This is a genomic window from Streptomyces sp. NPDC002886 (genome assembly GCF_042888445.1).
Classification (GTDB): Bacteria; Actinomycetota; Actinomycetes; order Streptomycetales; family Streptomycetaceae; genus Streptomyces.
Map to the genome: position 1 here is coordinate 1 of NZ_JBIAPV010000012.1, position 56,196 is coordinate 56,196.

52 protein-coding genes and 2 pseudogenes (1 of these 54 only partly in view) are annotated in these 56,196 nt (G+C 71.1%); 34 read left to right on the forward strand and 20 right to left on the reverse strand.

The genetic code is table 11. The features are described from left to right. The first annotated feature begins 1,697 nt into the window (after positions 1-1,697). The gene (locus tag ACFYYB_RS35560) at positions 1,698-2,336 is read left to right on the forward strand and encodes a hypothetical protein (RefSeq protein ID WP_239516702.1); all 639 of its coding nucleotides are present in this window, start codon (positions 1,698-1,700) and stop codon (positions 2,334-2,336) included. Continuing rightward, positions 2,333-2,806, forward strand: coding sequence for a MarR family transcriptional regulator (locus tag ACFYYB_RS35565; protein ID WP_250744360.1), 474 nt, complete (start codon positions 2,333-2,335; stop codon positions 2,804-2,806). The genes ACFYYB_RS35560 and ACFYYB_RS35565 overlap by 4 nt, the downstream gene beginning before the upstream one ends. Before the next feature lie 211 nt (positions 2,807-3,017). Here ACFYYB_RS35565 and tpg read toward each other — a convergent pair whose 3' ends face one another. The 4 genes from tpg to ACFYYB_RS35585 all read right to left on the reverse strand — a co-directional run bounded on the left by tpg (position 3,018) and on the right by ACFYYB_RS35585 (position 8,182). Continuing rightward, positions 3,018-3,572 carry a telomere-protecting terminal protein Tpg gene (gene tpg / locus ACFYYB_RS35570; protein WP_389441308.1) on the reverse strand — a complete coding sequence of 185 codons (555 nt, stop codon included), beginning with the start codon at positions 3,570-3,572 and terminating at the stop codon, positions 3,018-3,020. Positions 3,573-3,581: 9 nt separating this feature from the next. Further along, positions 3,582-5,873, reverse strand: coding sequence for a telomere-associated protein Tap (tap, locus tag ACFYYB_RS35575; RefSeq protein WP_389441311.1), 2,292 nt, complete (start codon positions 5,871-5,873; stop codon positions 3,582-3,584). A gap of 126 nt (positions 5,874-5,999) precedes the next feature. After that, on the reverse strand, positions 6,000-6,905 hold the full coding sequence (locus tag ACFYYB_RS35580) for a ParB/RepB/Spo0J family partition protein (RefSeq protein ID WP_389441314.1): 906 nt from the start codon (positions 6,903-6,905) through the stop codon (positions 6,000-6,002). Then, on the reverse strand, positions 6,902-8,182 hold the full coding sequence (locus ACFYYB_RS35585; RefSeq protein WP_389441316.1) for a ParA family protein: 1,281 nt from the start codon (positions 8,180-8,182) through the stop codon (positions 6,902-6,904). The genes ACFYYB_RS35580 and ACFYYB_RS35585 overlap by 4 nt, the downstream gene beginning before the upstream one ends. A gap of 782 nt (positions 8,183-8,964) precedes the next feature. Between ACFYYB_RS35585 and ACFYYB_RS35590 the strand changes: the two genes are divergently transcribed. Genes ACFYYB_RS35590 through ACFYYB_RS35600 form a run of 3 tightly spaced genes read left to right on the forward strand, consistent with a single transcriptional unit; the run spans position 8,965 to position 11,394 of the window. Next, positions 8,965-9,885 (forward strand): NAD-dependent epimerase/dehydratase family protein, encoded by a 921-nt coding sequence (locus ACFYYB_RS35590; protein ID WP_389441319.1) that lies wholly within the window; start codon positions 8,965-8,967, stop codon positions 9,883-9,885. Continuing rightward, complete coding sequence (locus tag ACFYYB_RS35595; RefSeq protein WP_389441322.1) at positions 9,882-10,844, forward strand: RNA polymerase sigma-70 factor; 963 nt, start codon at positions 9,882-9,884, stop codon at positions 10,842-10,844. The genes ACFYYB_RS35590 and ACFYYB_RS35595 overlap by 4 nt, the downstream gene beginning before the upstream one ends. Before the next feature lie 43 nt (positions 10,845-10,887). Beyond that, complete coding sequence (locus ACFYYB_RS35600; RefSeq protein ID WP_389441325.1) at positions 10,888-11,394, forward strand: DinB family protein; 507 nt, start codon at positions 10,888-10,890, stop codon at positions 11,392-11,394. Positions 11,395-11,410: 16 nt separating this feature from the next. Here ACFYYB_RS35600 and ACFYYB_RS35605 read toward each other — a convergent pair whose 3' ends face one another. The 3 genes from ACFYYB_RS35605 to ACFYYB_RS35615 all read right to left on the reverse strand — a co-directional run bounded on the left by ACFYYB_RS35605 (position 11,411) and on the right by ACFYYB_RS35615 (position 13,273). After that, on the reverse strand, positions 11,411-11,962 hold the full coding sequence (locus ACFYYB_RS35605) for a flavoprotein (protein WP_389441327.1): 552 nt from the start codon (positions 11,960-11,962) through the stop codon (positions 11,411-11,413). 175 nt (positions 11,963-12,137) lie between these two features. Beyond that, positions 12,138-12,377, reverse strand: coding sequence for a hypothetical protein (locus ACFYYB_RS35610; RefSeq protein ID WP_327310014.1), 240 nt, complete (start codon positions 12,375-12,377; stop codon positions 12,138-12,140). 65 nt (positions 12,378-12,442) lie between these two features. Continuing rightward, positions 12,443-13,273, reverse strand: a complete 831-nt coding sequence (locus tag ACFYYB_RS35615; protein WP_389441330.1) for an alpha/beta fold hydrolase — start codon at positions 13,271-13,273, stop codon at positions 12,443-12,445. Between the two features lie 116 nt (positions 13,274-13,389). On the opposite strand from ACFYYB_RS35615, the gene ACFYYB_RS35620 reads away from it, so the two are divergent. From ACFYYB_RS35620 to ACFYYB_RS35630, 3 genes are all read left to right on the forward strand, one after another. After that, entirely contained in the window at positions 13,390-13,593 is a 204-nt protein-coding gene (locus tag ACFYYB_RS35620; protein WP_389441333.1) for a DUF4287 domain-containing protein, read from the forward strand. A 116-nt stretch (positions 13,594-13,709) separates the two neighbouring features. Further along, positions 13,710-14,555, forward strand: coding sequence for an NAD(P)H-binding protein (locus ACFYYB_RS35625; RefSeq protein ID WP_389441336.1), 846 nt, complete (start codon positions 13,710-13,712; stop codon positions 14,553-14,555). A gap of 90 nt (positions 14,556-14,645) precedes the next feature. Beyond that, positions 14,646-15,563: an AraC family transcriptional regulator gene (locus ACFYYB_RS35630; protein WP_389441339.1), complete on the forward strand. Its 918-nt coding sequence runs from the start codon at positions 14,646-14,648 to the stop codon at positions 15,561-15,563. A 63-nt stretch (positions 15,564-15,626) separates the two neighbouring features. Here ACFYYB_RS35630 and ACFYYB_RS35635 read toward each other — a convergent pair whose 3' ends face one another. Beyond that, positions 15,627-16,112 carry a GNAT family N-acetyltransferase gene (locus tag ACFYYB_RS35635; RefSeq protein WP_389441342.1) on the reverse strand — a complete coding sequence of 162 codons (486 nt, stop codon included), beginning with the start codon at positions 16,110-16,112 and terminating at the stop codon, positions 15,627-15,629. 183 nt (positions 16,113-16,295) lie between these two features. Between ACFYYB_RS35635 and ACFYYB_RS35640 the strand changes: the two genes are divergently transcribed. Next, positions 16,296-16,862: a DUF1772 domain-containing protein gene (locus ACFYYB_RS35640; RefSeq protein WP_389441345.1), complete on the forward strand. Its 567-nt coding sequence runs from the start codon at positions 16,296-16,298 to the stop codon at positions 16,860-16,862. A gap of 4 nt (positions 16,863-16,866) precedes the next feature. Here ACFYYB_RS35640 and ACFYYB_RS35645 read toward each other — a convergent pair whose 3' ends face one another. Then, a complete protein-coding gene (locus ACFYYB_RS35645) occupies positions 16,867-17,355 on the reverse strand; it encodes a DUF1772 domain-containing protein (protein ID WP_389441347.1) in 489 nt (162 codons plus the stop codon). Between the two features lie 242 nt (positions 17,356-17,597). Here ACFYYB_RS35645 and gdhA point away from each other — a divergent pair, with 242 nt between their 5' ends. Both gdhA and ACFYYB_RS35655 read left to right on the forward strand, forming a co-directional pair. Continuing rightward, on the forward strand, positions 17,598-18,962 hold the full coding sequence (gdhA, locus tag ACFYYB_RS35650; RefSeq protein WP_327310006.1) for an NADP-specific glutamate dehydrogenase: 1,365 nt from the start codon (positions 17,598-17,600) through the stop codon (positions 18,960-18,962). A 201-nt stretch (positions 18,963-19,163) separates the two neighbouring features. After that, the gene (locus tag ACFYYB_RS35655; protein ID WP_389441351.1) at positions 19,164-20,522 is read left to right on the forward strand and encodes an AMP-binding protein; all 1,359 of its coding nucleotides are present in this window, start codon (positions 19,164-19,166) and stop codon (positions 20,520-20,522) included. A gap of 423 nt (positions 20,523-20,945) precedes the next feature. Here ACFYYB_RS35655 and ACFYYB_RS35660 read toward each other — a convergent pair whose 3' ends face one another. Next, positions 20,946-21,362, reverse strand: a complete 417-nt coding sequence (locus tag ACFYYB_RS35660) for a MarR family transcriptional regulator (RefSeq protein WP_389441818.1) — start codon at positions 21,360-21,362, stop codon at positions 20,946-20,948. Between the two features lie 186 nt (positions 21,363-21,548). On the opposite strand from ACFYYB_RS35660, the gene ACFYYB_RS35665 reads away from it, so the two are divergent. Next, positions 21,549-22,355 carry an alpha/beta fold hydrolase gene (locus ACFYYB_RS35665; protein WP_389441353.1) on the forward strand — a complete coding sequence of 269 codons (807 nt, stop codon included), beginning with the start codon at positions 21,549-21,551 and terminating at the stop codon, positions 22,353-22,355. Between the two features lie 52 nt (positions 22,356-22,407). Beyond that, positions 22,408-23,301: a DMT family transporter gene (locus ACFYYB_RS35670; RefSeq protein WP_389441355.1), complete on the forward strand. Its 894-nt coding sequence runs from the start codon at positions 22,408-22,410 to the stop codon at positions 23,299-23,301. 67 nt (positions 23,302-23,368) lie between these two features. On the opposite strand, the gene ACFYYB_RS35675 is transcribed toward ACFYYB_RS35670, so the two are convergent. The 4 genes and pseudogenes from ACFYYB_RS35675 to ACFYYB_RS35690 all read right to left on the reverse strand — a co-directional run bounded on the left by ACFYYB_RS35675 (position 23,369) and on the right by ACFYYB_RS35690 (position 26,044). Next, positions 23,369-23,599 carry a hypothetical protein gene (locus tag ACFYYB_RS35675; protein WP_389441359.1) on the reverse strand — a complete coding sequence of 77 codons (231 nt, stop codon included), beginning with the start codon at positions 23,597-23,599 and terminating at the stop codon, positions 23,369-23,371. A gap of 165 nt (positions 23,600-23,764) precedes the next feature. Then, a complete protein-coding gene (locus tag ACFYYB_RS35680) occupies positions 23,765-24,187 on the reverse strand; it encodes a GNAT family N-acetyltransferase (protein ID WP_389441820.1) in 423 nt (140 codons plus the stop codon). Positions 24,188-24,226: 39 nt separating this feature from the next. Then, positions 24,227-24,943 (reverse strand): annotated as a pseudogene (locus ACFYYB_RS35685) (alpha/beta fold hydrolase); the annotation flags it as partial. A 9-nt stretch (positions 24,944-24,952) separates the two neighbouring features. Beyond that, positions 24,953-26,044, reverse strand: a pseudogene (locus ACFYYB_RS35690) (endonuclease/exonuclease/phosphatase family protein). Positions 26,045-26,880: 836 nt separating this feature from the next. On the opposite strand from ACFYYB_RS35690, the gene ACFYYB_RS35695 reads away from it, so the two are divergent. Then, positions 26,881-27,996, forward strand: coding sequence for an ABC transporter substrate-binding protein (locus ACFYYB_RS35695; protein ID WP_389441362.1), 1,116 nt, complete (start codon positions 26,881-26,883; stop codon positions 27,994-27,996). Between the two features lie 47 nt (positions 27,997-28,043). Here ACFYYB_RS35695 and ACFYYB_RS35700 read toward each other — a convergent pair whose 3' ends face one another. From ACFYYB_RS35700 to ACFYYB_RS35715, 4 genes are all read right to left on the reverse strand, one after another. Then, positions 28,044-28,991 (reverse strand): NAD-dependent epimerase/dehydratase family protein, encoded by a 948-nt coding sequence (locus tag ACFYYB_RS35700; protein WP_389441364.1) that lies wholly within the window; start codon positions 28,989-28,991, stop codon positions 28,044-28,046. A gap of 152 nt (positions 28,992-29,143) precedes the next feature. Next, positions 29,144-29,908, reverse strand: coding sequence for an SDR family NAD(P)-dependent oxidoreductase (locus ACFYYB_RS35705; RefSeq protein ID WP_389441367.1), 765 nt, complete (start codon positions 29,906-29,908; stop codon positions 29,144-29,146). Between the two features lie 78 nt (positions 29,909-29,986). Then, the gene (locus ACFYYB_RS35710) at positions 29,987-31,249 is read right to left on the reverse strand and encodes a cytochrome P450 (RefSeq protein ID WP_389441369.1); all 1,263 of its coding nucleotides are present in this window, start codon (positions 31,247-31,249) and stop codon (positions 29,987-29,989) included. A 149-nt stretch (positions 31,250-31,398) separates the two neighbouring features. Next, entirely contained in the window at positions 31,399-32,343 is a 945-nt protein-coding gene (locus ACFYYB_RS35715) for a ScbA/BarX family gamma-butyrolactone biosynthesis protein (protein WP_389441371.1), read from the reverse strand. 167 nt (positions 32,344-32,510) lie between these two features. Here ACFYYB_RS35715 and ACFYYB_RS35720 point away from each other — a divergent pair, with 167 nt between their 5' ends. The 18 genes from ACFYYB_RS35720 (at position 32,511) to aroA (ending at position 53,198) form a co-directional block, all read left to right on the forward strand. Continuing rightward, entirely contained in the window at positions 32,511-33,206 is a 696-nt protein-coding gene (locus tag ACFYYB_RS35720; RefSeq protein ID WP_389441374.1) for a ScbR family autoregulator-binding transcription factor, read from the forward strand. 231 nt (positions 33,207-33,437) lie between these two features. Further along, positions 33,438-35,051, forward strand: a complete 1,614-nt coding sequence (locus tag ACFYYB_RS35725) for a class I adenylate-forming enzyme family protein (RefSeq protein WP_389441377.1) — start codon at positions 33,438-33,440, stop codon at positions 35,049-35,051. Continuing rightward, on the forward strand, positions 35,048-35,431 hold the full coding sequence (locus tag ACFYYB_RS35730; protein ID WP_327309991.1) for a hypothetical protein: 384 nt from the start codon (positions 35,048-35,050) through the stop codon (positions 35,429-35,431). The genes ACFYYB_RS35725 and ACFYYB_RS35730 overlap by 4 nt, the downstream gene beginning before the upstream one ends. A 196-nt stretch (positions 35,432-35,627) precedes the next feature. Further along, positions 35,628-35,906, forward strand: a complete 279-nt coding sequence (locus ACFYYB_RS35735; RefSeq protein ID WP_327309990.1) for a LysR family transcriptional regulator — start codon at positions 35,628-35,630, stop codon at positions 35,904-35,906. A 341-nt stretch (positions 35,907-36,247) separates the two neighbouring features. Further along, positions 36,248-37,786 (forward strand): 4-hydroxyphenylacetate 3-hydroxylase family protein, encoded by a 1,539-nt coding sequence (locus ACFYYB_RS35740; protein ID WP_389441381.1) that lies wholly within the window; start codon positions 36,248-36,250, stop codon positions 37,784-37,786. A gap of 80 nt (positions 37,787-37,866) precedes the next feature. Beyond that, positions 37,867-38,364 (forward strand): flavin reductase family protein, encoded by a 498-nt coding sequence (locus ACFYYB_RS35745; protein WP_327309989.1) that lies wholly within the window; start codon positions 37,867-37,869, stop codon positions 38,362-38,364. 1 nt (position 38,365) lies between these two features. After that, positions 38,366-39,409 (forward strand): hypothetical protein, encoded by a 1,044-nt coding sequence (locus ACFYYB_RS35750; RefSeq protein WP_389441384.1) that lies wholly within the window; start codon positions 38,366-38,368, stop codon positions 39,407-39,409. A 173-nt stretch (positions 39,410-39,582) separates the two neighbouring features. Beyond that, positions 39,583-41,127: an FAD/NAD(P)-binding protein gene (locus tag ACFYYB_RS35755; protein ID WP_389441387.1), complete on the forward strand. Its 1,545-nt coding sequence runs from the start codon at positions 39,583-39,585 to the stop codon at positions 41,125-41,127. Between the two features lie 126 nt (positions 41,128-41,253). Beyond that, the gene (locus tag ACFYYB_RS35760) at positions 41,254-42,066 is read left to right on the forward strand and encodes a class II aldolase/adducin family protein (protein WP_214948962.1); all 813 of its coding nucleotides are present in this window, start codon (positions 41,254-41,256) and stop codon (positions 42,064-42,066) included. Between the two features lie 65 nt (positions 42,067-42,131). Continuing rightward, entirely contained in the window at positions 42,132-42,779 is a 648-nt protein-coding gene (locus ACFYYB_RS35765; RefSeq protein WP_389441391.1) for an NAD(P)-dependent oxidoreductase, read from the forward strand. A gap of 29 nt (positions 42,780-42,808) precedes the next feature. After that, complete coding sequence (locus tag ACFYYB_RS35770) at positions 42,809-44,077, forward strand: multidrug effflux MFS transporter (protein ID WP_389441394.1); 1,269 nt, start codon at positions 42,809-42,811, stop codon at positions 44,075-44,077. Positions 44,078-44,234: 157 nt separating this feature from the next. Beyond that, positions 44,235-45,626, forward strand: coding sequence for a class II 3-deoxy-7-phosphoheptulonate synthase (locus tag ACFYYB_RS35775; RefSeq protein ID WP_389441396.1), 1,392 nt, complete (start codon positions 44,235-44,237; stop codon positions 45,624-45,626). Positions 45,627-45,674: 48 nt separating this feature from the next. Further along, positions 45,675-46,052, forward strand: a complete 378-nt coding sequence (aroH, locus tag ACFYYB_RS35780; protein ID WP_389441398.1) for a chorismate mutase — start codon at positions 45,675-45,677, stop codon at positions 46,050-46,052. Next, on the forward strand, positions 46,052-47,176 hold the full coding sequence (locus ACFYYB_RS35785; protein ID WP_389441822.1) for a prephenate dehydrogenase: 1,125 nt from the start codon (positions 46,052-46,054) through the stop codon (positions 47,174-47,176). Before aroH ends, ACFYYB_RS35785 begins: the two co-directional genes overlap by 1 nt. A gap of 134 nt (positions 47,177-47,310) precedes the next feature. Beyond that, positions 47,311-48,498: a chorismate synthase gene (aroC, locus tag ACFYYB_RS35790; protein ID WP_389441401.1), complete on the forward strand. Its 1,188-nt coding sequence runs from the start codon at positions 47,311-47,313 to the stop codon at positions 48,496-48,498. Continuing rightward, complete coding sequence (gene aroB / locus ACFYYB_RS35795; protein WP_389441404.1) at positions 48,495-49,586, forward strand: 3-dehydroquinate synthase; 1,092 nt, start codon at positions 48,495-48,497, stop codon at positions 49,584-49,586. Before aroC ends, aroB begins: the two co-directional genes overlap by 4 nt. A gap of 205 nt (positions 49,587-49,791) precedes the next feature. Continuing rightward, entirely contained in the window at positions 49,792-51,918 is a 2,127-nt protein-coding gene (tkt, locus tag ACFYYB_RS35800) for a transketolase (RefSeq protein WP_389441407.1), read from the forward strand. A gap of 20 nt (positions 51,919-51,938) precedes the next feature. Beyond that, complete coding sequence (aroA, locus tag ACFYYB_RS35805) at positions 51,939-53,198, forward strand: 3-phosphoshikimate 1-carboxyvinyltransferase (protein WP_389441824.1); 1,260 nt, start codon at positions 51,939-51,941, stop codon at positions 53,196-53,198. Positions 53,199-53,256: 58 nt separating this feature from the next. On the opposite strand, the gene ACFYYB_RS35810 is transcribed toward aroA, so the two are convergent. Beyond that, on the reverse strand, positions 53,257-53,829 hold the full coding sequence (locus ACFYYB_RS35810) for a dihydrofolate reductase family protein (protein ID WP_389441411.1): 573 nt from the start codon (positions 53,827-53,829) through the stop codon (positions 53,257-53,259). Positions 53,830-53,924: 95 nt separating this feature from the next. Continuing rightward, a complete protein-coding gene (locus tag ACFYYB_RS35815; RefSeq protein ID WP_389441826.1) occupies positions 53,925-54,725 on the reverse strand; it encodes a helix-turn-helix domain-containing protein in 801 nt (266 codons plus the stop codon). Between the two features lie 222 nt (positions 54,726-54,947). Between ACFYYB_RS35815 and ACFYYB_RS35820 the strand changes: the two genes are divergently transcribed. Both ACFYYB_RS35820 and ACFYYB_RS35825 read left to right on the forward strand, forming a co-directional pair. Further along, on the forward strand, positions 54,948-55,616 hold the full coding sequence (locus ACFYYB_RS35820; protein ID WP_389441414.1) for a DUF4097 family beta strand repeat-containing protein: 669 nt from the start codon (positions 54,948-54,950) through the stop codon (positions 55,614-55,616). Between the two features lie 27 nt (positions 55,617-55,643). Next, on the forward strand, positions 55,644-56,196 hold the 5' portion of the coding sequence (locus tag ACFYYB_RS35825; RefSeq protein WP_389441416.1) for an ATP-binding cassette domain-containing protein. Its footprint extends 428 nt past the window's final position; 553 of the gene's 981 nt are visible here — the first part of the coding sequence; the start codon lies at positions 55,644-55,646; the stop codon falls past the right edge of the window.

The following is a 56,196-nucleotide window of genomic DNA, read 5'->3' on the forward strand; positions in this document are numbered from 1 at the left end:
CCCGCGGAGCGGGTACCCAAGCGCTGCGCGCTTGGGAGGGGCTCCGGGCGCTTCGCGCCCGGGCCGCCCCTTCGGGGCGGAGACCCTCCGCTTTGCTCCGGGTACCTGAGCGCTGCGCGCTCAGGACTGAACGGCCTCGCTGCGCTCGGCCGAGGCGCCTTCGGCGCCTGGCTCTCCGCTTCGCTCCGAGCTATGGCCGGCCTTCGGCCGGAGTTCTGCGCTTCGCTTAGGACTGCCCTGGTTCCGCTGGGCTCCACCACGGGGGACCGCTTCGCGGTCCTAAGGGACTCCCGCGCTTCGCGCGGGAGCTGAGCCTTTGCTTCGAGAGAGACCCCCTCTGCTCCTCTTGCTTAGCAAGAGGCACCCCCTCCGCTTCGCTCCAGGGGCAGGCAGGCTCAGAAGTATCGGACGCTGGGTGTCTGGGGCCGAATAGCCTTAATGGCCAGCGTTTGAGGGTGAAGCCCTGGCTTGGCTTAGGACTGGCTTTCGCTTTGCTGAGTTCAGCCAGAGCAGGGCTCCTGCCTGCTCTAGAGCCTCAGAGCGCTGAGGGGAGGAGGCCTTCCTCTTCAGAGCCTCGCGGCCTGGCCCCTGGGGGGCTTCCACCGGTGGCTAAGAGTTGGGAGCTTGAGACAGGCACTGAGAGCTGGAAAGAGGTTCCTTCGAGTTGGGACGCGACTGTTGTGTACTCACTTCGGTCTGCTGGGGAATCTTGGGGCTTCCCAGGGTTGGGAAGAGTGCGCTTGGGGCCCCAGCGAAGCTGTCTCACAGCGTCAGAGCAGGCCGTTGCGAGAGTCGACTTCGCCTTGAGAGTGAAGTCCACTGACAGAAGTTCTGGTTGGTCGGGTTATGAGGTTTGGTGGACCTTGTTGGAATCGGCCACCGCGGATTCTTAGAGGTTTGAGGTCGTTGCTGGGTCGTGGATGGGGGTTCGCAGACGTGAAGTGTCATTTTTGGGATGTCCAGCAGGTGGTTTGGCCCGCGGGGTTGTGACCTGCGGTTTTGCTGGTGGTCTTAACGGCGTTAACGCCGGTGCTGCCTGAGGTGTTAACCGAGTTAAGGAGTGTAGATGAGGTCTGATTCAAAATGATGGGTGGATAGAGATGGGAATCAGTCAGATTCTGCGGGGTTGTGGCTGAGGAGCGAGGGGTTCCGCTGGGGTCTCTGGGGTTAGCGAAGGCGTGGTTTTTGGGGCGGGCCGGGGGTCTTGCGTGCGCGTTGAGACGGCGTTCAGGGTCTGGGCGGGAGCGGCCACCGGCCTATAGAAGGTACGGAGATGCGTCGTCGCAGGTCAGAGGGGGTGCGGGGGAAAAGATATGTCCCCTCAGGAGGGACATATCTCGGGTGTTGTGTCGCTGCTAGGGGGACACAACGGCTGCGAAATGTCAGTGAGGCTGACGGAAAATGCGCTAAAACGTCGGTGGGGCTGACGTATGAGGGGAGATCTGCCGGCTAACTGGTGGTGGGGCGGGTGCGGTTGGCCGGGGAGGGTCGGGAGGGGGGCCCGGGGGGTGTGTGGCTGAGATATGTCACCTGTGAGGGGACACAAGACACGCCGAACGTCAACGAGCGTGACACTTGTGTCACCCTTGTTGACATACTGATCTCCGCAGATCAACGGAGTGGAGAGCAGCCTCGTGTCATCAGAGCCACAGCGCCGCCGGGGCAATCCGGTAGGGACCCCGCGTCCCGATCTGCCGGTGGACGATGCGATCTCCGCGTGGAGTCAGCCCCTGGCTCCGGTCAAGGATCTGGACAGCCTCGCGAAGCGGTACCCCACGCGGAAGCTGACCTTGGACGGCGAGCGCAAGCCGCTGGAGTTCTACGGGACCGAGAATCAGCCGAATGCGTTCTCGATGGACAGCCTCGAGTTCTTCCTCGTGATCGCCCAGTACTTCCGCGAAGCGCTGCCTCTGAGGCTGATCCTGCTGCTCATCGCCTGCCAGCGGGCGGGGGGGCGGATTCCACTTACCCAGGAGGAGATGGCTACCATCCTGGATGTCAGTCGGACGAAGACGTCGGAAGCTCTGCACACGGTGATGTCTCATGGGATCGTCTTCAAGGTGCGGCGGGGTGTGTATCAGTTCAACCCGCCCTACAGTTACCGGGTAGCGGAGTTCATCCCGGGTACTGAGATGACGGGTGAGTTCGTGAAGGTGGAGCAGCACGGGACCATCTCGCAGATTCGTAGCGATACGAGCCTGCCGGACCTGGTGCGCTTCCCCTCGCTGGACCACATGAGGCAGGCCATCGCGGAACTGCGGGCCGAACGGGCAAGAGAGCGCGCTGCGCGTCGGGTGAGCCGGACGAAGCGCACGGGAGAAGGGACGGCTCAGTGAGTACCTTGCGATTCGCTGCGGTCAACGCAGACGGGCTGCTCTCCGACCTCGACCTGCCTCCGGCGGCGTACCGGGTGTTGCTGAAGTTGCGCTCGCTCAGCGAGCCGGGCGGGCGGATCCTCATCGACCAGGCGACGGTCGGCGGAATGCTGGACCTGAGCCGGCCGAGCGTGAACGCCGCGCTGCGGAGCCTGGAACTGGCGAAGTTGGTCAGGAAGATCCGGAACGGGGTCTACCAGATCAACCCGATGCTCGCCGGGTACACCTCGTTCGAGGATGCGGTCGCGGCCGTGAACGAGATGGACGCGGAGGAGCGGCTGGACGCTCGGGGCTATGTGGCCAGCTACCACCGGGCAGTGGCGGCGTATCAGGACCAGCTCGCCGAGCAGCGCAAGAAGCGGGCGGCTCAGGCCGTCGCCAAGAAGGCGGCTGAGTCGAAGCGGCGTAGGGCGCTGCACGCGGTTGGCTGAGTGAGTGGTGTTTGTAGGGCTTCTGAGGGGTGCTCAGGGGCTTGTGGGGGCCCCGGAGTACTCCGGGGCCCTTTGTGTTGGCTTAGGGGCTCAGGGGGGCTTGGAGGGGCTCGGGGGAGTCCGCGGGAGATGCGGTCGAAATCGGCCACGGAGCCCACGCCGTCATTGACAAGTTCCCCCTTGTTGCTTCGTGGGGGCTGTTGGCCGGTTTCTAGAAGTTGAGCTCGACGTAGTCGATGTCGGTGAACTCGACCAAGAGGCCCTGGGCGCGGGCGCCGTTGTCCTTGAAGTAGATCTCCTGGAGCCCTTCGGCGGTGATGCCGCGGAGCTGGGCTTCGGAGGCTCCGGCCTCGTGGGCGCTGAAGAGGCGGGAGGCGTATTCCGGGGGGAGGTGCTGGGTGATGCGTCGCATCCGGCCGTCGTCGGTGGTGCCGGGGGCCGCGCTGAAGCCGAAGCGGGCGCGGGTCTCGATGACCAGGCCGGTCTGCTTCGCGGCCTTGTCGCGGGCGCGCTTGCGGACCAGGGGCTGCCAGCGGCGGCGCACCTCGCTCTCCAGGCGGGCGGAGAGGGCCGGCTTGGGCTGCTTGATCTGGTCCTTCACGTACCGCTCGACGGTGCGCCGGGAGATGCCGAGGAGGTCGGCCACGGCCTTCGTTGATTTGAGTTGTTTGACGAGGTATCGGATTTGGGCGCCGGCCGATTTGGGGATGGGGCGGGTGAAGTTCTGTTCGTCGGCGCGGTCGAGGCTGTCGCTGATCTCGGACATGGGTGGCTCTTACTCTCCGTCGGCCGCGGCGTCGTGGCCCTTGATGTGACGGGCGGGGTTGTGGCGTTCGTCGAGTAGTTGAACGGCCCAGAGGAGGGGTTGGGTGCCCTCGTGCTTGACCATGCCGGGGCTGACGCCGAGACGGAAGCCGCCGGGCAGGGGCTTGCCCTCGGGGGTGCGGGGGAGGAAGTCGAGGGGGCTGGGGCCGTCCGAGAGGTAGACCGCGCAGTCGGAGAGGACGGCGATGGGGTAGAGGTCCGCGGCTGTCGCGAGCTTCTGCATCTTGCGGTGCATGTTGACTCGGGCCGTGGAGATGACGGCGGCTCGGATGTCGGGCCGCCAGGTGGGGCGTTCGAGGGCGGGCCAGCTTTCGCCGGGGCGGTAGCCGGCGCCCTGCGGGCGTTCGCGGAGTTTGCCGATGCCGCCCTTGACGGTGGACTTGATCGCGGAGAGGACCGCCGTCTGCGGGGCGGGGGAGTCGGGGTCGCCCTTGTACTCCGCCATCGCTTGGAGGAAGGCGGAGTCCGTGAGGGAGGCGTGGACGCCGAGTTCGGCCATCGTCGCCATGTAGGCGTCGCGCAGGCGGGTGTACCAGGCGTCGAGGTACGGGCCGTGCTCCGGGCGGAGCCAGGCCTCGGTGGGCCGGACGGTGAGGCCGAGCTCCTGGGCGTAGGCGAGGGTCGGAGTGGCGTACCAGGCGGGGCCGGTGGGCGGGAGGCCCTGCGGCGTGAAGGGGCTGGGGAGCCGGGGGTCCATGGCTGTGGCTTGGGCGGAGAGGTCCACCAGCCAGGAGCCGGGGAGCTTCGGGTCGAAGCGGGGGCCGTCGGTGTGGACGGCGGGGCCGGTGCCGACGAGGAGGCGGTTGGCGGCCGCGGCGAAGGCCATGTTCACGTCGATGCCGACGGCGTGGGTGCGGGTGCACTCGGCGTCGCTGAGGAGCTGGGGGTCGCGGATCCAGTCGTACGCCTCCTCGTCGAGGACCTGGTCCGGGGTGCGCTGGTGGGACCGGGGGTAGAGGGCCGCGACGACCGGGTGCTCGTCGGGGGCCTCCGGGGGAGCGGGGTCGACGGGGCGGGTGAGCGAGCCGGGGACCGGGGCGGAGACCCAGGTGTTCGTCAACTCGTCGCGGGCGGCGCGGGTGGGCGGGCGCAGCGCCGTCATCAGCTCCAGGCCCGAGACGGCGGTGGAGCCGCGCGGGGTGAGGACGCGGGTCGCGTAGGAGGTGAGGAGCTCGGCGAGTTCCGGTGCGGGCAGGTCGGCGGTGTGCTCGCCCCAGGCGCGGGGGTCGAGGGCGCCCCAGGGGAGGATCGCGAGCTGGACGCACTGGCGGCCGGTGGTGGGGGTGGCGGGGCGGTAGATGCGGGGCCACGGGCCGAAGCCGCGCCGGGTCAGCTGCCATTTCGCCTTGGTGAGCTGCTTGATGACCGGGTGGTCGTCGGGGAGGCGCAGGCCGCGGCGGTCTTCGAGGACCAGGGGGAGTCCGAGTGCCTCGGTGGCGGCGGGGGTGAGGACGAGGAGGGGGTCGCCGTCCTTGCCGTTGCGGTGGAGGCGGGGGGAGCGGAGGTCGGCGGCCGGGGAGAGGGCCCATTCGACGAGGGCGGGGAGGGTGGGGGTGGCGGGGGGTGAAAGGACCGCGCCGTGGGCGGCGTGGGCCTTGCCCGAGCCGTCCAGTACGGCCAGGGGGCCGTTGCCCTCCAGGTGGGGTGTGAGCCTTCCCGTTCCCGTTTGGGGGTGGGGGGTGCGGCGCGTGGTGGGGCCCTGCGGGGCTGTTCCCCTACCCGTCCCTTCCCGGAACTGGGGCTCCGTCCCGGGCCCCGGGTGCGGGGGGGAGGCCTCGGGGCCGGCGTCCACGGAGTGGGGGGTGGCGTTAACGGCGTTAACGCCGTTAACGGGGGCGGCCGGTTGAGGGGTCTCGGCCTCAGGGACGACGACCTGCGGGGTGGGGGCCTGCGGGGCGTTAACGGCGTTAATGCTCGGGGTGGCGTGAGGGGCCGCGGCTTGGGGTGGGGTGGGGGCGTTAACGGCGTTAATGCCGTGGAGGTCTGCCAGGCCGTTGAGGAGGCGGGCGTAGGCGGCGCGCTTTGGAGGGCGGGGGGCCGTGCGGCCGGTCTCCCAGGAGGTGACCGTTTCGCGGCGGACGGCCAGGGCCTGGGCGATCTGGTCCTGGCTCAGGCCCGCGGCTTCGCGGAGGCGCTTGCGCTCGTCCGGGTGCGGGAGGGCGTCCTGTGCCGCGGCCTCTTCCAGCAGGGCATCGACCGCGGCGAAGAGCGAGGTCTGTTCGTTTTCGTGCGCGTTGGGCATGGGCACCTCCAGGCGCAGCTTATGCGAACCGCACCATGGAACGCACCTGAAACACACGTGGGGGCGATGGTGGTCCGGCCGGGCCAACGCCCCCCTTCGTGTCGAGTGGGGTCGGGTCTGGGTGGGTTAGATGCGGGTCAGGAGGAGTTCTGTCACTGCCTTCAGGTCGTCCGGGGTGAGGTGGGCGGTGAGGGCGTCCGCGATCGTGTCCGGGGAGTCCGCCGCGATGGTGATGCGGCGGGGGGACGCGGAGGGGGATGCGGAGGGGGAGAGCTCGGGGGCGGGAGCAGGGGCGGGGGCCGGGCGGGTGCGTTGGCGCGGGGGGTTAACGGCGTTAACGGCCTCCTCCGCCGCGGACGCCTGGTCCCCCTGGGGGAGGCGGCCGATGCGGCGGGCCGGTTCCACCTTGAGTTCGCCGGTCTCCACCTTGTCCTGGAGTTCCGGGGTGAGGTTGAGGAGGGTCAGTCGCTGGGAGACCCAGGCCGGTGTTTTGCCGAGGCGCTTGGCGACCTGGGCCTGGGAGCCGTGCACCTCGACGAGCTCCTGCAGGGCGCGGGCCTGGTCCATGGGCGCCACGTCGACGCGGTGGACGTTGGCGATGAGCGCCGACTCCAGGATGTCCGCCGCCGAGGAGGCGAGGGAGTCGTTGACGTGGATCTGCATGGTGCGCAGGCCGGCGCGCTGGGCCGCCGCCAGGCGCCGGTTGCCGTCGATGACCACGTACGGGGCGCGGCCCAGGCCCTCGGCGTTTCCGGGGTGCGCCTCCATGAAGGCCATGCGGGTGGCGACCGCCAGGGGCTGGAGCTGCCCCCGGACGGTCAGGGACGCGGCCAGCTCTTCGAGCTCCGTGAGGTCCTCGCGGAGGTTGAACGGGTTGTGGGCGAGGGCCTCGATCGGCACCTCGGAGGGTGGGACCACGCCGGAGGTGGGGGCGCCGGTGGCTTCGGCGATCGCCGCGCGGCGGGAACTGACGCCGACGGGCTGGGCGCGGGCGAAGGAGCTCGAGACTCCGAGTTTGTCGGCCTTGCTCATGAGATCTCCCTTGCGAGGGCGCGCAGGGCGACGGCCTGCTCGCCCTTGGGTGCGTAGACGAACAGCGGTTGCTTCACGCGGACCGCTTCGCGCTGTTCCTTGAGGTCGGGAACGATGGCCACCACGCGCGGATCCTTTATGTCCATCCAGGCCTGGAGGGAGGAGGTCGCGATGTAGCCGCGCCGGCCGTCGTAGAGGTTGACGACGAGACCGAGGTAGTCGATGTCGAGGCTGAGATCGTCGCGGAGATCGTTGATCTGGGACGTGAGGAGGTCGTAGGCGTCCGCCGAGGAGTCCTCGGCCTGGACCACGATCAGCGCGCCGGAGGCTCCCGGCTGTTCGGCGTCGCGGCGGCGGCCGTAGTAGATGGCGGCGTCCATGCTCAGGCCGAGGCTGGGCGGGCAGTCGATGAGGATGACGTCGTAGTCGGCCTCCACCGGGGCGAGGGCCCGTTCGAGCGCGGCCTCGCGGGCGCGGACCGTGGAGAGGCGGACGTCGAGGAGGAACGCGTCCGTGCAGGCCGGGAGGATGTGGAGCCGGTCGCCGAAGTGCTCGTCCGGGATGGGGACGATCAGGTCGGCGAGGGGGCCCTTGGCCTCGCCCGCCATGTGGCAGGTGAGGCTGTCTCCGCCGATGGGCAGTGGCTGCCGGCCGAGCTGCTTGGTGAGGTGCCCCTGGGGGTCGAAGTCGACGAGCAGGACGCGCATGCCGAGTCCGGGCAGGTCTTCCAGGTCTACCGGCGGGGCGGATGTAGCGGACGCGATGGCATCCGGGGCCGTCTGGTCGGAGTCCTCGGTCGCCGAGAGCCGGGCCAGTTGGCGGGCCACGCGGACCGGGTGGAGGGTGTCCGGGTCCTCCGCGAGGGCTTCGGCGGTGCCGGCGGTGATGGCGGTCTTGCCGACACCGCCCTTCTGGTTGCACACCACGATGCGGCGTACGACCGAGGGCCGCTTCACGGTGGGGGCCGGGTTCATCTCCAGCCAGAGGGAGACGGCTTGGGCGAGCCCCTGGATGAGGGAGACGCCGCGGTCCTTGGAGTCGGAGCGGAAGGACTCCCACTGGCCTGCGGGCAGCCAGGTCGAGAAGGACTCGGCGCCGGAGGTGTCGACGGGGGAGGGGGAGGAGGCGAGCGCGCTCCAGTGGGCGATGCCCTGGTGGACGGCGTCCTGGATGTCCACCCTCAGTTGGGCGGTGCGGATCTTGAGCTCCTGGCGCAGCCACGGAGGGAGCTTGGAGACGACCTTCTCGCGGTCGCTCGGTGACGAGGGTGAAGTCATGCGAGGGACTTTACTAACGTTCAAGGGTGTTCGTGGGCACCACGCTTGAGTTTTGCTAACGAAGTGGTGTGGATCGGTGGGGAATCGCCTCCCGAGCGGGGGCGGGCCGCCCTGGACGCGTCGTCAGCCGGTCGCGGAAGGTGCGGAGTCCGGGGCGACAGGCCCCGTTCGGACCGGCGCGCGGGCGCGGGCGTTGTGCGGACTCGCGGCAGCATCCTCTGGGGAAGTGGATCATTAACGGCGTTAACGCCTTGGGGGAGGTGGTGCGGGGCGAGGGGTGGAGGCGCGAGGTATTAACGGCGTTAACGGCGTTAACGGCGGGGGGCGTGCCTCGGCGGTTGGCCGTGCGGTGCGGTGGGGCGTTAACGGCGTTAACGGTCGAGGGGCTGGGGCTCGCGGGGTGGCCGTGGGAAGCATTAACGGCGTTAACGCCGAGGGGCGGCGGGCTCGGTGGTGGGGCCGGGCATTAACGGCGTTAACGCCGGGCGGCGCGGGACCGGGTGGTGGGGGTTGGCATTAACGGCGTTAACGCCGGAGCCGTGCGGGGGCTTGGCGTGGTGGGGGTGGAGGCATTAACGGCGTTAACGCCGGAGGCCCGGGGGTTGGTGGAGGGGGGGCGGGCATTAACGGCGTTAACGTTGGGTGTTCCGGGCGCGCCGGGTGACGTCCGGGACTTCTGCCGCGCGTTGTGGGGCAGGTCACTCTTCTGTCGTGTCACCTTCCGGGGCTCTCGTTTGTCCCATGGATGACATCGCGAAGAGCGAGCGACGAGGGAGACGGCCATGAAGGTTCTGCTGGCGGGTGCGAGCGGGGTGCTGGGACAGCGGGCGGTACGGGCTCTGCGTGCGGCCGGGCACGAGGTCGCCGGTCTCGGGCGGGGCGCCGGGATGGACGTCCGGGCCGACCTGCTCGACCGGGAGGGCCTGTTGCGGGCCGTGGACGGGCTCGGCTTCGACGTGGTGGTGCACGCGGCCACGGCGCTGTCGGGGAAGACCATGGCCCGGCACCAGGACATGGCGGGGACCAACGCGCTGCGCACCGAGGGGACCGCCCATCTGCTGGCCGCCGCGCGGGAGACCGGGGCGCGGCGGTTCGTCGTGGAGTCGATGATGTTCGGCTACGGGTACGGGGACCACGGCGGGGCCGTGCTCGGCGAGGACGACGGATTCGGGCCGCAGGGGGCGAACGTCTGGCTGGAGCGGCACGTGGGCGCGATGCGGACCAAGGAGGAGCTGGCCTTCACCGCCGACGGGATCGAGGGCGTGAGCCTGCGCTTCGGGCTGTTCTACGGAGCCGGGATCACGGATGTCCACGTGGTGCCGATGCTGCGCAAGCGCGCCCTGCCCGTGGTGCCGTCCAGGGGGCGGGCGCTGAGTTGGGTCGACGTGGACGACGCGGCGAACGCCGTCGTGGCCGGCGTGGAGTCGGGGCGGCCCGGGCAGGCGTACAACATCGTCGACGACGAGCCGCTGGGGTGGGACGCGCACATGCGGGCGGTGGCCGCGGCGTTCGGGGCGCCCGCGCCGATGACCGTACCGCTGTGGGTGCTGAAGCCGGCTCCGCTCGCGCACACCATCATGGGGACGGACCTGCGGCTGACGAACGCCAAGGCGCGGCGTGAGCTGGGCTGGGCTCCCACGTACGCGAGCAGCGCGGCCGGGGCTCGTGCGCTGGCGGGAGCGGTGGGGGCGGCGGCGGCATGATCGTCAGTGAGGACTGCCGCGCCCCGGAAGCCTCTGCCGATGCCCTCGGTCCCTTCACCGCCCATCGGCGGATGCTGTTCGACGTGGCCTACCGGATGCTCGGCAGCGTCGTCGACGCCGAGGACGTGCTCCAGGACGCATGGTTGAACTGGGACCGCGCGGACCGGTCGGACGTCCTCAACCCGAGGGCGTATCTGGTGCGCACGGTCACCAATCTGTCCCTGAACCGGCTCACTTCCGCCCGCGCCACCCGTGAGACCTACATCGGGCCGTGGCTGCCCGAGCCGCTGCTGACCGAGGCCCCGCCGGCCGTGCCCGACGGTGCGGAGCGGGTGGAGCTGGCCGAGACGGTGTCGACCGCGATGCTGGTGGTGCTGGAGAGCCTGAGTCCGCTGGAGCGCGCCGTGTTCGTGCTGCGGGAGGTGTTCGGGTACTCGTACGCGGAGTTGGCGGGGGTACTGGACCGCGGGGAGGGGACCGTACGGCAGATCGGACACCGGGCCCGGGCCCATGTACAGGACCGGCGGCCGCGGTTCGCCACCGAGCCGGAGCAACGGGGCGAGGCGACGCGGCGGTTCCTCGCGGCGTGTGCGGGCGGGGACCTGAACGCGGTGATGGAGCTGCTCGCTCCCGAGGTGACGGCCTGGTCGGACGGCGGCGGGAAGGTGACGGCGGCCCGGCGGCCGCTGCACGGGGCCGACCACGTGGCGCGCTGGCTGCTGGGGATGCTCGCCAAGCCCGCGCTGCGGGCGGTGACCCTGGAGTCCGCGCGGGTCAACGGGGAGGAGTCGGTGGTGTTCGTCCACGGGGGAGTCGCGTGCGCCGCGCTGACCTACGACCTGGACGCGGTGGACGGGCGGGTCGTGAACCTGCGGCTGCAGGTGAATCCGGAGAAGGTGGCGGGACTGGCGGGTCGGGGAGCCGGCGGGGTGGTTCCGTTTGCCGCGTCCGCGATGTGAAATCGCGGTGCGGGCATCGCCGTCGGGCTGTGATCATCATCCGATGATCGATGAGCAGCGGACCCGGCCCGTGCTGGTGGGCGACGAACGAGCCACCTTGACCAGCGTCCTCCAGTGGCAGCGGGACACCCTGATGATGAAGTGCGCCGGGCTGTCGGACGAGCAGCTGCGGCGCAGGGCGGTGGCTCCGTCGGGGCTGAGTCTGCTCGGGCTGGTACGGCATCTCGCGGAGGTCGAGCGCGGCTGGTTCCGCAATGTCGTGGGCGGAGAGGACGTCCGCGGGTACTTCCCGAAGAACGAGGCGGGGGAGTGGACGGAGTTCCACGTGGACGACGCCGACGTCGCCGGGTCGTTCAAGATCTGGGAGGACACCTGTGCGCGCTCGCGGGCGATCGTGGACGCGGCCGAGTCCCTGGACGTGACCGGCTCCTACGAGGACCAGGCCTTCTCCCTGCACTACGTACTGGCCCACATGATCGAGGAGTACGCCCGGCACAACGGGCACGCGGACCTGCTGCGCGAGGCGATCGACGGGGTCACCGGGGAGTAGCGGCGCCCCGGGCGGGCTACGCGGCGGATGCCGCCATGCGGTCCACCTCGGCCAGGGCTGCCGCCCAGGGGAAGTGCGCGGGGGCGTCGGGGCCGGCCGGTCCGGGTACGAATCCGCCGTCGCCGAACAGGACCGAGACGCCGGCGCCGCGCAGGACGGCCAGGGACTGGTCGAACTGCGGGTGGGCGGTGAGGGCGGAGTTCGCGCAGGGCATGGTGACGACGGGGGTTCCCTTGCCGATGGCCTCGGCGGCGACCCCGACGACGAACCGGTCGGTCAGGCCGAGGGCCCAGGCGTTGACGGAGTTGAACGTGGCCGGGGCGAAGAGCAGGGCGTCGGCCGTCGGCCATACGTCGGGCTCGCCGGGCAGTTTGTACTGCCAGCGGACGGGGTGGCCGGTGAGCGCGGCGAGACCGTCGAGGCTGCCGGAGAGCCAGTGCGCGGCGGTGGGGGTGAGGCCGAGGCAGACGTCCCAGCCGCGGGACTGGGCGTCTTCGATGACACGGGCCACGTCGAAGACGGGCGGGGCGGCGGAGCAGAGCAGGTAGAGGGTCTTCGTCGTGGTCATACCGCAATGTGATCATATTGCTTGACCTGTGGTTGACCCAGGTCGTGGTGGCTCGTGAGCGTCGTACCCGGGCGCTGGACGGACGAACCCCCGGACCGGGTTCGGTCCAGGGGTTCGGGGGATCCGGGGAGTTCGCGGATCTGCCGCTCCGAGAAGTCCGGGGTGGGTGTGCGGGTCAGCCGTTGGAGACGGTCTGCTGGGCGTTGCCCGCGGTGAACGCGCCGAACGCGCCCGAGAAGTCGGTCAGGTCGTCGCCGGCCTGGCCGGGCACCAGGCCCGCGATGTCCTGGGGGGCGTCCGCGACGGTGCTGGTGACGGAGTCGGCGAGCGGCGGCTCGGCGGCCATGGCGGGGGCGGCGATGGCGAGGGCGGCGGTACCGGCGAGGAGGGCCGTGGTGGCGATGCGCTTGATCATGTCCTGGTGAACGACGTGGTCGGACGGGGGTCACCAAGGCCACCCGGTTGCCTGAACTTCGGCTGCTACTCCGTTCGCAGCTCCGAAAGGAACGTGGACAGCAGGGAGTGCACGACGGCGGGCCGGTCCAGGTGGACGTCGTGCCCCGAGCCCGGGACGGAGACCGCCGTCGTCGCGGTGGACGGGTCGGCCGAGTCGAGCATCCGGACGGACTCCTCCGGCGGCATGATCCCTTTCTCTCCGATGACCAGCAGGGTGGGGCAGCGGACCGCGCGCCACTGCGGCCACCAGTCGCGGGTGCCGTTCTCGGCGATGGCCCCGACCATCACCGAGCGCTCGAAGCGCGGGTACCAGCCGTCCGCGCGCTGCTCCAAGCCGGCTGCCCAGGCCTCGCCGTTCAGCCCCTGACCGGTGAGGAAGGTGCGAGCCCCGTCGAGGCTGGGGAACGGGAGCGGCCAGGAGTCCAGCCAGCCGCCGATCTGTTCCGGGGTGTCCGGATCGGCCCGGGCGGCGCCGGCGTCGATCAGCACGAGGCCCCGTACGAGGTCCGGGTGGGCGGCGGCGGTGAGCATCGCGGTGTGGCCGCCGAGCGACTGGCCCACCAGTACCGGGCGGTGCACGCCGAGCTGCTCGCAGACGGCCCGTACGTCCGCCACGTACGCGGCGCGGGAGACGTCCTCGGGGCGGCGCTCGCTGGCTCCGTGACCGCGCTGGTCCACCACCACCACGCGGTGGTGCGGGGCCAGGTGCGCGGCGGTGGCGTCCCATTCGCCCGCATGGCCCGCGAGGCCGTGGAGGAGGACGACGGGGGGCGCGGAGGCGGGGTGGGGGGAGTCCCAGTCACGGCAGGTCAGACGGACGCCGGCTCGGGTGACGGCGCGTTCGGTCCACATCATGAAGGGGATCATCCGATATTTTCGGGAGGGGGCCGATGAGTTTTCGCGAGGGCCCCGGTCTACCCCTCGTACGTCGCATCGTGTGCGCCAGAAGGCAACGAGAGAAGAGGATCGTCATGAGCGAGCCGGTGAAGGGCCCCGCCAGCTACTTCCCTTCCATCGAGAAGAAGTACGGCCGTCCGGTCGCGGAGTGGCAGGAGCTCATCCGTGCCTCGCCGCTGACCAAGCACATGGAGCTCGTCGGCTGGCTCAAGACCGAGCACGGGATCGGGCACGGACACGCCAACGCACTCGTGAAGCACACGCTCGCCGAGCAGTAGCGGGAGCCGCCCGCGGGGGTGGCTACGGGCGTGGCGACGAGGCCGTGGACGCAGGCGTATGCGGTTGAGCTTCTCGGCGATGTTCCGTCTCGGGCCGGGGGAGTTGACTGGTCCCCATGACGAAGACAACGCAGCAGACGCAGAACGACAACGACCTCCGCACGCTGGTCATCGGTGGCACGGGCAAGACGGGCCGGCGCGTGGCCGAGAAGCTCACCGCCCTGGGCCGCCCGGTCCGCATCGGGTCGCGCTCCGGTGAGCCGGCCTTCGACTGGAACGAGCCCGAGAGCTGGGGACCGGCCCTGGCGGGCGTGGACCGGGCGTACGTCACGTACTACCCCGACCTCGGCTTCCCCGGCGCCGCCGAACAGGTCGGAGCCTTCGCACGGGTGGCCGTGGCCGCCGGGGTGCGCCGGCTGGTGCTGCTCTCGGGGCGCGGCGAGGAAGCGGCGCAGCGGAGCGAGGAAGCGCTGAAGGAGTCCGGGGCCGACTGGACGGTGGTGCGCGCGGCCTGGTTCAACCAGAACTTCGACGAGAGCTTCTTCCTGGAGCCGGTGCTCGCCGGGGAGATCGCCCTGCCGACGGCCGACGCCGTCGAGCCGTTCGTCGACGCCGACGACATCGCCGACGTGGTGGTCGCCGCGCTGACCGAGGACGACCGGCACATCGGCCGAACGTACGAGCTCTCCGGCCCGCGGCTGCTCAGCTTCTCCGATGTCGCGGCCGAGCTGTCGAAGGCGACCGGGCGCGAGATCTCGTACGTCCCGGTCTCGGACGGCGCCTACCGCGCGGTGCTGCGCGAGAACGGGCTGCCGGAGGAGTTCGCGGACCTGTTCGCGCTGATCCTGGACGGGCGCAACGCGCACCTCGTGGACGGGGTCGAGGAAGTGCTGGGCCGCAAGCCGCGGGACTTCTCGGACTTCGCGCGGGAGGCGGCGGCCCGCGGTGCCTGGGACGTGTAGGGAGTGGGCGGGCGCGGAGTGAGCGGGCGGGGCGCGGGTGGCCCGGATACGGGCGGGCCGGGTGCGGGCGGGGGTGGGGAGAATGGGCCGATGGATACGCTGACGGCTCTGCTCGAAGGCCCCAAGGCCAAATCGGCCTTCCTCATCAAATGCGTGTTCAACCCGCCCTGGTCGATCCGGATCGAGGACCGGGCCCCGCTGTCGGTGATGACGATGGTGCACGGGTCGGCGTGGCTGCTGCCCGACGACGGCGAACCGGTGCTCGTCGCGCCGGGCGAGGCGGCTCTGGTGCGGGGACCGGTTCCGTACAGCGTCGCCGATGCCAAGGACACGCCCTGGCAGATCAGGGTGGGTCCCGACCAGCGGTGCAGCAAGGTCGAGGGCGGAGAGGACGTGTCGGACTCCATGGCTCTCGGAGTACGGACGTGGGGTGCGGCGGAAGGGTCGGCGGTGATGCTGAGCGGCACCTACCAGGACCCGGGCGAGATCGGCAGCCGCCTGCTCAACGCGCTTCCGCGGGTGCTGGTCGGGCCGGTGGACTCCGCGCTGGTCGGGCTGCTGGGCGTGGAGATCTCCCGTACGGAGCCGGCCCAAGAGCTCGTACTGAACCGGATCCTGGACCTGCTGCTGATCGGCGTCGTACGCGGCTGGCTCGCGGAGCGCGGTGGCGCCGAGAACGACCCGGTCACCGGCCCGGCGCTGCGGCTGCTGCACGAGAACCCCGCCCACGGCTGGACGGTGGAGTCGCTGGCGCGCGAGGTCGGCGTCTCGCGGGCCGCGTTCGCCCGGCGTTTCACCGAGCTGGTCGGCGAGCCGCCGATGTCCTATCTGACGGGCTGGCGGCTGGCGTTGGCGGCGGACCTGTTGAACGACCCGTCCACCACGCTCGCTTCGGCCGCCCGCAGGGTCGGCTACAGCTCGGCGTTCGCGCTCTCGACCGCCTTCAAGCGGGTACGGGGGGTCAGCCCGCGGGAGTACCGGGCGGGGGCGACGGCCGCCGCGGGGTAGGGGCGGGGTGTTGGGGCGTGGAGTTCTTCGGGGGCAGGTGGCTGGGGCTCAGGGGGCCGGAGGTCAGGCGGTCCGGAGGTCCAGGACGGCCACCGTTTCGCCGTCGCTCTGTTCGCCCGTCGGGCGGAAGCCGAGGGAGAGGTAGAAGGGTTCGGGGGTGCCGGGGCCCGGGTGCCAGGTGACGTACGCGTGGGAGGTGCCGCGGCGGCGGAGCTCCTCGGTGACCGCCGTGACGGCGAAGCGGCCGTAGCCCTTGGACTGGTGGGCGGCCGAGACGTTCAGGCGCCAGAGGCCGGAGCGTATGTCGTGGGGGTCCTCGGCCGGGTCCCAGGGGATGTCGAGGAAGGCCATCACGAAGCCGACGACCTCGTCGCCGTCGACGATCGCCCGGGGCCAGGCCGTTTCCCCGTGGGCGTAGGCCTCCGCCAGCGACTTCACGACCGGCGAGACGAGGTGCTCCTGGTCGGGACGGACCGACAGCGCGGAGACGGCGGCGAAGTTCTCGGGGGTGACCGGGGCGAGACGGAGGGGCTTGGCGGGTGTGCTCATTCGCGCAGCCTACGTGCGCGGTACATGTGGGTTGGCGGGGGGTTGTGCGGGCCTGTGCGGGCCTCTGCGGGGGCCGTCCGGCACTGAGGATTCACTGGCAGGGCGGTACGGGTGATGGCACGATCAACAGCCGCGGACGTACAGGCATACGGACCTACACACATACATACGGGGGCACATCGGATGGGATCCAACGGCACCAGACTCTCCACCGCGCTGCTCGGCCTGTCGACCGTCCTGGTCGGGCTGATGGCGGGGCTCTTCTTCGCCTTCGACGTCTCGGTGATGCCGGGACTGGCGAAGACCGACGACCGTACGTACGTCACGGCGATGCAGAGCTTCAACGCCGTCATCGACGGCAATCCGCTCTTCGGGACGGTCTTCGTCGTCGCGCTGCTCGCGGCCTTCGCCACGGCGTTCGTCGAGGCGAAGGCGGGGCGCCGTACGGTCGCGCTGTGGGCCTCGCTGGGCGCGGCGGCGTACCTCGTCGTGCTCGTCGTCACCTTCGCGGTCAACATCCCGCTCAACAATGAACTCGCCGACCTGGGTGACGCCGCGAAGCTGACCGACTTCTCGGTCGTGGAGAAGTTCAAGGGCACCTGGGAGACGGCGAACATCGTGCGCACCCTGCTCTGCACGGCGGCGCTGACCGCCCTGGCGCGGGCGCTCGTACTGTACGGGCGGGCAACGGGTGCGTCGGCGGCGTCCGGGGCGTCGGGGCCGGCGGGGGTGTCCGGAGCCGGACGCTGAGAGGCTAGGCGGCCGCCAGGAGGGCACAGGACTGGCAGGCCAGGGCGACCGTGCACAGGGCGGTGCGCCAGCGGTTGGCGGGTACCCACTTCTTCTCGAACGCCGCGCGTACGGCGGCCGGATCCGCGATCCGTTCGGCGGGTCCGGCCGCCTCCAGGGCGTTGTTGAGCGGGATGTTGACCCGGCCGGTGACCGCGACGGCGAGCACGTAGAAGACGAGGGCGCCCGTCAGCGCGGGCAACGGCGCGTGCTCGCCGGAGGGCAGATGCAGGGCCACCGCGAGGCCGGTGAACAGGAGCGCGCCCAGGAACGCGAGCATGAACCAGCCATTGATGATGGAAGTGTTCACGCGCTGCATCACGGAGATGAGGGTCCGGTCGTCGGAGCGCTTCAGCGCCGGCATCACCGCGACGTCGAAGGCGAAGAACAGGCCCGCCATCAGGCCCGTGGTGAGCGTGGCGGCGACGAGGGCGGCGACCCGTGCGATGTCCATATGGCCTGTCTATGTCCTGCCCCGTGCTTCTGTCCATGGTGGAGCGAAGATCGAGTCGGCCATGGTGGAGTAGGTGTCGATGAGAGCAGGCCGGAAAGGCTCGTGGTCGTGGTCTGTGGGCGGGGTACCCTCCGGCTGGAGACTGTGTTCGGATATTGTTTTCCGCGATGCGGAAGTATGGTCCGGAGCTTCGAGCCGCATCTCGGGGCCGGTCCCCACATCGAGACCTGGAGGAACAGACCGTGACGGACCCCAAGGACCCGCAGGGCCGGCTGGACGCTCTGCGCGCCGACATCGAGCGCCGCAACCCCGCCCAGCCCGAGTTCCACCAGGCCGTACGGGAGGTCCTGGACACCCTGGCCCCCGTGTTCGCGGCACGTCCCGAGTACGCGGAGCCCGGCGTGGCCCTGCTGGAGCGGCTCACCGAGCCGGAGCGGCAGATCATCTTCCGGGTGCCGTGGCAGGACGACCGTGGTCGCGTCCATGTCAACCGTGGCTACCGGGTGGAATTCAACAGCGCGCTCGGCCCGTACAAGGGCGGCCTGCGCTTTCACCCGTCGGTGGACATCGGTGTGGTGAAGTTCCTCGGCTTCGAGCAGATCTTCAAGAACGCGCTGACGGGCCTCGGCATCGGCGGCGGCAAGGGCGGCAGCGACTTCGACCCGCACGGGCGCTCGGACGCGGAGGTCATGCGCTTCTGTCAGTCCTTCATGACCGAGCTCTACCGTCACATCGGTGAGCACACGGATGTCCCCGCGGGCGACATCGGCGTCGGCGGGCGCGAGATCGGCTACCTGTTCGGCCAGTACCGGCGCATCACCAACCGCTGGGAGGCCGGCGTCCTGACCGGCAAGGGCCAGGGCTGGGGCGGCTCGCTGATCCGTCCGCAGGCTACGGGCTACGGCAGCGTGCTGTTCGCCGCCGAGATGCTGGCGGTCAAGGGACTGTCGCTCGACGGGCTGACGGCCGTCGTCTCCGGCTCGGGCAACGTGGCCCTGTACACGATCGAGAAGCTGCAGCAGCTCGGTGCGAACCCGCTGACGGCATCCGACTCGCAGGGCTACGTGGTCGACGAGAAGGGCATCGACCTCGCACTGCTGAAGCAGATCAAGGAGGTCGAGCGCGGGCGCGTGAGCGAGTACGCGCAGCGTCGCGGGCCGTCGGCACGGTTCGTGCCGGGCGGGCGCGTGTGGGACGTGGCGGCGGAGGTCGCCTTCCCGTCGGCCACGCAGAACGAGCTGACCGCCGATGACGCGCGGACGCTGATCGCGAACGGGGTCAGGGCGGTGTCGGAGGGCGCGAACATGCCGACCACGCCGGAGGCGGTGCACCTGCTGCAGGCGGCCGGAGTGTCCTTCGGCCCGGGCAAGGCGGCGAACGCGGGCGGGGTCGCGGTCAGCGCGCTGGAGATGGCGCAGAACGCGGGACGCGTGGCGTGGAGCGCGGAGCGGGTCGAGTCGGAGCTGGCGGGGATCATGCGGGACATCCACGCGGTGTCGTACGCGACCGCCGAGCGGTACGGCTCCGCCGGGGACTATGTGGTCGGGGCGAACATCGCGGGGTTCGAGCGGGTGGCGGACGCGATGCTGGCGCAGGGGTTGATCTGAGGCACCGGCGTCGGCGCTGACGCGCTGGGATGGGGGCGGGTGGGGGTTTCCCCGGCCCGCCCTTCCTCCGTTCCAGGGGCTCTGGCCGGACCCCGCGCCTCGAACGCCGGCGGGGCTGGGTTCCGGCCGGGGGGCGTGGCTCGGGTGGTGGCGGTCGTAGGGTGGGGCGGTTGGATGTGATCGGACTCCGTAGGGGGATCAGTGCTGACCGCGCTCACCGGGGTGTATGGAGACCGGCCCGATGCCCTGCGGGTGGCCGGGCGGGACGCCTCCTATGAGGACCTGCTCGGGGCGGCCCGTACCGTGGCCGCCGACGTCGCCGGGGCGCCCGCCTTCGCGGTGACCGCGACGGCCTCGCTGGAGACCGTCGCCGCCGTCGTCGGCGGGCTGCTGGCCGGGGTGCCCTTCGTACCGCTGCCGCCCGATGCGGGGCCCGCCGAGCGGGAGCACATCCTGCGGGACTCGGGTGCGGTGCTCGTCGACGTGGACTTCGCGCGGCGCGGCGGCGGCGGTTTCGGCGGTGGCGGCGGTTTCGGGGCCGTGGCCGAGCCCGGGCGGGCGGCGCTGATCCTCTACACCTCCGGGACCACCGGGCCGCCCAAGGGGGTCGTTCTCACCGCCGAGGCCGTGGCCGCCGATCTCGACGCCCTTGCCGAGGCCTGGCAGTGGAGCGCCGAGGACACCCTCGTGCACGGGCTGCCGCTGTTCCACGTACACGGTCTGGTCCTCGGCGTGCTCGGTGCGCTGCGTACCGGCAGCCGTCTCGTGCACACCGGGCGGCCCACCCCGGAGGCCTACGCGGCGGCCGGAGGCAGCCTGTACTTCGGAGTGCCGACCGTGTGGTCCCGTATCGCCGGGGCGCCGGCGGCGGCCGCCGCGCTGGGCGGGGCCCGGTTGCTCGTCTCCGGCAGTGCCGCGCTGCCAGCGCCGGTCTTCCGGGACCTGGAGCGGCTGACCGGGCTGCGGCCCGTGGAGCGGTACGGGATGACCGAGACGCTGATCACGGTGAGCGGGCGCGCGGGCGGGGAGGTGCGGCCCGGGACGGTCGGCACCCCGCTCCGGGGCATCCGTACGCGGATCGCGGCGGAGGCGGGCGCGGAGATCGGCGAGCTCCAGCTCACCGGGCCGACGCTGTTCTCCGGGTACCTGGGCCGGCCTGAGGCCACGGCCGCGGCCTACACCGAGGACGGGTGGTTCCGTACGGGCGACATCGCTGCCGTCGACGAGGCCGACGGAGTTCACCGGATCGTGGGCCGGGCCTCCATCGACATGATCAAGTCGGGCGGTTACCGGATCGGCGCCGGGGAGATCGAAAACGCGCTGCTGGACCACCCCAAGGTGAGCGAGGCGGCGGTGGTGGGGCTGCCGGACGCGGATCTCGGGCAGCGGATCGTGGCCTTCGTGGTGGCCGAGGGCGTCACCGGTCCGGAACTGACGGACTTCGTCGCCGCACACCTGTCGGTGCACAAGCGGCCGCGCGAGGTGCGGTTCGTGGCGGCGATTCCGCGCAACGCGATGGGCAAGCCGCAGAAGAAGCTGCTGCTACTGGGCGACTCCTGACGGTACGTGCGTGCCTCCCCGGTTGCCGTGGGCGTGGTGAACGCCGAGGGTAGGGGGAGGTTTTGTCCGTTTCGGGTGGGGTCGATCGGCATGCGGCGCGCGGTGGCCGACAGCCTGCGGGACCTGTACGTCGAGATGCCCTTCGAGGGGCCCTCGCGCAACGGCTGGGTCATGGTCGACCGCGACACCATCGGCGACTGGGGCGCGGGCCACTTCTCTCGCCTGGACGCTTGTCAACAAGGCCCAGGAGGCGTACTGCGTCGGCGCCGTGCTGGACGCCGACGGCAGGCCCATGTCCGGCGACCACACGTACGAGATCCGCTTCGCCCCGACCGGTCCTTGACCCTCTACCTGCAGTGCGAGAGCCCGGGCCCCGACAAGGCCGGGGCTCGCCCGGCTCCCTCGCGGGGCGCGGGTTCGGGTTCAGCGGGGGGCGCGGGGTACCAGGTGGCGGGCTAGGACCTCCAGGGCCCGGGTCAGTTCCGGCAGTTGTTCGGCTTCGGTCTCGCCGAGGGCGCGGGCGAGGGTTTCCTCGACCTTGGAAGCACCGGCGGCGCGTACGGCGGCCACGCGCGCGGAGGTTCCGGGGGACTGGCGGACCAGCGTGCGGCGGCGGTCGGCCGGGTCGGGCGAGGTCTGTACCGAGCCGGCCTCGCGCAGGCGGGCGACGGCGCCGGACACCTGGCTCTGCGGGAGGCCCGTGCGCTGGGCCGTCTCGCCGACCGTGGTGTCGGGGTGCGCGGCGATGTCCCCGGCCACGATCACGACGGAGCGGGTGCCGCCGGCGTATTGCCCCGGGCCGCCGGGGGGTTCGGGCAGGGCTTCCTCACCGAGCTTCATCAAGGTGCGGCCCAGCAGGAAGAGTTCGATTCCGTCCACGGGAGCACGGTACATCGGAACCCGGCGAACCATCGAAGAAGATGCATCTTTTTTGATCCATCGGTATTGATGTATCTGATTCGATGGGTTACTGTGATTGCAGAGAGTGACGGACTGGGGGTCCGGAACCGCGAACGAGGAGTTGTCATGGGTGATGTGCTCCACTACCAACTGCAGGGCTCCGGCCCGATGCTGCTCATCGCGCAGAGCGGGGAGGGGGACGCCGACCGCACCGTGGATCTCGTCCCGCACCTCGCCGATGCGTTCACCGTGCTGACCTACGACCGCCGCGGACTCTCGCGCAGCCGGCCGGCGGAGCCCGGCCGGACGGCGTCGCTCGCCGAGCACGCCGAAGACGTACACCGACTGCTGGCGACCGTCACCGACGAGCCGGTGCTGATGCTCGGCTGCAGCCTGGGGGCCGTCATCGGCCTGCACCTGGCCGTGCGGCACCCGGAACAGGTGAGCACCCTCATCGCGCACGAGCCGGTGGCCCCGCGGCTGTTGCCCGAGGGGGAGAGGGCCCGGCACGAAGCGGAACTGGAGGAACTGCAGGGGATCTACCGCACGGGCGGGCTCGAAGCCGTCTTTCCGGAGATGGCGCGGGTCCTCGGGATAGACCTCGCGCGGCGTGACGCCGAGCCGGGCTTGACCCCGCAGCCCCTGGACGAGCGCAGGCGTGCCAACTTCGGCTACTTCATCGAGCACGACTTCACGGCGATCGTCGAGGACACCCTCGACGTCGACGCCCTCACCCGGACCACGACGCGCATCATCCCGGCGCTGGGCGCCGCCACCCCGTCCACCGTCTTCGACCACCGGTGCGCGACGGAACTCGCGGCCCTCCTGGACACGGAGATACGGGTCTTCCCCGGCGGCCACAACGGCAACACCACGCACCCCCGCGGCTACGCGGAGAGGCTGCGGGGCCTGCTGGCTCCGGCGGGAGCGTAGGCGCTCGGAAAAGGGCGACGGGCCTGTCGGGTGGGACGGGTAGCTTGCTCGCATGAACAAGACGTCTGATCAGGACAGGACCGACCGGCGGGCCCTGATAGCGGCCGGAGTCACCGTCGTGCTGTGGGCCTCCGCGTTTGTTTCCATCCGCTCGGCGGCCGCGCACTTCGGGCCCGGAGCGCTCGCGTTCGGACGCTTGCTGACCGCTTCGGTCGCGCTCGGGCTGGTGCTGGTCGTCAAGCGGGTGCCGCCGCCGCCGAAGCAGGCGTGGCCCGGGATCCTGATCTCCGGGGTGCTCTGGTTCGGGCTCTACATGGTGACGCTGAACTGGGGCGAGCAGCTCGTGGACGCCGGAACGGCGGCCATGATCGTCAACATCGGCCCGATCGTGATCGCCCTGCTCAGCGGCTGGCTGCTGAAGGAGGGTTTCCCGCCCCTGCTGTTGGCGGGCATGGCGGTTTCGTTCGCCGGGGCGGTGCTGGTCGGACTGTCCACCTCGAGCGGTGGGTCCGCGTCCGTGGGAGGTGTCCTGCTCTGCCTGGTTGCCGCGCTCACGTACGGGGCCGGGGTGGTCGCGCAGAAGCCGGCGCTGGCGTATGCCAGCCCGCTCCAGGTGACCACGTACGGCTGCTTCGTCGGCACGGCCGTCACGCTGCCCTTCGTCGGGCAGCTCGTCGACCAGCTTCCCGGGGCTCCGCTCGCCGCCGTCCTCAACATGCTCTACCTGGGGCTCTTCCCGACCGCACTCGCCTTCACCACCTGGTCGTTCGCGCTGTCGCGGACCACCGCCGGGAAGATGGGCGCGACTACGTACGCGGTGCCCGCCGTCGTGGTGCTCATCGCCTGGATCGCCCTTGACGAGGTCCCGGCGGCGCTGACCCTGCTCGGTGGTGCGGTCTGCCTGGCCGGGGTCGCCGTCTCCAGGAAGCGCCGGGTCTCGGCCTAGGCCTGGGCCTAGGCCTGGGCCTAGGGCTGGGCCTAGGGCTGGGCTTGGGCCTGCCCTAGGCCTGGGCCTAGGGCTGGGCTTGGGCCTGGGCTTGGGCTTGGGCCGAGGTTGTGTCCACGTAGTCGAGCGTGTGGTTCATGGCGATGGCCGAGGTGGTCGGAGTCATGCCGGCCCACGTGCCGTTCTGGTCCAAGGCGACGATGATGCCGGCCGGGTTGGAGGAGGGCGATGCGAAGCGCAGGCGGGTGTACGCGTCGTAGGAGTGGAAAGCGCCTCGCTGGTGATGCCGGCCGAGCATTCCTTGTTCAGGCCGTAGGGCCTGTGGCGCGCTCGTCCTCTGTGTCGCCCAACCGGGCGAGGGTCGCGAAGCTGAAGCCCGCCGCCCGGCATCGGTCGACCTACGGGGTGAACCGGGCGGAGTCGACGGTGCGGACGGTGAGTTCGAGGCGTACCCAGCGGACGCTCACGCGAGGCGCAGGTCTACGAAGGCCACGGTGTCGCCGGGGAGGACGTAGCGGTCGAACTCGATGAAGCCGGCTCGGCGCGCGAAGTCCAGGCCCTCCGGGTTGGACGCGAGGACCACGGTCTCGATCACCTCGGCGCCGAGGGACCGTGCCTGGGCGAGTGCGTAGGAGTACAGCTCGCGGCCGAAACCCCGTCCCCGGTACGCGGGCAGGACGCGCGCGATCACGGTGGCGGTCGAGGAGCCGGTGGCGGGGGGCCGGACCGTCGTGCATCCGACGAGGGCGTCGCCGAGGTGGGCGATGTGAAGGACGTTGCGCGCGGAGCGCTCCCGTACGTCTTCCAAGGAGAGGGGGGTTGTTGGGATGACCGTGTTGTGGACGAGCTGCCAGTCGCTCAGCGCGGCTTCGGAGGCGGCGTCCACCGGGTGGATGCGAAGACCTGAAGCCGGCGGCGGGGTGTCTTGCGCGGCGGCGTCGAGGAGGACGCGGGCCAGGGCGGACGGGGCGGAGAACATCGGCCAGTGGCCCGTGCCCAGGGTGACCCACTGCCAGTCCGGGCCGGTGGCCAGGAGCTCCGCCACGTCGGGGTGGGGGTCGGCGCCGTCCAGCAGGCATTTGACGTAGGTCGCGGGGAGTTCGGCGAGGGGGTGGGTCAGTACGGCCGGTTCGGTGAGCGTGGCACCCGGGTGCGGGGTCGCACCGGCGAGGAGCCGGGCGCTCTGCTCGGCGGTGAGGCCCTGGCCCTCACAGTCGGCGGCCTGCAGGGGCGGCCAGAAGCCGCCGTTCGCGGCGATCGAGGCCTCTACGGCGGCCCGGCCGTCCGGCCAGGCGGAGAGGAAGGATTCGTTGTGGACGGGAACGTTGGCATCGACGAAGACGACCCGGTTCAGGCGGGCGCCGATCCGCTCCGCGGCCTGCCCCACCGGGATGCCGGAGTAGCTGTGGCCCACGAGGACCACATCGCGCAGGCCGAGCTCGTCGATGGCGTCGACGATGTCCGCGACGTGCGTCTGCAGGCCGACCGCGACGCCCTGTCTGTCCGCGAGGCCGGACAGGGTCAGTGCGTGGACCTCGTGGTCGCCGTCCGTGGTGCGCAGTGCGGTGCGTAGTTCAGTGGCCACCTCGTCCCATGCCGCTGCTCCCAGCCAGGCGCCTGCCACCAGTACGAATTCGCTCATGAGCGTACGTTAATCGAACAGGATCTCGGCGGTGAGGGGCAGGTGATCGCTGGAGGTGGCGGGGAGCGTACGGACGCGGGTGACGGTGCCTGAGCGGGCCAGGATCTGGTCGATCCGGGCCAGAGGGAAGGCCGCTGGCCAGGTGAAGGCGAAGCCGGGGGTGGCGGGTGTTGCCTTTGCTACCAGGGCGGTGCGAAGGGGGGCCAGGCCACGGTCGTCGGCAGTGCCGTTGAGGTCCCCGAGCAGGACGACGCGGTCGGCGGGTTCCGCGGCGAGGACGGCGCCGAGCCGCACGGCGCTCTCGTCGCGGCGGGCGGAGCCGAAGCCGGAGGTGCCCAGGCGCAGCGAGGGGAGGTGGACGACGTAGACGGCGACGGGCCCGCCGGGGGTGGCGGCGGTGGCGCGCAGGGCGCGGTTCCAGTGCGGGTCGCCGGCTAGGGCCGACGGCCTGATGTCGATGGGGCGGACGTCGGCGAGCGGGTACGCCGACCAGAGGCCGACCGTGCCGTGGGTGGCGTGGTGGGGGTATTCCGCGGCGAGGGTGGCGGTGAAGGCAGCGAGGGCGGCGGGGGTGAGCTCCTCGACGGCGATGAGGGTGGGGTGGGAGGCGGCGAGGGCGCTGGCCGTTCGGGAGGGATTCGGGTTCTCATCGCTGATGTTGTGCTGGACGGCGGTGAGGGTGGGGTGGGTGGAGGTTGGGGCTTGGGCGGGGGTGTGGGGGAGCAGGTTGCCGAACTGGAGGAGCCAGGCTGCGGTGGGGAGCAGGAGGGCCAGGGCGGTGGCGGCGGAGCGGCGTCGTAGGGCCAGGGCGAGGAGGAGCGGGACGGCCAGGCCGAGTCAGGGCAGGAACGTCTCCAGGAAGCTGCCTAGGTGACCGGGGGTGTTGGGGACCAGGGAGGGGCGGGTCAGGAGTACGGCCAGGAGTGTGGAGAGGAGCGTGGCGAGTACGGGGAGTGTGGGGCGTAGCGGGAGGGGTGTGCGGTTGAGGGCCGTGGGCCAGGGGCGCGGGAGCGGGCGGGGGCGGGGTGGTTGGCGGGGGAGGAGGCGGTGGGCGGGGTCGGGGGTTGGGGTGGGGGGCGGCCCCGAGTCTGCCTGGGTCATGGGGCCGTTCCTGCCTGTTCCGGTTGGGGTGAATGGTGTGGGGGTGCGGCTGGTACCACGACGTCGGGGGCGGGGTGCCGGTTCCCGTGGGGTGTGCGTTCGGGGGTGGGCGGGAGCAGGGAGTGGCCTGGGGGTGTGCGGGGCCCTGCGGGGCCGTTGCCCCCACCCCGCCCCTTCCCGAAACCGGGGCTCTGCCCCGGGCCCCGTTGGCGGTTGGGCGGTCGGGTTGGGGTGGGACCTCTGACCCGGGCCCCTTGGGGCGGGGTGGTCGGGTCCGGGTAGGGCTGGGCTCCGGGCCGGCTGGGGTTGGGCATCTGGGCCCGTTCGGCGTTGGGTGCAGGGTCCGGTGGGGGCTGGGCGGTTGGGTTGTGACCCGGGTTCCGTGGGGCTGTGCCCTGGGTTCCGTGGGGTCGTGACCTGGGTTCCGTGGGGTCGTGACCTGGGTTCCGTGGGGTCGTGACCCGGGTTCCGTGGGGCTGTGCCCTGGGTTCCGTGGGGTTGTGACCCGGGTTCCGTGGGGCTGCGCCCCGGGTTCCGTGGGGCTGCGCCCTGGGTCCCGTGGGGTTGGGACCCAGGGTTGGTTGGGGGGCCTTGGGTCGGCTGGGTTGGGCCCAGGGTCCGGTGGGGGTGTCCCGGGTTCGGTGGAGGGCTGGGTGGTTGGGGGTGTGGGGGGCGGGGGGTGGTGGGGGGTTCTGTGGTGCTGGGCTGGGGTGTTGTGGGGGGTGGGGGTATGCGGTTGTTTTTTGGGGGTGGGGTGGGTCCAATGGGCGGGATGATCAGTTGGGTGCGCCGGTGGGGTTCTGGCCTGTGGGCGTGGGAGTAGGGGAGCGTTATCTGTGAACGCCTCGGCAGTGCCGTCGTCAGGGGGGCCGGCCGGTGGGGCGGTCGTGCGGGTGGGGGCTCTCGTGCCGTTGACGCGGCCCGGTTGGGTCGATGCGGGGCGGCAGCTGCTCGCGGGGCTTGAGCTTGCCGTGCGGGAGGTCAATGACGGGGGAGGGATCGACGGGCGGGCGCTGGAGCTAGTGGTGCGGGATACCGCGGCCGATCCGGAGCGGGCCGCGGCGGCCGTGGAGGAGCTGGCCGGGCTGGGGGTGGCCGCCGTGGTGGGGGAGTACCACAGCGTCGTCGCCCGGGCCGCCGCCGCTCGGGCCGATGCCCTCGGGGTGCCGTACCTGTGCTCCTCCGCGGTGCTCGACGCGCTCACCGAGGAGCCGACGGAGTGGGTCGCGCGGCTGGCCCCGGCGCAGTCCCACGGCTGGCGGACGTACGCGGACTTCCTGCTCGGGGCGGGCCACAGCCGGATCGCGCTGGCGATCCAGCCGAGTGTCTACTGGGCTTCCGGGACGCGCATCCTGCGGGAGCGGTTCGCCGGTCGTGGGGGCGGCGTCGTCGAGATCGAGGTGGACGGGACCTCTGCCGAGGGGGTGTGTGACGTGCTTGCAGGGGAGGGGGCCACCGCGCTCCTCCTGCTGGTCGGGTATCCGGAGCCGGCGGCGGCGATCGTCCGGGCGGTACGGGGCGACCGGCGGCTCGGGGAGGTGCTGATCGGCGCTCCGGCCGGACAACCGGAGCTCGCCGGATGGGCCGAGGCGCTGGGCGGGGACGGCGCCGGGGTCCCCTTCCTGCGTTACCTGCCCGAGCGGCTCGGTCCGCTCGGGGAGCGGGTGGGGAAGGAGCTCCGCGCGCGGCTGGGCGAGGAGCCCTCGTTCGTGGCCTTCGAGGGCTGGGACAGCGTCACCGTCCTCGCGGAGGTGTTCCGTTCGCACGGCACGGACCGGGCGGCCATCGCCGCGGCATGGCCGCGGGTGGAGGCCGAGGGCACCCGTGGGCCGATCCGGTTCTCCCGGACGCCGGGGAGCGGTGTCTGGCAGTGGGTCTGGGCGCCCGTCCGTGTGGTCGACCGGGATCCGGCGGACGTCACCGGTCCCTTTCGGATCCTCCACGGCGAATGAGGCCGGTGGTGGCCTTCATTCAGGTGCCGGCAGTCAGGTGACGGCACTCAGGTGCCGGCCAGGTGGGTGCGGTACCAGGGGGCCGCGGAGGGGAGCAGGGTGAGGGGTGTGGGCGTGGGGCGCAGGCCGGTCAGCTGCCAGATGCTGTCGGAGCGCTGGTAGTAGTCGCGGGCCAGTAAGGAGAACTGGCGCTCCGTCACCCGGCCCGGGCGCGCGCGGAGTTGTTCCATGCAGCGGTCCCACGGCCAGTCCTCCCGTACCACCGGCAGGATTCCTTCGGCGGCGAGGGCCGACATGAGGCCGGAGCTGGTCACCGCGGCGGGGTGGCTCGCATGGTGGACCCCGCCCACGGCGCGGCCGGGGGCCGTGGCCAGGGTGTCGATCAGGCGGGCCAGTTCGCCGACGTCGACCACGGACAGCAGTGCGCGGCCGCCGTCCCAGCTGGCCGGTACCCGGTCCATCAGTTCGGCGAGGGCCGGGACCACCCAGCGGTCACCGGCGCCCAGCACCAGACCCGGCCGCAGGACGGTACCGCCGGCGGCCAGCACCGGGGCCTCCGCCGCCAGCCGGGTGCGGCTCGCGGCGGACGCCGGATCCGGGGTCACCTCGTCGACCTCGATCCCGCGGTGCGGGAGGTTCCCGTAGACCGCGGCCGTGGACAGGTGGACGATCCGGTCCACCCCCGCCCGCACGGCCTCCGCGAGGAGGGACGCGCCGCCCAGGACGTTGACCGTGTGGCAGCGCTCCTCGTCCTGCCCGATGTACGAGGCCAGGTTCACCAGCGCGGCCGCGCCCTCGCAGGTCCCTTTCAGGGAGCCGGGGTCGCCCAGATCCGCGCGTACCCACTCCACGCCTTCGCGCGCCGCACCGGGGGTGCGGGCGAGGGCCCGCACCAGGATTCCGGGACGGCGGGCCAGGGCGTCCAGTGCGGCCGAGCCGACGAAACCGGTGGCTCCCGTAAGGACAATTACCCTGGGTCTTTCAGATGTCTGCATAGGGGCGATTTTATCGGTCTGTGGGTGCCCAGGCCGGGCGCTCTGAAATGCTCGTACAGCTCTTCGCCTTTTTGTTTCCGCCGAGTTCCGCCGAGTTCCCCGGTGTTCCGGTTGCTCGGCGGGCCGCGGCCGGCCGGTGTCGTGCGGAGCGGTCAGCGGGCGGTCCAGCCGCCGTCCACCGGGACGGTCGCGCCGACCACGAAGGACGCCTGGTCGCTGAGCAGCCACGCGGCCGCCTGCGCGATCTCGCGGGGGTCCGCCGTACGGGGCAGCGGGGTCCTGGTGTGCAGTTGCTCCTCCAGGCCCGGGTTCAGGTCGAACCACTGGGCCATCATCTCGCTGCGGGTGGTGCCGGGAGCGACGGCGTTGACCCGGACGCCCCGGGCGGCGTACTCGGCCGCGGCCTTCGTCAGGCCGATGACGGCGTGCTTCGCAGCGATGTACGCGGCGGACGCCGGGGTGCCGACCAGGCCCGCGACGCTGCTGTTGTTCACGATGGCCCCGCCGCCCGGCAGCATCGCGGCGATCTCGTACTTCATGCAGTTCCACGTGCCGCGGACATTGGTGGCCATGACGGCCTCGAACTCCGCGTCCTCGGTGAGGTGCAGCGGCGCGGGCACGGTACCGAGCCCCGCGTTGTTGAAGGCGGCGTCCAGGCGGCCGAAGAGCCGTACCGCCTTGTCCACGGCCGCCTCGACCTCTTCGGCGCGGGACACGTCGACGACCGCGTAGGCGGCGGTGAAACCCTGGTCCGTCAGTTCGCGGGTCAGCGCGGCCAGTTTCTCCTCGCGCCGGGCGGTGAGGAGCACCGAGGCCCCGTTCTCGCAGAACACCCGGGCGGCGGCCGCCCCGATGCCGCTGCTCGCGCCGGTGATCAGGGCGCGCCTGCCCTCGAGGAGGCCCGTCTTGTCCGTCATGGTGACTCTTCCGTCTTCCGTCTCGCGTCGTGCGACTGCCGTGGTTCGGGGGCCTTCAGGGAGGGTGTCCCCCCCGCACTATTGGCTGAAAATTGCCGCGCTGTGAGGGCCGGGCCCGCCCAGGATCACCGGAACCGTGCGGTGGCCGTTGGAGACGAAGGAGAACTTGGGCCGGAGTTCATCGGCCGGCACGGCCAGGGCGATGCCGGGGAAGCGCTCGAAGAGCGCCGACAGCGCGATGGCGACCTCCATCCGGGCCAGGTTCACGCCGAGGCAGTGGTGGGCTCCGTACCCGAACGACACGTGGTCGGCCCGGGTGTCGCGGGTGATGTCGAACAGGTCCGCCCCGGCCCCGTGGTGGAGGGGGTCGCGGCCCGCTCCGGCGAAGCAGATGACGATCGCGTCGCCCTGCGGGATCCGCACGTCGTCGTCGATCTCGATCGTCTCGACGGCGTAGCGCAGGATGCTGTGCGCGCCGGGCGGGTCCACGCGCAGGGATTCGTCGATCACGTCCTCCCAGGAGGCCTTGCCGTCCCGTACGAGGGCGAGCTGGTCGGGGTGTGTGAGGAGGGAGACGACCGCGTTGTCTATGAGGTTCACGGTGGTCTCGTAGCCGGCGGTGAAGAGGAGGATGAGGTTGTCGAGCAGTTCCTTCTCGCTCATATCCGCCGTGCCCGAGTCGCGTGCGGAGATGAGGCCCGATGTGAGGTCGTCGGCGGGATTTCTTCTCTTGTGGGCCACGACTTCGTTGAGGATTTCGTACATGGCTATGCCGTTCGCCATCGCGTCCTCGGGGGTGATCGAGGTGGCGAAGAATCCGTCGATGATCTTCTGGAGCGGGTCGCGCGCGGAATGTGGAATTCCGAACAGCTCGCAGACCACGGCGTGCGGCAGTACGTGGGCGAATTCCTTGCGGAGGTCCACGGGCTCTTCCCGCGGTCCCTGTTCCAAGCGGTCGAGCAGCCCGGCGGCGATTTCCTCGACCCGGGGCCGCAGGGCTGCCACGCGGCGCATGGTGAACTCCCCCGCCACCGGCTTGCGCAGGCGTGCGTGCTCCTCGCCGTAGGCGGTGACCATGTTCTGCACCGAGACCCAGATGGCCAGCGGCCACTCCTGGTCGACTTCTCCGTCGATCCACGCGGGCCAGTGCCGGTAGGCGTCCTTCGATACCCGGGGATCGGTGAGCAGGCGTTTCACGAGCGCGTAGTCCGTGACGGACCACGCCTCCACTCCGCCGGGGAGCACGATCCGCACGGCCCGGCCAAGGGAGCGTATTTCCTTGATCTCTCCGTGTATGTCCTGGCCGAGCGGATCGATGGCGAACGGGCACTGCCTGCTCACAGGAGTATCCCTCCTACAAATGCTGGTGACGGTGAGTCGGATGACGTCACAGGCTGACACGCCCAAGACCTTCCCGCCACTTTGCGCATGGGTCCGTCGGCCAGCGGATCGCAGGGAACCGATGCCCATTTCGTTCGAAAGTGAGGTGATCAGGAGGAAACGGGAATTGCTTCCAGGTGGGCGTCGAAGACCCGCTGGCCGCTCTGATGGCCGGTCACGCTCAGGGAGAGGGTGTTGTCACGGCTCCGGGCCATCGGCTGTGCCTGGATCAGACAGGGGGAGTGGAACTCCACGTACCGCTCGAAGGCCAGGCGCAGGGCCACGGGGTACAGCCGGGTGGTGCCGGCGACGGCGAACGCGGCCTGGTGGGTGGCCTCCAGGAGGACCATGCCGGGCACGTGGTCGTTCTTGTGCGCGAACAGCGTGGTGTTCGTGGTGTACGGCCGCAGCGTCCAGCAGCGGGGATCCACGGTGGGAGCCAGCAGGACATGGCTCGGGTCGGTCCGCAGGACGAGGGAGGGGTGCACCGGCTCCGGCACGGGCAGGACCGGGCGGGCGTCCGCGTACTCACCACGCATCCGGCGGTAGGCGCCGGGAGAGGTGCACGTCATGCTGCCGTCGCCGGTGGCGATGACCCGGCCGCTCTGGATCACGTCCATGTGGCACACCATGCCGGAGAAGCGGGCGCCGCGACGGTTGACGTTCGTGCAGGTGACGTCGATGTGCATGGGGGAGTCGTCGTCCGCTGCCAGTAGTTCGGGATTGATCCGGTACTGGAGGTCGGACATCAGGAAGTGGTGCCCGAGGGGGACGTTGTACTCGGCGTGCGAGAGCAGGATGCCGGTCTGGCGGATGGCCTCCGCGATGACGGCCGGCGAACGGAAACCGTGGAGCCCGGTATGGAACGGGTGGTTTTCAGGCCAACGCACGGTGACGTCGAATCGGTCGGGAGCTGTGCGTTTCCAAGCCGAGAGGAACACCTCGGAGGTGTCAGGCCGGTGCACGAGCCAGTTGGGTACGGCCGGAGGCCTTGCATCTGAGACCCCGACCGACGGTCTTTGGGCGTTTTCGTTCGCGTACGACGTGATTAACATGATTTACCCTCCGGACTTCGAGGCAGATTCGAGCCACTCGTGGTAGGTCTTGGTTCGCCGCAAGATACGTGCTGCCTGGTATAATTTGCAACGGCTGTTTTCGGTGACATGCTCATACCCCCGAGGAGGTGCATCAGTTGGCCACCAGCAGCGTGGAAGGAGCGAGGGTGTCTCAGAGGGAGACTTCTCGGCGCACCCGGCAACTCATCGTCGAGGCCGCCGGCGCCGTGTTCGCAGAGAAGGGCTTCAATGGGGCCACGATCGCGGACGTCTACCAGCGGCTCGGGCTGACCAAGGGCGCCTTCTACTACTACTTCAAAGGCAAGGAAGAGCTGGCCCAGGCCGTTCTGGCCAGCCAGATCGACACGGTCGGCTTCCCGCTCGTACCGCGGAGCACCCGGCTGCAGGAGCTGATCGACAAGGGCATGCTCTTCGCCGTTCAGATCCGCAGCGATCCGATCGTGCAGGGCAGCCTGCGGCTGTCCCTGGAGCGCGGCAGCCACCACGAGCACCGCATGCGCCCCTACCAGGACTGGATCGACCACAACCGGTTCGCCCTGGGCGAGGCCCGGGCGTGCGGTGAACTCCACGCGCACGTGGACCTCGACGCGGTCGCCAACCTGTTCGTCGGCGCCTTCACCGGAGTGCAGGTGCTCTCGGAGGTGATGGCCGACTGGGAGGACCTGGAAGTACGGGTATCCGTGCTGCTCAGGCACATCATGCCGATCATCGCGCTGCCGACGGTGCTGGCCGAACTCGACATGGCTCCCGGCCGCGCCGAGCGGGTCATGGCCGACCTGGAGAAGCACCTGCGCGAGCGGGCCGAGGCCGAACTCGTCGAGTCGGCCGAGCTCCGGGCCTAGCCCCCCGCGCAGCGACCCGCGGTCGGGCGCCCTGTGGGCGGCCCGGTTCCGGCACTTTCCTCCGCCGGGCGTCATCGACGCCCGGCGGAGGCGTTTGCGCAACCCGTTCGGCGCTTCGGGCGGCGACATCAGATCTTCCGATGAGCCGTTGCCTACCTTCATGCACGTTTGTTTCCATGGGCGCGGCCCCGAGCCACATACGAGGCTCTTGACCGACCACGGAGAACCCACATGATCAAGCTCGATGACATCCGCCGGCACGCGGCGGGCGGCGTGACGCGGGATGCCTTGGTCGACGGCCAGGTGCGGCTGACCTGGGGCCAGTTCGCCGAGACCGTGGAGCGGACGGCGGCCGGACTCACCGAACACCTGCCACCGGAGGGCGCGGTCCGGGCGGTCTTCCTCGCCGGGAACAGCTGGCAGCTCACCGTCGCGATGAGCGCCTGCGCCACCCTCGGCGTCTCCTGCACCGGTCTCGACCCGCAGAGCGGGAAGGACGATCTGGGGCAGGTGCTCTCCTGGCTGGAGCCGTCCGTCGTCTTCGTGACCTCGGAGCACCACGCCACCCTCGACCAGCTCGTGTGGCCCAGCGGTCCGAAGGCCGTACACGTCCTGCTGGACGGGATCACGGCTCCCGGCGCCCCGGCCACCCCCGGCAAGCACGAGGCGCTCAACTTCGACCTGCTGACCTCGGCCGAACCGCTGCGCACCCTGCCGGCGCCCCGGCCGTACGAGTCCTTCGCGGTCAGTGCGCGCAGCGAGGGACCCGCCCGCCTCGCCGTGCGCCGCACCCCCTCCGAGGGCCGTCACTTGGTCGACCTCGTGGACGAGTTCGGGCTCAACCGGGACGACGTCCACCTGGCCTGCGCCCCGCCGACCGAGCCCACGGCCCTGGCGCTGGCCCGCACGATGCTCGGCATCGGCGCCACCGTCGTCCTCGCGGACGGAGCCGGCCCCGAGACCCTGACCGCGCTGCTCGTCGCCGAGCGGGTCAGCACCGGGGTGATCACCCCCTCCGCCCTGCACGGGCTGCTCGGACTGCCGGAGACCGCCGATCCCTCGCCGCGCACCCGCCACCTGCGGTTCCTCCTCACCCCCGGCGCCCACCTGGGCCGCTGGACCGTCAACACGGCCTGGGAGCGGCTCGGCCCGGTGCTGCACACCGCGCTCGGCAGCGCCGAGACCGGGCTGACCGCCGTCATGGGACCCGAGGAGCTGCTGGTCTCGCCGCCGCGCTCGGGCCACACCACGCTCGGCACCACCGTCGCCGTCCTCGGCGAGGACGGGCAGCCGGTGGGGCAGGGCGAGAGCGGGCGCCTGGCCTTCGCGGGCCACCAGGTCATGGACGGCTACCTGGACGGCGAGACGCAGGTCGCCGAGCTGGACCTCGGCTGGGGCGTGGAGCGCTTCCTGGTCACCGACGAGTCCGGGTACGTGGACGAGACCGGCCGGCTGCTGGTCACCGGGCGGGTCACCGAAGTGCCCGTGGTGGTCCGCGATTCGGCGGTCGACACCGAGCTGTTCCGGCTGGAGTCGGACCTGCTCAACCTGCCCTGCCTGCGCGACACCGCCGTCATGCGGGTCAGCAACGCGGTGCTGGGCGACGCGATCGTGGTCCCCTTCATCGCCGTGGCGGTCGGCCGCGAGGCCACCGGGTACCAGGCGCTCAGCGCCGCCTGCGCCCGCCGGGTCCCGTCGCTGCCCGCGCACGTCATCGCCGTCGACACCATTCCGTACAGCCCGACGGGCCGGATCCGCACCGGGGACCTGCTCGACGCGGTGCTGCCCATCATCACTCTGAACCTGCAGCTTGAGCAGTCGATGCAACAGGAGATGTCCGCGTGAACCTGCCCTCCTTCGACGACCAGCCGTACGACGAGGTGCTGGTGGAGGACTTCGAAGCGGCCTTCTTCGCGCTCGAACTCGAACTCCTCGACCTGCCCTGCGTCCAGGACATCGCGGTGATGCGCACCCGGCTCCCCGAGGTGGGAGAGACGCTCGTGGTGGCCTTCGTACCGCTCCTGGAGGAGGACCAGGAGGCCGGCGGACGCCAGGCCGCGCTGGCCGCCTGCGAGCGGCGCATGCCATGGGTGCTCTCGCACGCGGTGGCCGTCGACGCGATCCCGCGGGCGGCCGACGGATCCGCGCGCACGGGGCTCCTGATCGACCGTCTGCTCCCGCAGATAGCCCGGGACCTCCTCTCGCCGATGGAGATGTCCGACTAGTCCACTCCGCCCAACCCGCTGTCAACCACGAAGCAGCGGCTGACCTGTGGCCATGCCCTCCCTGCGGGCATGGCCACGGGTATGTCCGGGGTACGTCGGGAACATGAAGCGTGGATTCTCGTACTGCAGTTATACCTGCACCGTGGTATGTTTCCAGTCTCCGAGGCTCTGAGCCTCGCAGAAGGGAGCCCCTGCCGTGCAGTTCCAGCAGTTACGCTCGTTCCGTGAAGTAGCCGCCGAGATGAGCTTCACTCGCGCCGCTCGCAACCTCCACTACTCGCAGCCCAGCGTCACCGCCCACATCAAGAACCTCGAGGACTACATCGGGGCCGAGCTGTTCCATCGCGCCGGCGGCCGGGTCCAGCTCACCGAGGCGGGCATGCGACTGCTGCCGCACGTGGAGAAGATCATTCTGATAGCCGAGGCCGCCTGTATCGACGCGGCGTCCGCCAGTCACACCCGTCCCGCGGCCTGACCAGTCGTCCGACATCTTGTGCAGTCCCTTTTCATTCGGCCCGGCTGCGTATCCGAATTACCTGGATCAATGCCGGGCCGAAGTTATTTCGGAGCATCCGGAATTCATGATTCCGAAATATCGAGAAGCGTGGAGCGACCCTTCTCTCTGACGTCAACAAGGTTTCTCCGGTTCGTAGTTGACGTACCCCCTCGAACGTGATGGCGCCAGAGTTGGCGTAGATGGGCAATTGTCCGTGCGCGGCCCCGCAAGAGCGGATCGGCGCCCGAGCCTACGCTCGGGGCAATCGAACTGTGCGTCCGGCAGCGGTCGCGTGTATTACCCCTGGAGAGGACACCAAAATGGGTCAGGTCCCGATAGTGGATCAGTCGGCCGGCGAGGCTCCGAACGACCTCATGACGGGCGACTCCTACCTGGAGAGCCTGCGCGACGGTCGCCAGGTCTTCGTGGACGGCGAGCTCGTCAAGGACGTGACGACGCACCCGGCCTTCGCCATGGCCGCGCGGTCGACCGCGCACCTCTACGACGCGCTCCACCACCCGGACACCAAGGACCTGATGACGACGGTCGACCGGTACACGGGGTACCGCGTCCACCGCTTCTTCACCCCGGCGCACTCGGGCGAGGACCTCATCAAGGCCCGCGACGCCATCGAGCACTGGGCCCGCCTGAGCTACGGCTTCATGAACCGCACGCCCGACTACAAGGCGTCGTTCATGGCCGGCCTGGCCGTCACCCACGACTTCTACGAGCCCTTCGGCGACAACGCCCGCGCCTGGTACGAGAAGTACGCCCGCCAGGGCCTCTCGATCAGCCACGCGATCGTCAACCCGCCCGTCGACCGCAACAAGTCGGCGCACGAGATCCGCGACGTCTACCTCAAGGTCGTCGAGGAGCGCGAGGACGGCATCGTCGTCGAGGGTGCCAAGCTGATGGCCACCGCCTCGGCGCTGAGCAACGTCGCCTTCGTCGGCCAGATCCACCTGGCCAACCTCGAAAAGGGCAAGGCCGAGGACATGGCGCTGGCCTTCCTGGCCCCGCTGAACACCCCCGGCATGAAGGTCGTCTGCCGCACCTCCTACGAGGGCAAGGCCACCAGCCCGTTCGACAACCCGCTCTCCAGCCGGTTCGACGAGAACGACGCGGTGCTGGTCTTCGACAAAGCGTTCATCCCGTGGGAGAACGTCCTGATCTACCGGGACACCGAGAAGATCCACCAGTACTTCCCGCGCTCCGGTCTGCTGTCCCGCGGCTTCTTCCAGGGCGCGATCCGCATGTCGGTCAAGCTGGAGTTCATGGCGGGCGTCCTCGACCGGGGCACCCGCATCAACGGCACCGACGGCTTCCGCGGCGTCCAGGCCGGCCTCGGCGAGCTTCTCGCCTGGCGCCACCAGACCTGGGCCGTCACCACCGCCATGGCCCTGGACCCGGAGGCCGGCCCGGCCGGCACGGTCCTGCCGCGCATGGACTACTCGGCCGGCTACCGGGCGCTCGCCCCGCTCAGCTGGGAGCGCACGCACCGCTTCTTCGAGGAGCACCTCGCGGGCGCGCTGCTGATGACCCCCTCCAGCGCCAAGGACCTGCAGAACCCCGAGCTGCGTCCGCTGCTCGACCGCTACTACCGCGGCACCGGCGCCACCGCCGAGGAGCGCACCAAGCTCTTCAAGCTGGCCTGGGACGCGATCGGCACCGAGTTCGGCGCCCGCCACGAGCTGTACGAGCTCAACTACGCGGGCGGCCCCGACCAGGTGCGCCTCGACACGCTGAACTGGTCGCGCGGCGCCGGTCTGCTCGACAACTACGGCGACCTCGTCCAGAAGGCCCTGGACGACTACGACCTCGACGGCTGGACCCGCGGCCGCTGGGCCGAAGGCAACTGACCGTCAAGCCCGCGTACGGACGGGTGCCCGCGGCCGAAGCGCCGCGCGCACCCGTCCGCGCCCAGCAGAGAGGCCCGGCCATGAACCACGACCTGCGCGATGTGATGCGTTCCTTCGCCACCGGGGTGTGCGTCGTCAGCACCTACACCGACAAGGACGGCGCGCGCACCCACAACGCGATCACCGTCAACTCGCTCACCTCCGTTTCCCTGGAACCGCCGCTGGTGTCCCTGAGCTTCCGTCACGACTCGGAGTTCTTCGCCGAGCTGCTGCGCACCGGGGTCGTGGGGATCTCGATCCTCGGCGCCGAGGGCGAGTCGACGGCCCGCGCGTTCGCGCGCCGGCGGCCCGAGCGCGACCAGGCGCTGACCGAGGTGGCCGGGGCTCCGGGCGAGGCCACCGGGACGCTCCTGTTCGACGCGGCCGCCTGGATGGAGTGCAGCCTGCGCGACCACGTGGTGGCCGGCGACCACGTGATGGTCATCGGCGAAGTCGTCGCCATGGGTGCCCGCGAGACCCAGACCCCCCTGATCTTCCTTCAGGGCGGATTCCACAGATTCGAACTGGAACAGGTGTGAAGTGCGTGCGAAGAACCTGTTGAGCTGGCGGGCGCTCCTCGGAGCCGCCCTGGCCATATCAGCCCTGACCCTGCTGCTCCTGCCCGGCAACCCGGCCCAGGCCACGGACTCCACCGCGGAGGCCGCGGCGCGTACGTCCGGCTCGGTGACGGTCTGCCTGGTGACGCGGGACGCCCCGACCCGCGAGCGCACCGTCAAGGTCGCGCAGTGGGCCTCGCAGGTCCTGCTCCAGGAGACGCTCTCCTACGCGGGGCCGTGCGCCTCGTACGGTGCCCCGAGCCCGCTCGGCAACGGCACCGTGCGCACGTACGCGCAGATCAACGGCACCACCCCGCAGACCGTCGGCTTCGTCTTCCCCAAGAACACGCTGACCAACCTGCCGACCACCATGACCGACGGCCACCACTGCTACGACATGGACGGCAACGGCACGGTCAACGAGCACACCGAGTGCGTCGGCGGCCACGAGCGCCCGCTGGAGCTGCCCTCGCAGCTGACCGCGCTGCCCGGGATGCCGCTCAAGTGGGCCCTGCTGAACTACAACCCGATGGGCCACGGGCCGGAGCACATCTACAACGTGCCGCACTTCGACTTCCACTTCTACACGCAGTCCAAGGCGGAGCGCGACGCGATCCGCAGCGGCCCCTGCGGCCTGGCCATCAACTGCGACGACTACGCGACGGCCATCGAGCCGATCCCCCCGCAGTACCTGCCGGCGGACTACGTGAACAACAACGTGGCCGAGGCGGCCATGGGCAACCACCTGGTCGACCTGAACTCGCCCGAATGGCACTCCGTCGCCTTCACCCAGACCTTCATCTACGGCGCCTACGACGCCAAGATCAGCTTCCTCGAGCCGATGATCACGAAGGCCTGGTTCGAGGGCATAGCCGCCGGGGTCAACCCGAGCCGCTGCTGGCCCATAAAGCAGCCGCAGCAGTGGCAGATAGGCGGCTGGTACCCGCAGGAGTACTGCATCGACTACCGCGCCAATCGCGGGGACTTCACCGTCTCGATGAAGAACTTCAAGAACTCCAACGCCTGAGTCGCAAAGACCCAAACCCTTGGCCGACCGGTTCCGCCCCCGCCGCACCGGGGGTGGCCGGCGGCTCCCACTGAATCCCCGGAGTAGGCGAGGAAAGGGCCACCGTGATCGCGGACAGCAAGGCCGGCGCACGACGACCCCGCGCCTTCCACGAATTGATAGGTGACTGACACATGTCCCGTGGATTCTCGATCGGCATCGTCGGAGGAGGCGCGGCTGCAGTCTGCTTGATCGACGCGTTGTCGCGAACACAGAGCGAACCGGGCAGCCTCACGGTCTTCGAACCGTCGCCGCACCTGTGGCGCGGGCGTGCCTACCAGGTCGACACCGAGACCCTCAAGGTCAACGCGACCCCCGACGACATGTCCGTGCGCGCCGGCGACCTCCAGCACTTCGAGAACTGGCTGGAGACGCGGGACAAGGTCATAGGGGTCCGCACCGGAGTCGACCGCTGGTCGGGGAGCCGCTTCGCCCCCCGCACCGTCTACGGCGAGTACCTGGAGCAGACGGCCTACGCGGCGCTCGGCGAACTGCGCCGCCAGGGCTGGCGGGTCGACCTCGTCGGCGAGGGGGTCACCTCCGCGAGCCGCGCCGCCAACCGGGTGCTGCTGCGCACCGGCAACGGCCGGGCCCGCGCCTTCGACTACGCCATCCTGTGCGTCGGCGGCGACAGCCCCAAGGACGTCTACGGTCTGGGCGACACCCCCGGCTTCGTCGGGGACCCGTACCCGATCGTCAACAAGCTGGCGAGCGTCGGCGAGCGGGAGCACGTCGCGATCATCGGCAGCGGCCTGACCGCCATCGACATCATCCTGTCGCTGGCCGCCCAGGGTCACCAGGGCAAGATCAGCTTGCTCTCCCGGCGAGGCGTCCTGCCCGGCGTACGGCAGAAGGCGGTCCCCTTCGAGCTGCGGCACTTCACCCCGCACCGGATGGAGGAGCTGGCCGCGATCCACCCCGAGATCTCCCTCGAGGACATCGCCACCATCATGCGGGCCGAGTTCCGCGATGTGGGCGCCGACCTCGACGCCGTCGTCTCGGAGATCATCCGGGTCGACCTGGAGGACCCGGTCGACCGGCTGCGCCGGCAGATCGAAGAGGTCGACTCCCCCCACATGGGCCTGCGCATCCTCCAGCGCGCGGTTCCCGAGACCGGCCCCGACGTCTGGCCGATGCTGCGCGAGCAGGACAAGGTCCAGCTGCTGCGCGCCCACTACCGCACGATCATGAGCCTGTGCTGCCCGATGCCGCCCGGCAGCGCCGGAGTCCTCCTCGACCTCGTCGAGGCGGACAAGCTGGAGATCGTCGCCGGCCTGCAGAACATCACCCCGAACCCCGAGGCCGGCTTCGACGTCGTCACCGCCGAGGGACACGACTTCACGGCCGACCGCGTCATCAGCGCGGTCAACGCCTCCGAGGGGCGCATCCCCACCAGCGCCGCGCCCCTGGTCACCTCGCTCATGCGCAGCCGCGTCGCCAGCCGGCACCCCCACGGCGGCCTGCACATAGCGCGTCCGACCAGCCAGCTGACCACCAACGGCCGGCCCGACCCGCGCCTGTACGGGCTCGGCAACATCGCCGCCGGCTCGCTCTTCTTCACCTTCGGGATCCCCTCCCTGGTCGACCGCAGCCAGGACATCGTCGGCGCGATCCTGCAGCACGCCGAGACCGTCACGGCCGCCACCCAGGAGAACGAGGACGTCCTGCTCACGGTCTAGCGCCGCCCGCACCCGCACCCGCATCCGTACCGCCGCCCGTACCCGCACCAGTACTCGTACCCGTAGCCGCACCCGCCCCGACACCGGAAGACGACCCGGAGATTCCGGAGATGAGGACCCCCGAGCATGAGCGTCACCGAGACCGACCGGCCCGCCTACCTGGCGGACACGCACACCGGCCTGCCGATTCCCAGCGAGCCGGTCTTCGCCACCCACGAGGAGACGCGCCGCCACCGCAAGCAGCGGCTCGCCGCCGCGCTGAGGCTGTTCGGGAAGTACGGCTTCGGTGAGGGCATCTCGGGCCACATCTCGGTCCGCGACCCGGAGCACGAGGACCGGTTCTGGGTGAACCCCTTCGGTGTCTCCTTCAACCTGGTCCGCGTCGCCGACCTCATCTGCGTGGACTCGGCGGGCAATGTCGTTGAGGGCAAGCACCGGGTCAACCCCAGTGCGTTCGTGATCCATTCGGCCATCCACGAGATGCAGCCGGGTGCCACGGCGGCCGCCCACGGCCACACCGCGCACTCCCGCGCGCTGGGCGCCCTGGGCCGTCTGCTGGACCCCATCGACCAGGAATCGGCGGCCTTCTACAACCGCCAGGTCCTCTACGAGGAGTACGAGGGCCCCTCCGTCTCGGCCGAACTCGGCCGCGACATCGCGGAGAAGCTGGGCGACAACCGCGCGATCCTGCTGCGCCACCACGGCCTGATAACCGTCGGCGGATCGCTCGACGAGGCCGTGCACTGGTTCTTCACCTACGACAGCTGCGCCCAGGTGCAGCTGCTCGCCAGGGCCGCGGGCACGCCCAAGAGCTTCACCCATGAGCAGGCCGTCGCCGCTGGGGACGGCTTCGGCAACGAGCAGCTGGGCTGGTTCAGCTTCCAGCTGCTCTGGGACGAGATCATCCGCGAGCAGCCCGACTTCCTCGAAGAGGACTAGCCCGCGGCACGTCTCCTTGTCCGGCACCACCCCCGAAGAATCACCGAGGAAGAAGAGGCACCACCATGAACATCCTGCTTTTCGGAGCCAGCGGACACATCGGCAGCGCCATCGCCGGCGAACTGCTCTCCCGCGGCCACGCCGTCACCGGGGTGACCCGCACCGGCGAGATCGCGGGCAACGGCCACGAAGGCCTCAAGGTCATCGCCGGTGACGCCACCGACGCGGACACCGTGGCCGAACTGTCCGCGGCGGGCTACGACGCCGTCGCCTCGGCCGTCGGCCCCAAGCTCGGCGTCGACGACGACCACAAGATCATCGTCGGTGCGGCCAACGCGCTCATCGAGGGCCTCACCCGCAGCGGCGTCCGCCGTGTCGTGGTCCTCGGCGGCGCCGGCAGCCTGGAGGTCGCCCCGGGCGTCAAGGTCATCGACAACCCGAACTTCCCGGCCGTGTGGAAGCAGAACGCACTCGCCCAGAGCGAGGCGCTCGCCCTCTACCGCCAGGCCGGCTCCCTGGACTGGACGTTCATCTCCCCCGCCGCCCAGATCGAGCCCGGCGCACGCACCGGGAACTATCGCATCGGTGGTGAGCAGCTCCTGGTGGACGCCGAAGGCAAGAGCCAGATCAGCATCGCCGACTACGCGGTCGCCTTCGCGGACGAACTGGAGCGCGGCGACGCGATCCAGGCCCGCATCACCGTCGCCTACTGATTCCGCGTCCCCCGGAGGGGATCAGACACATGACTTCATCCGCCACACCGAAGAGCGCCGGCATCGTCCGGTTCGCGATCATCCTCGGTGCACTCACCGCTCTCGGTCCGCTCGCCAACGACGCCTACATGCCGGGCCTTCCGCAGATCGCCGAGGACCTGAGCACCAGCGCCTCGGCGGCCCAGCTCAGCCTCACCGCCTGCCTGCTCGGCCTCGGCATCGGCCAGCTCATCGCCGGACCCGTCAGTGACGCGCTCGGCCGCCGCCGGCCGCTCATCGCCGGTCTGGCGCTGTTCGCCGTCACCGCCCTGCTGTGCGCCTTCGCCCCCAACATCTGGACGCTGGTCGGGCTGCGCGCCCTCCAGGGCCTCGGCGGCGCCACCGGCATCGTCATCGCCTCCGCGGTCGTGCGCGACCGGCACACCGGGCCCGCCGCGGCCCGGTTCTTCGCGATGCTGATGCTCATCACCGGCATCGCGCCGATCCTGGCCCCCGTCCTCGGCGGCCAGCTGATGCTCGTCACCTCGTGGAAGGGCATCTTCGTCGCCCTCGCCATCATCGGCGCCCTGATGCTCATCGGCGTCGCCGGCGCCCTGCCCGAGACGCACCCGGCGGAGCGGCGCGTGCGCGGCGGCCTCAAGGCCACCGGCCCGATCTTCCGCCGGCTGCTCGGCGACAAGGTGTTCGTCGGCTACAACCTGGCCTGCGGCTTCGCCTTCGCCGCGATGTTCGCCTACATCTCCGGCTCGACCTTCGTGCTCCAGTCCATCCACGGGATGTCCCCGCAGGCGTACAGCGTCGTCTTCGGCGTCAACGCCCTCGGTCTGGTCATCGCCGCGCAGGTCAGCGGCCGCATCGTGCACAAGACCGGCCCGCGCGCCCTGCTCGCCACCGGTCTCGCCGTCTCCGCGGTCGGCGGCCTCGGGCTGCTCGCCGTCGTCCTCACCGACGCCGGTCTGGCCCCGCTGCTCGTCGCGCTCTTCCTGGTCGTCTCCAGTGTCGGCCTCGTCCTGCCGAACTCCTTCGCGCTGGCCCTCCAGGACCACGGCGACGTGGCCGGTTCGGCCGCCGCGCTGCTGGGCCTGTCCCAGCACCTGATCGGCGCGGCCGTGGTCCCGCTCGTCGGCCTCGCCGGCGAGGACAGCGCGGTCCCGATGGGCATCGTCATCGCCGTCCTCGGCGTCGGCGGTCTGCTCTTCTTCGGCCTCACCAAGGGCCACAAGGCCGCCGGTGAGGAAGCCGGGCCCGAAGCTCAGGCGCCCGAGGCCGTTCCCTCCGGGGTCCACGAGCCGGTCTAGGCCCCTGGCGAGACAGGCACCCGCAACGGATTGCCCACCGGGGGTCCGTACGGCCGCACCACCGTACGGACCCCCGGCTCCCGGGGCCGCCATCCCGGGCGGCGACAGGCCCACACCTCTTCCCTTTCCCACCGAAACCGATCGAGGCACAGCCACCATGACCCTCGCCACGCACGCCACGGCCGTCGACTCCTGGCGGCTGCTGCCCGCCGCCCAGCAGCCGTCCTACCCCGATCCGGTCGCCCTGCGCTCCGCGCTCGACGACCTCGCCTCCTTCCCGCCCCTGGTCTTCGCCGGCGAGTGCGACCGGCTGCGCGACCGGCTCGCCGACGTCGCCCGGGGCGAGGCCTTCGTCCTCCAGGGCGGGGACTGCGCCGAGACCTTCGACGCCGTCAGCTCCGACCAGGTCCGCGACAAGGTGCAGACGCTGCTCCAGATGGCCGCCGTCCTCACCTACGCGAGCTCCGTGCCCGTGGTGAAGATCGGCCGGATCGCCGGGCAGTACTCCAAGCCCCGCTCCAAGCCCACCGAGATCCGCGACGGCGTCGAACTGCCCGTCTACCGCGGTGACTCCGTCAACGGCCTCGCCTTCACGCCCGAGTCCCGCACCCCGGACCCGGAGCGGCTCAAGCGGATGTACCACTCCTCCGCCGCCACCCTGAACCTCGTACGGGCCTTCACCACCGGCGGCTACGCCGACCTGCGCCAGGTCCACGAGTGGAACCGTGACTTCGTCGCCGCCTCCCCGGTCGGTGAGCGCTACGAGCGCCTCGCCGGGGACATCGACGACGCGCTCACCTTCCTCGCCGCCTGCGGCGCCGACCCGGCCGCCGTCCACTCCTCCGAGATCTTCGCCAGCCACGAGGCCCTGCTGCTGGACTACGAGGCCGCGCTCACCCGCGTCGACGCCCGTACCGGACGACTGTACGACGTCTCCGGCCACATGATCTGGATCGGTGAGCGAACCCGTCAACTCGACGGTGCCCACGTCGAGTTCGCCTCCTCGGTGCGGAACCCCATCGGAGTCAAGCTCGGCCCCACGACCTCCGCCGACGAGGCCCTGCGCCTCATCGACAAGCTGGACCCGCAGCGCGAGCCCGGCCGCCTCACCTTCATCACCCGGATGGGCGCCCGCAACATCCGCGAGATCCTCCCCGAGCTGATCGGCAAGGTCACCGCCGAGGGCGCGCGCCCCGCGTGGATCTGCGACCCGATGCACGGCAACACCTTCGAGGCGCCCAGCGGCCACAAGACCCGGCACTTCGACGACGTGCTCGACGAGGTCACCGGCTTCTTCGAGGTCCACCGCGCGCTCGGCACCCACCCCGGCGGCATCCACATCGAGCTGACCGGCGACGACGTCACCGAATGCGTCGGAGGCGGCGCCGAGGTCCGGCTCACCGACCTCGGACAGCGCTACGAGTCCGCGTGCGACCCGCGCCTGAACCGCAAGCAGTCGCTCGACCTGGCCTTCCGGGTCGCCGAGCTGTACCGCGGTCGCGCGACGGCCGTCGCGGCCCCTCGCGAAGCCGTACCGGCCGCCGCCTGATCCCGCGCGACCGATCGACGTACCGTCCTGAAGCAAAGGGAGAAGCCCATGTCCGTGCGTGCCCTGCGCGGTGCCATCCAGCTGGAAGTCGACGAGCGGGGCCACCTGCTGGACGGGGTCCGAACGCTGTTCCAGGAGATGCTCGCCGCCAACGGGCTCGACCAGGAGGAGCTGGTCAGCCTGTTCTTCACGGCGACCCCCGACCTGGTCAGCGAGTTCCCGGCGGTCGCCGCCCGCGATCTGGGCGTGACCGACGTGCCGATGATGTGCGCGCAGGAACTGGACATCGCCGGGGCCCTGCCCCGGGTCGTGCGGATCCTCGCGTACGCCGAGACGCAGCTGTCCAAGCGCGAGATCAAGCACGTCTACCTGGGCGGTGCGGCCGCCCTGCGCCGAGACCTGGTCACCGCCGGGGAATCCAGATGATCCGCTCCGCCGCGGTGGTGGGGACGGGCCTCATCGGAACCTCCATCGCACTGGCCCTGTCGCGTCGCGGGGTGGCCGTCCACCTCATGGACGCGAACGACTCGGCCGCCCGCACCGCCGCCTCGCTCGGCGCCGGCACCGTCGGCGCCCCGAAGACCACCGTGGACCTGGCCGTACTGGCCGTCCCGCCGGCCCAGGTCGGCACCGTGCTCGCCGCCCAGCAGAGGCTGGGCCTGGCCCGTTCGTACACCGACGTCGCCAGCGTCAAGACCGAACCGGAGATCGGGGTCCTCGCCGCCGGCGCCGACCCCGTCAGCTTCATCGGCGGACACCCGATGGCCGGCCGGGAGCGCTCCGGCCCGCTCGCCGCCTGCGCCACCCTCTTCGAGGGCCGCTCCTGGGTGCTGACCCCGACGGCCCACACCAGCCGCGACGCGCTCAACATGGCGCTGATGATGGTCTCCCTGTGCGGGGCGGTGCCCGTGGTGATGGACAGCGACGTCCATGACCGGGCCGTGGCCCGCGTCTCCCACACCCCGCACGTGGTGGCCTCGCTGATGGCCGCCCGCCTCCAGCACCTCCCGGAGGACGCCTGCCGGCTGGCCGGGCAGGGGCTGCGCGACGTGACCCGGATCGCCGGGGGCGACCCCCGGCTGTGGAGCGACATCCTGGAGTCCAACGCCACCGCGGTCGCCGACGTGCTGACCGAGCTCGCCGAGGACCTCCAGGTCACCGTGGCCGCCCTGCGGGGCCTCGCCACCGACGACGCCGACGAACGCGCCCAGGGCACCACGTTCCTGGCCGACCTGCTCGGCCGCGGCCTCAGCGGCCGCGACCGCATCCCCGGCAAGCACGGGCACCCGGTGCCCGCCTGCGCTCCGGTCCGCGTCCTGATCGGGGACCAACCTGGCGAACTCGCCCGGCTCCTCGCGAACGCCGCCGAACTCGCCGTCAACATCGAGGACATGACCATCGACCACTCGCCCGGCGACGAGAGCGGCCTGGTCGAGCTGATGGTCGCCCGCGGGACCGCCGTCACCCTGGCCCAGGGCCTGATGGGCGCCGGCTGGCGGGTCCAGCGGATGGGGCCGATCGAGGCTCCGCCGGTGGCCGTGGGCGTCTGACCCCGCGCCCGCGGATCCCCGTACGACCCGTTCCGTCGTCCCTTTCCCCCCTCTACGGGGATCCGGCCGCCCCACCGGCCGGGTCCGACCGCCCACCACGCCGGCCCACCACGCCGCATGACAGAGGATCACCCTTGAGTACTTTGCGATGGCTCACCGCGGGCGAATCGCACGGCCCCGCCCTCACCGCAGTCCTCGAAGGCCTGCCCGCCGGCGTGGAGATCTCCACCAAGGCGGTCGCCGACTCCCTCGCCCGCCGCCGCCTCGGCCACGGCCGGGGTGCCCGGATGGCCTTCGAGCGGGACGAGGTGACCTTCCTCGGCGGCGTCCGCCACGGCCTCACCCAGGGCGGACCGGTGTCGATCCAGGTCGGCAACACCGAATGGCCCAAGTGGGAGACGGTGATGGCCGCCGACGGGGTGGACCCGGAGGTGCTGGCCGGCCGGGCGCGCAACGCCCCGCTCTCGCGCCCCCGCCCCGGCCACGCCGACCTCGCCGGGATGCAGAAGTACGGATTCGACGACGCCCGCCCGGTCCTGGAGCGGGCCAGCGCCCGCGAGACCGCAGCCCGGGTCGCCGTCGGGGAAGTCGCCCGGGCCTTCCTGCGGCAGGCGTACGGGATCACGATCGTCAGCCACGTCGTCTCGCTCGGCGCGGCCGCCGCACCCGAGGGCGTGGTGCCGGGGCCGGGCGACACCGAGCGCGTGGACGCCGACCCGGTGCGCTGCCTGGACCCGGAGGCCTCCGCCGCGATGGTCGCCGAGGTCGACCGGGCCCACGAGAACGGCGACACCCTCGGCGGGGTGGTCGAGGTGCTCGCGTACGGACTTCCGCCGGGCCTGGGCAGCTACGTCCACGGCGACCGGCGCGTCGACTCCCGGCTCGCGGCCGCCCTCATGGGCATCCAGGCCATCAAGGGCGTCGAGTTCGGCGACGGCTTCGGCCTCGCCAAGGTCCCCGGCTCCCTCGCGCACGACGAGATCGAGCGGGACGAGGAGGGGGCCGTCCGCCGCCGCACCGCCCGCTCCGGCGGGGTCGAGGGCGGGATGACCACCGGCGAACCGCTGCGGGTGCGCGCCGCCATGAAGCCCATCGCCACCGTGCCGCGGGCCCTGGCCACCATCGACGTCGCCACCGGCGAGCCGGCCGTCGCCCACCACCAGCGCTCCGACGTCTGCGCGGTGCCCGCCGCGGCCGTCGTGGCCGAGGCGATGACGGCGCTGGTCCTCGCGCACGCCGCGCTGGAGAAGTTCGGCGGGGACTCCCTCGCCGAGACCGCCCGCAACCACCGGGGCTACCTCGAGAACCTGGCCGTCCGGTGAGCGCCCCGACGCTGAACACGCCGGCGCTGGTGGGGAGCACCCGGATCCCGGTCGGGGGCGAGCGTCCCTACGAGGTCGTCGTCGGTCACGGGCTGACCGGTGAGACCGGGCGCGTACTGGGCTCCGAACCGCTGCGGGTGGCCGTCGTGCACTCCCGCACGCTGCGGGCGACCGCCCGGCGGATCGCGCGGGAACTCAACGACGAGGGACGCATCGTCGTCTCGCTGGAAGTGCCCGAGGGCGAAGCCGCCAAGGACATGACCGTCGTGACGGGCCTGTGGCGGGCCCTCGCCGACGCCGGGTTCACCCGCTCCGACGCCGTCGTGGCCGTCGGGGGCGGCGCCACCACCGACCTCGCCGGGTTCGCCGCCGCCGGGTGGCTGCGCGGCGTGCGGCTGGTGCTCGTCCCGACCACCCTGCTCGGCATGGTCGACGCCGCCATCGGCGGGAAGACCGCCGTGAACCTGCCCCAGGGCAAGAACCTGGTCGGCGCCTTCCACCCGCCCGCCGGGGTGCTGTGCGACCTGGACCTGCTGGACACCCTGCCGCCCGCCGAGTACGTCAGCGGCCTCGCCGAGGTGATCAAGGCCGGGTTCATCGCCGACCCGGAGATCCTGCGCCTGGTCGAGGAGGACCCCGCCGGGCCCGTCCACACCCGGGAGCTCGTGGAGCGCGCCGTCCGCGTCAAGGCGGAGGTCGTCACCGAGGACTTCCGGGAGACCGGCCGCCGCGAGCACCTCAACTACGGGCACACGCTGGGCCACGCCATCGAGCGGGTCGCCGGCTACCGGGTGCGGCACGGTCACGCGGTGGCCGCCGGCATGGTCTTCGCCGCCGAACTCGCCCGGCTCGACGGCCGGCTGTCCGCCGCCGACGCCGACCGCCACCGCACCCTCCTCGCCGCCGCCGGGCTGCCCCTCACCCACGCCGGGGCCTGGGCCCCGCTGCGCGACGCGATGGGCATCGACAAGAAGGCCCGGGGCAACCGCCTGCGGTTCGTCGTGCTCGACGGCATCGGCCGCCCCGCGCTGTTGACCGCCCCGGACGAGGACCTGCTCCGGGCCGCCTACGAGCGGATCTCCCGGTGAAGCGGGCCCCCGTCCGCTACGCGCGTGCCCGCGCCGTCCGTCGTGCCCGCGCGGTCCGCCACGGCGGATCGGTCCGACCGGCGGGGTGGGCCGGCGGGGGCGCAGCGACCGAACGCACCGCAGGCCCCGTACGCGCGGAAGCGGTGGGAGCCGCGGGACCCGCACGCACACCCGTATCCGAATCCCCCGAACAGGAAGGCCCGTCATGACCGTCGCCACCGCCCCCCAGGCGCCCGCCCTGTTCTGGGGGGACGCCGACCGCCGGGCCGTCGAGGTCGCCCGTGCGCTGACCGTGGACGCGGTCGAGGCGGCCGGGCACGGACACCCCGGCACCGCCATGAGCCTCGCGCCGGCCGCCTACCTGCTCTTCCAGCGGCTGCTGCGGCACGACCCCCGGGACCCGCGCTGGGCCGGCCGGGACCGGTTCGTACTCTCCTGCGGCCACGCCAGCCTGACCCTCTACACGCAGCTCTACCTGTCGGGCTACGGGCTCACCCTCGACGACCTCAAGGGCCTGCGCACCGAGGGCAGTCTGACCCCCGCGCACCCCGAGTACGGGCACACCCCGGGCGTGGAGACCACCACCGGGCCCCTCGGCCAGGGCCTCGCCAACGCGGTGGGCATGGCCATGGCGGCCCGGCGCGAGCGCGGCCTGTTCGACCCGGAGGCCGCGCCCGGCGCCTCCCCCTTCGACCACACCATCTGGGCCATCGCCTCCGAGGGAGACCTGGAGGAGGGCGTCGCGCACGAGGCCAGTTCGCTGGCCGGACACCAGCGGCTGGGCAACCTCGTCGTGCTCTACGACGAGAACCGCATCTCCATCGAGGACGACCGGCAGATCGCGCACTCCGAGGACACCCTCGCCCGCTACCGGGCGTACGGCTGGCACGTGCAGGAGGTCGACTGGACGGCGGGCGGGGAGTACACCGAGGATGTCGAGGCCCTGAACCGGGCGCTCGTCACCGCCCGGGAGACCACCGACCGGCCCTCCCTCGTATCGCTGCGCACGATCATCGGCTGGCCCGCGCCGAAGAAGCGCAACACCGGCGGCATCCACGGATCCGCCCTCGGCGCCGAGGAGGCCGCCGCCGCCAAGGCGGCGATGGGCCTCGACCCCTCGCTCTCCTTCCAGGTCCCCGACGAGGTCCTGGCCCACGCCCGCCGGGTCGCCGACCGCGGCGCCGAGGCCCACCGCCAGTGGGACAAGACCCTCGCCGACTGGCGCGCCCTCAACCCCGGGCGCGCCGAGCTCTTCGACCGGCTCTCCGAGCGCCGGCTGCCCGAGGGCTGGCAGGAGAGCCTGCCGGTGTTCGCCGGGGGCGGCCAGATGGCCACCCGCAAGGCGTCCGGGGAGGTGCTGAACGCGCTCGCCCCCGTCCTGCCCGAACTGTGGGGCGGCTCCGCCGACCTCGCCGAGTCCAACCTGACCACGATGAAGGGCGAACCCTCCTTCGTCCCCGAGGAGTTGGCGACGGAGGCGTACTCCGGCCACCGGTACGGGCGGACCCTGCACTTCGGCATCCGCGAGCACGCCATGGGCGCCATCCTCAACGGCATCGCCCTGCACGGCGGGACCCGCCCCTACGGCGGCACCTTCCTCGTCTTCTCCGACTACATGCGCCCCGCCGTCCGCCTCGCGGCCATGATGAAGCTGCCCGTCACCTACGTGTGGACCCACGACTCCATCGGGCTCGGCGAGGACGGTCCCACCCACCAGCCCGTCGAGCACCTCTGGTCGCTGCGCGCCATCCCCGGCCTGGACGTGGTCCGGCCCGCCGACGCCAACGAGACCGTCGTCGCCTGGCGCACCATCCTGGAGAACGACGACCGCCCGGCGGGCCTGTGCCTGTCCCGGCAGAACCTGCCCGTGCTGGAGCGCACCGAGGAGAGCGGGCTGTCCCCCGCCGCGGGCGCGGCGCGCGGCGGGTACGTCCTGGCCGAGGCCGAGGGCGGGCGCCCCGAGGCCATCCTCATCGCCACCGGCAGCGAGGTGCCCATCGCGCTCGACGCGCGCCGCATCCTGCAGGACGGGGGCCTCGCCACCCGTGTGGTGTCCATGCCTTGCCTGGAGTGGTTCCAGGCGCAGGAGGAGGCCTACCGCGAGGAGGTGCTCCCCACGGATGTGGCCGCCCGGGTATCCGTCGAGGCCGGGTCCAGCCTCGGCTGGTACGCCCTGGTCGGCGCGGCCGGCACCTCGCTGGGCATCGACTCCTTCGGGGCCTCCGCCCCGTACCAGTCCCTGTACGAACTCCACGGCCTGACCGCGCCGAAGGTGGCCGCGGCCGCCCGCGCGAGCTTCGAGCGTGCCCAGCGCAGAGGCTCCGTACGATGAGCGGCGTGACAACTCCCGTACTGGAGGCCCGGATACCCGGGTCCAAGAGCATCACCAACCGGGCGCTGCTCCTCGCGGCCGCCGCCCCCGGCAGCAGCCGCCTCGGCGCGCCCCTGGTCAGCGACGACACCCTCGCCTTCCGGGCCGCGCTGACGGACCTGGGCACCGGGGTCCGCGACATCGGCGACAGCGGCTACGGGTACGGGGACGGCTCCGGCTACGGCGACGGCTCCGGCGAGGTCTGGGAGGTCACCGGACGCGGCACCGGACCGGCCGGCCCCGGCCGGGTCTGGTGCGCCGACGCCGGCACCGCGGCACGCTTCCTGCCGCCCTTCGCGGCCACCGGGCGCGGGGAGATCGCCTTCGACGGCTCCGACCAGTTGCGGGCGCGCCCGCTCGGGCCGCTGCTGGAGGCGCTCACCGGGCTCGGGGCGAGGGTGCGCGGTGCGGGCCTGCCCTTCACCCTGACCGCGCGGGGGCTGGCCGGCGGCCGCATCGAGCTGGATTCCGGGCTCAGCAGCCAGTACCTCTCCGGGCTGCTGATGGCCGCTCCGCTGATGGGCGGGCCGCTCACGGTGGACGTGCCGCGGCTGGTCAGCCGTCCGTACGTGGACATGACCCTGGCCCTGATGCGGCGGTTCGGTGCCCGGGTCGAGGAGGAGGGCAGCGCGATCACGGTCCACCCGGGCGGCTACCGGCCCACCGACCTCGACATCGAGCCGGACGCCTCGACCGCCTCGTACTTCTTCGCGGCGGCGGCCGTCACCGGCCGCACCGTACGGGTCCGGGCCCTGGGCTCGGGCAGCCTGCAGGGCGACACCGGGTTCGTGGAGGTGCTGCGGCAGGCCGGCGCCCGGGTCACCAGGGGCGCGGACTGGACCGAGGTCACGGGCACCGGCGCGCTGCGCGGCGGATTCACCGTCGACATGGGCGACATCTCGGACACCTTCATGACGATGGCCGCGATCGCCCCGCTCGCGGACGCCCCGGTCACCATCACGGGCATCGCGCACGCCCGGCTGAAGGAGTCCGACCGGATCGCCGCGGTCGCGGAGAACCTCCGCGCACTGGGCATCGAGGTGGAGGAGGGACCGGACCGCATCACCGTGCACCCGGGCACCCCCGCCCCGGCGACGATCGACTGCCGCCGCGACCACCGCATCGCGATGTCCTTCTCGGTACTGGGCCTGCGCGCCGCCGGGATCACCCTCGACGACCCGGCCTGCGTGGCCAAGACCTTCCCCGGGTTCCACGAGGAGCTGCGGCGGCTGTTCGGCTGAGACGCACGGAGCGGCGCCCCCCGTGGGGGCGCCGCTCCTGTGCCGTCTGCCGTACGGGTCAGCGGACGACGTCGAAGACGTTCAGCTGCAGGCCGTTGGCGTACGCCGCGTGCTCGACGAGCTTCAGCTTCTGCGCGTCCTTGTCGGTGGCGCTGAAGAGCCGCTTGCCCGCACCGAGCAGCAGCGGGAAGACGAGCAGGTGGTAACGGTCGATCAGGCCGGCGTCGGAGAGCGCCCGGTTCAGCGCGGCGCTGCCGTGCACGATGATCGGGCCGCCCTCGGTCTCCTTCAGCGCGGCGACCTCGTCGAGGGTGCGCAGGATCGTGGTGTCGCCCCAGTCCGACACCAGGTCGTCCTCGGTGAGGGTGGTGGAGACGACGTACTTGGGCATCACCTTGTAGTCGGCGAAGTCCTCCATGGCGGGCCACACGGGGCTGAAGGCCTCGTAGCTGGTCCGGCCCAGCAGCATCGCGGAGGCTTCCTTCTGCTCCCGGCCCTTGATCTCGAACGCCTCGGGCAGGAACTCGACGTCCTTGAAGGTCCAGCCGGAGTTCCGGTACCCGGGCTCGCCGCCGGGGGCCTCCACGACGCCGTCGAGGGAGACGAAGGCGGAGCTGATCAGGGTGCGCATCTGGGGTTCCTCGGAATCTCGTGGCTGGCTCTCGGCGGTCCGTCCGGCGCGCCCCGCGACCACGTGCGTGGCTGTCGCGGCGTGCCTTTCATGATCTAAGACCGTGGCTCCCCGGGAAACTCATCGGTCCCGGCGACCTTTCTTTCGGATCCTTCGGCTCTTTCGGCGGAGGGGTCCGAGGGCGCCTCCGGCTTCGTGTGGAGGATCTCGCGGGCCTGTTCCGCGGCGCGGGCGATGCTCTCGGAGACGAAGTCGAGGAAGCGGGCGATGTTCTCCATGCGGGTGCCGGCCGGGGTGCCGGCGCCGAGGACGGTGACGCCCTGCCGTGCCGTCTCGACGATCTGGGCGGTGGAGCGCGCGCTGGCCATCATCGACTGGTACCAGATGTCGTCGTCGACGACGTAGCGCTCGCGGCGGCCTTCCTCGCGTTCCCGTCGGATGAGGCCCTGTCCCTCCAGGAACGTTATCGACTTCGACACCGAGGCCGGGCTGACCTGGAGGCGCTGGACGAGTTCCGACGCGGTGAGGCTGCCCGTGTCGGTGAGGGTGAGGCAGGCCATCACCCGGGCCGTCATGGTGGGCATGCCCGAAGCCATCATGACGGTGGTGAACACCTCCTCGTAGGCGCGTACGGCCTCGGCGTCCCGCCCGTAGGCCTGCGGGGCGGCCTGCGGTCCACGGGGCGCGGTCTGCTTGCGCCGGTGCGCGCGGGCTTCGGTGGCGCGGTGGGCCAGATCGGCGCGGTAGGCGCTGGGGCCGCCGTTGCGCATGACCTCGCGCGTGATGGTCGAGGTCGGTCGGTCCAGTTGTCTGGCGATCTCCGCGTAGGCGAGGCCGTCGGCCACTCCCAGCGCGATCTGCCGGCGTTCCTGCTGGGTGAGCCTGCCTCCCGGCATCGCGGTCTCCTTCGTGCGTCGTCGTGCCTCCAGTATAGCGTTCACTTCCATCTCATTGCAACGCATTGAGTGGCTGTCGTTGCATTTGGCTTCAGTTCTTCGCAACGATTACGTGGCTCTGACCTGCAAGCATTGTGATTCATCGCAACGAACTTCTTGCTGGGACTTGGAAAGCAACGTAGCTTTTCCTTCATCGGAAACAACGAGTCGCAGGAGAGAATCATGCAGAAGTTCGCCACCACCGCCCCGATCTCCGCCGTTCTGGACGTTCCCGCGGGCAGCATCCGGTTCATCGCCGCGGACCGTGCGGACACCGTGGTCGAGGTCCGGCCCGCGGATGCTTCGAAGGGCCGTGATGTGAAGGCGGCCGAGCGGACGCTGGTCGAGTTCGCCGACGGGGTCCTGCGGATCGCGGCACCGGTCGAGAGGCAGTTTCTGGGTGCGTCCGGTTCGGTTGAGGTGACCGTCCAGCTGCCTGCCGGCTCCCGCGTTGAGGCGAAGGCTGCCGGGGCCGAGCTGCGGGGTGTGGGACGTCTTGGTGAGGTGGTCTTCGAGGCGGCGCAGGGTTCGGTCAAGCTCGATGAGGCGGCGAGTGCCCGTCTGACGCTCGCGGCCGGTGACGTCTCGGTCGGCCGCCTGGGCGGCTCTGCCCGGATCAGCACGCAGAAGGGCGATCTGAGCATCGTCGAGGCCGTGGGCGGGACGGTCGAACTGCACACCGAGTACGGAGACATCTCGGTCGGCGCAGGCCGCGGGGTCAGCGCCACCCTCGACGCCGGCACTGCCCTCGGCCGGATCCACAACGCCCTGCGCAACACCGACGGCGCTGCCGCGGCCCTCGACATCCACGCGACCACCGCCTACGGCGACATCGCCGCCCGCAGCCTCTGACATCCCGTCACAGAAGGAGTACCGCTCATGACGACCTCGGCCATCACGGCGAACGGTCTGCGCAAGTCCTACGGCGACAAGACCGTCCTCGACGGCATCGACCTGGCCGTCCCCGAAGGAACGGTCTTCGCCCTCCTCGGCCCGAACGGTGCGGGCAAGACCACCGCCGTCAAGATCCTCTCCACCCTCGTCTCCCCGGATCCCGCCTCCGGCGAGATCCGGGTCGGCGGCCACGACCTGGCCGCCGACCCGCGGGCGGCCCGCGCCGCGATCGGTGTGACGGGGCAGTTCTCCGCGGTCGACGGGTTGATCACGGGTGAGGAGAACATGCTGCTCATGGCGGACCTGCACCATCTGCCGAAGGCGGAGGGGCGGCGGGTCGCCGCCGAGCTCCTGGAGCGGTTCGACCTGACGGAGGCGGCCAAGAAGCCGGCTTCGACGTACTCGGGTGGGATGAAGCGCCGCTTGGACATCGCGATGACGCTGGTGGGTGATCCGCGGATCATCTTCCTCGACGAGCCGACCACCGGGCTCGACCCGCGTTCCCGCCACACCATGTGGCAGATCATCCGCGAGCTGG

Coding starts and splice junctions, on each gene's coding strand:
- tpg (WP_389441308.1), bottom strand. CDS start 3,572: ATGTCCGAGATCAGCGACAGCCTCGACCGCGCCGACGAACAGAACTTC.
- tap (WP_389441311.1), bottom strand. CDS start 5,873: ATGCCCAACGCGCACGAAAACGAACAGACCTCGCTCTTCGCCGCGGTC.
- ACFYYB_RS35580 (WP_389441314.1), bottom strand. CDS start 6,905: ATGAGCAAGGCCGACAAACTCGGAGTCTCGAGCTCCTTCGCCCGCGCC.
- ACFYYB_RS35585 (WP_389441316.1), bottom strand. CDS start 8,182: ATGACTTCACCCTCGTCACCGAGCGACCGCGAGAAGGTCGTCTCCAAG.
- ACFYYB_RS35590 (WP_389441319.1), top strand. CDS start 8,965: ATGAAGGTTCTGCTGGCGGGTGCGAGCGGGGTGCTGGGACAGCGGGCG.
- ACFYYB_RS35595 (WP_389441322.1), top strand. CDS start 9,882: ATGATCGTCAGTGAGGACTGCCGCGCCCCGGAAGCCTCTGCCGATGCC.
- ACFYYB_RS35600 (WP_389441325.1), top strand. CDS start 10,888: ATGATCGATGAGCAGCGGACCCGGCCCGTGCTGGTGGGCGACGAACGA.
- ACFYYB_RS35605 (WP_389441327.1), bottom strand. CDS start 11,962: ATGACCACGACGAAGACCCTCTACCTGCTCTGCTCCGCCGCCCCGCCC.
- ACFYYB_RS35610 (WP_327310014.1), bottom strand. CDS start 12,377: ATGATCAAGCGCATCGCCACCACGGCCCTCCTCGCCGGTACCGCCGCC.
- ACFYYB_RS35615 (WP_389441330.1), bottom strand. CDS start 13,273: ATGATGTGGACCGAACGCGCCGTCACCCGAGCCGGCGTCCGTCTGACC.
- ACFYYB_RS35620 (WP_389441333.1), top strand. CDS start 13,390: ATGAGCGAGCCGGTGAAGGGCCCCGCCAGCTACTTCCCTTCCATCGAG.
- ACFYYB_RS35625 (WP_389441336.1), top strand. CDS start 13,710: ATGACGAAGACAACGCAGCAGACGCAGAACGACAACGACCTCCGCACG.
- ACFYYB_RS35630 (WP_389441339.1), top strand. CDS start 14,646: ATGGATACGCTGACGGCTCTGCTCGAAGGCCCCAAGGCCAAATCGGCC.
- ACFYYB_RS35635 (WP_389441342.1), bottom strand. CDS start 16,112: ATGAGCACACCCGCCAAGCCCCTCCGTCTCGCCCCGGTCACCCCCGAG.
- ACFYYB_RS35640 (WP_389441345.1), top strand. CDS start 16,296: ATGGGATCCAACGGCACCAGACTCTCCACCGCGCTGCTCGGCCTGTCG.
- ACFYYB_RS35645 (WP_389441347.1), bottom strand. CDS start 17,355: ATGGACATCGCACGGGTCGCCGCCCTCGTCGCCGCCACGCTCACCACG.
- ACFYYB_RS35660 (WP_389441818.1), bottom strand. CDS start 21,362: ATGAAGCTCGGTGAGGAAGCCCTGCCCGAACCCCCCGGCGGCCCGGGG.
- ACFYYB_RS35665 (WP_389441353.1), top strand. CDS start 21,549: ATGGGTGATGTGCTCCACTACCAACTGCAGGGCTCCGGCCCGATGCTG.
- ACFYYB_RS35670 (WP_389441355.1), top strand. CDS start 22,408: ATGAACAAGACGTCTGATCAGGACAGGACCGACCGGCGGGCCCTGATA.
- ACFYYB_RS35675 (WP_389441359.1), bottom strand. CDS start 23,599: ATGCTCGGCCGGCATCACCAGCGAGGCGCTTTCCACTCCTACGACGCG.
- ACFYYB_RS35700 (WP_389441364.1), bottom strand. CDS start 28,991: ATGCAGACATCTGAAAGACCCAGGGTAATTGTCCTTACGGGAGCCACC.
- ACFYYB_RS35705 (WP_389441367.1), bottom strand. CDS start 29,908: ATGACGGACAAGACGGGCCTCCTCGAGGGCAGGCGCGCCCTGATCACC.
- ACFYYB_RS35715 (WP_389441371.1), bottom strand. CDS start 32,343: ATGTTAATCACGTCGTACGCGAACGAAAACGCCCAAAGACCGTCGGTC.
- ACFYYB_RS35725 (WP_389441377.1), top strand. CDS start 33,438: ATGATCAAGCTCGATGACATCCGCCGGCACGCGGCGGGCGGCGTGACG.
- ACFYYB_RS35740 (WP_389441381.1), top strand. CDS start 36,248: ATGGGTCAGGTCCCGATAGTGGATCAGTCGGCCGGCGAGGCTCCGAAC.
- ACFYYB_RS35745 (WP_327309989.1), top strand. CDS start 37,867: ATGAACCACGACCTGCGCGATGTGATGCGTTCCTTCGCCACCGGGGTG.
- ACFYYB_RS35755 (WP_389441387.1), top strand. CDS start 39,583: ATGTCCCGTGGATTCTCGATCGGCATCGTCGGAGGAGGCGCGGCTGCA.
- ACFYYB_RS35760 (WP_214948962.1), top strand. CDS start 41,254: ATGAGCGTCACCGAGACCGACCGGCCCGCCTACCTGGCGGACACGCAC.
- ACFYYB_RS35765 (WP_389441391.1), top strand. CDS start 42,132: ATGAACATCCTGCTTTTCGGAGCCAGCGGACACATCGGCAGCGCCATC.
- ACFYYB_RS35770 (WP_389441394.1), top strand. CDS start 42,809: ATGACTTCATCCGCCACACCGAAGAGCGCCGGCATCGTCCGGTTCGCG.
- ACFYYB_RS35775 (WP_389441396.1), top strand. CDS start 44,235: ATGACCCTCGCCACGCACGCCACGGCCGTCGACTCCTGGCGGCTGCTG.
- aroH (WP_389441398.1), top strand. CDS start 45,675: ATGTCCGTGCGTGCCCTGCGCGGTGCCATCCAGCTGGAAGTCGACGAG.
- tkt (WP_389441407.1), top strand. CDS start 49,792: ATGACCGTCGCCACCGCCCCCCAGGCGCCCGCCCTGTTCTGGGGGGAC.
- ACFYYB_RS35810 (WP_389441411.1), bottom strand. CDS start 53,829: ATGCGCACCCTGATCAGCTCCGCCTTCGTCTCCCTCGACGGCGTCGTG.
- ACFYYB_RS35815 (WP_389441826.1), bottom strand. CDS start 54,725: ATGCCGGGAGGCAGGCTCACCCAGCAGGAACGCCGGCAGATCGCGCTG.
- ACFYYB_RS35820 (WP_389441414.1), top strand. CDS start 54,948: ATGCAGAAGTTCGCCACCACCGCCCCGATCTCCGCCGTTCTGGACGTT.